Below are 57,671 nucleotides of genomic sequence, written 5' to 3' on the forward strand. Positions count from 1 at the left end.
CTCGGTGATATTGCAAGCCTTTTGGGAATGCTCGGTTTTAACATTTTGCAGTTGGCCGGTGTGTCGGTGGAAAGTCGGGGCTTTTTGATTGAGACGGACAGGCCTGACAGCTTGGACGTCCTCAAGACGATGCTGGCGTCGATGGACGATATCGAAGTGACGGCTTTGCGCGCACCGTCGTTACGCGATAGATTAGCGCTTCGACACGGGCGGTTCATTGAGCGCAGTGATACGGAGGCGCGGACGTATCGATTTGTCCGCGATGAATTGGGCGTCTTGGTCGACTTCTTGGGTGAAATTTTCAAGCGGCCGGGCAGGCAAGTCATTGGCGTGCGTGGGCAACCTCGCGTGGGGAAGACGGAGTCGGTGGTTGCCGCGAGTGTTTACGCGAATAAGCGTTGGTTGTTTGTCTCTTCGACGTTATTGAAGCAGACGATGCTGAAGGAATTGCCACCGAATGATTTTTTATCCGACCATTTCGTGTATATTATTGATGGAGCCGTTTCGGCACTTCGTGGAGACGAACAACATCTGCGCTGTGTCGATGACGTCCTGCGCATGCCTGCACCAATTGTGATTGAGCATCCAGACATTTTTGTCCGACGGTCTCGGTATCAGTGGGACCTGTTCGACTTAATCATTGAATTACGGCGGGAGACGCAAGAGGAGCTTCCTCTCGATGCGCCCGTGGAAGACCCCGGCGCGTGGACACAGTGATTGTGCTGTGTCACATTTGGAAGAAGGAGGGCAATCTGTGCGAGAATTGGGCCGCGTTCTGCGATCGACAAGAGAGTCCCTCGGCTATGACTTGGATGAAATCGAAGAAAAAACGAAAATTCGGAAGCGCTATTTATTAGCGCTTGAGGAAGGCGATTGGAGCGTCCTTCCGGGACGTGTGTACGCGCGTGGTTTTGTCCGCAGCTACGCCGATGTGCTCGGCCTTGATGGACTCGAACTGTTGCAGCAGTATGTCGATGGACGGGAAACGGATGCGCCTGTTGAAAATCCGGACAAGGCGACGGTGAAGGAGTCGCCTTCGCCAGTTGACCGTCAAGTGACCCGGGACGAAGAAGAAAAGGCGCAGCAACCAATGGATGGGGCGCGTAAGGCTGTGGCGCGTATCCGTGAGCCGAGATCGACGCCGAGTGTGTCACAAAAACCGCCAGCGGCTCGCGGGCAGGTCGACAAAACGCGTCGTGGGATTGGAATTGGCGGCGGAGTAGGCCAAGGTTTGATTATTGTTGCGGCATTGGCCGTCGTCGCGGGCGGCTATTTTGCCATTCGCGGACACCACGCGTCGACCCACGCGAACGCGGGACAAACGCCGGTGGTCAACAATACGACGGAGACATCCGCGACAGCTCCAGCGGCCACCAAACCGACGAATACGTCCGCGAATGCGATGGGGAATAGCGCGTCTGTCTCGAACAATACGACGTCGGCGGCACCAGCGCCAGCTGTCGTCGTGACAACTGGGCCAATGGAAAACGGCGCACATACATACGCTGTACAGAACGTAAAGAAGCTCCAAGTGAAATTACAAGTTTCACAAGGTCAATGTTGGATTTCGGTGACGGCGGATGGCAGTAATCAAATTGACCCGAACGACATGGTCAACCCTGGAGAGACGCGCACGTTTACGGCCAATCAGACACTACAGCTGAATCTCGGACATGTTGAAGGGGTTCAAGTGACCGTCAACGGCAAGCCGCTGACGATGCCGGATACACCGAATCCGGTGACTATTCTGATTCAGAAGCAATCGTAAGGCTTCGCAAGTGACAAGGACGTGATGAACTGTGGCAAAAGATGCATCGTTTGACATCGTTTCAAAAGTCGATTTGCAAGAAGTGACCAACGCGGTCACGCAAGCGCGCCGGGAGATTGAGACGCGCTTTGATTTCAAGGGCAGCAAGAGCGAAATTCGCCTAGAGGGTGAAGCGCTGACCCTCATCTCCGACGACGAGTACAAGTTGTCCCAGGTACTCGATGTGCTTCAGACGAAATTGATTAAGCGGGATGTCTCCTTGAAGGCGTTGAAGCCCGGTAAGATTGAGCCAGCTGCGGGTGGCACGGTTCGTCAGGTGTTTACGTTGCAACAGGGGATAGATCAAAACGTAGCGAAACAGATCACGAAACTGATTCGCGATTCCAAGCTGAAGGTCCAAGCGCAAATTCAAGGAGACCAGGTGCGGGTCACGGGCAAAAATCGGGATGATTTGCAGCAGGTGATTCAACTCCTTAAATCGGCAGATATCGACGTGCCGCTTCAATTTACGAATTATCGGTGAGTGTCATGTGTGTGCCACGTGCCGATTTGGGCAGTTTTAGGGATGGGGGAGATGGTGTTTGAACTTGGCGAATCGCATCACGATAGCCAGGATATTCTTGGTGCCTGTCGTGAGTTTGGTCCTCCTCATCCACTATGATTTCTGGTCCATTACCATTAATCATCAAACAACGACCGGAAGTGAGATGATAGCGGCCTTTGTATTCGTTTTGGCCGCCAGTACAGACGGACTCGACGGGTATATCGCGCGCAAGCGGCAACTCGTCACGAATTTCGGGAAGTTTCTCGATCCACTTGCAGATAAATTGCTTATTTCTGCAGTGCTCATCAGCCTCGTGCAGATGCAGCGGCTGCCTGCTTGGGTTGCCATTGTCATCATCAGCCGAGAATTTGCTGTCACGGGCTTGCGCTTGGTCGCCGCAGCGGAAGGTGTCGTTATTGCCGCTAGCCGCGTGGCGAAATTGAAGACGGTCACGCAGATTATTGCGATGGTGGCGCTAATTATCAACAATTTCCCATTTTCGTGGTTCGGTTTTCCGTTTGCCAATCTCATGCTGTACCTAATGGTGGTTATCACGGTCGTATCCGGTCTGGACTACTTTTGGAAGAACAAACGCATCATCCGTGTAACAGATTGATGGCGGGAGATGATGGTCGATGGCGAATCGCTGTCAGGCGGAACTCATTGCGGTCGGTTCAGAAATTTTGCTAGGCCAAATCAATAATTCGCACGCACAATTTATTTCGAACGAACTTGCCAAAAACGGCCTATACGTGTACCATCACGGTGCAGTCGGTGACAATGAAGCACGGATACGAACAGCATTTGAAATTGCGTCGAAACGGTCCAACGTCGTCATCGTCACAGGCGGCCTCGGACCGACTGTTGACGATTTGACAAAAGAGGCGTTGGCTGCTTTTCTAAATCGTCCATTGGTGTTATCGGAAGCGGCGCTCGAACACCTGATGCAGTATTTTGCTGGTCGGCAGCGGCAGATGCCTGAAGAAAACCGCAAACAAGCGTATTGTATAGAGGGCGGGGAACTGATTCCCAACGAGAACGGAACAGCACCAGGACAGTACATTTATGATAAAGGTGTACATTTCTTCCTCTTGCCTGGGCCGCCATTGGAAATGCGGCCAATGCTCCGAAATTTTGTTCTCCCGCGGCTTACCGAGATTTTCGGCGACAGGCAGGCGTTGATTTCCCGCGTATTACACTTTTGTGGTATTGGTGAATCTGATGTAGATCAACAGATTCAGGATTTGACCGCTGGGGAGAATCCGACGGTGGCTCCACTGGCTGGCGAGGGTGAAATGTTGTTGCGCATCACGGCGACGGCTGACAATGAGGCGGCTGCCCGCGCAAAAATTGCACCCGTTGAGGCGGAGCTCCGCAGGCGCTTTGGCCCCTATTTGTATGGTGTCGACGACGATACGCTGCCAAGCGTCGTCGGTCGGCGCCTAACCGAGCGACAGGAGACGCTGTCTGTTGCAGAAAGTTGTACCGGCGGTCTTTTGGCGAGTATGCTAACCGACATCCCGGGTAGTTCAGGATATTTTTTAGGCGGTGTCGTGGCGTATGACAATCGCGTCAAACAAGGGTTGTTGGGCGTGCCAGCCGATGTCTTGGAGCGCGACGGGGCAGTTTCTGAAGCGACGGCGCGGTGGATGGCGGAAGGCGTCCGCCGGCGGCTGTCTACTACGTACGGGATTGGCATCACTGGCATCGCTGGGCCAGGTGGCGGTACGAAAGACAAACCCGTGGGCTTGGTCTATGTCGGTGTCGCCAATGAACACCAGACGCAAGTCTATCGACTGCAATATCGTGTGTCGCGCGCACAGGTTCGGCTTCGTACCTGCAAGCAAGCGCTTTGGCGATTGCTTGGCATGATGGACTGAGGTTGTTTGTCGGATAACGGTTGTTGTTTGTTTTTCTCCTCACACGCATGGAATGAGAAATATCGCGCGTTTGGCGTGGCAGCGTGCCACAGGGCGTGATGCTGCGCCGATGACCTACAGAAAGGTGAGTTTATGTCATCATTTGAAGAGTTTGGTTTGCATCGCCGTGTTGTGCAGGCGATTCACGATATGGGCTTTGAAGAGCCTTCACCTATCCAACAAGCTTGTATTCCTACTGTGATGCAAGGCGTAGACGTGATAGGGCAAGCGCAGACCGGTACCGGGAAGACGGCTGCGTTTGGTATCCCTTTGGTTGATCGGGTGACACCTGACCATCACGTACAGGCTATCGTTCTGACGCCGACCCGAGAATTAGCGATTCAAGTAGCTGGGGAAATCCGCAAAATTGCCAAGTACAAACGCGTCCGCTCTCTCCCAATTTATGGTGGACAATCGATTGGCCACCAAATTCGCGCCTTGAAACAAGGCGTTCAAATCGTCATTGGCACACCGGGCCGCGTTCTTGATCACATTCGTCGCGGCACACTCCGCCTGAGCCAAGTGACCACCGTGGTGCTTGACGAGGCGGACGAGATGCTCGATATGGGCTTTATCGAGGACATCGAGAGCATCCTTCGCGAAACGCCGGAGACGCGTCAAACCTTGTTGTTCTCCGCGACCTTCCCAACCGAAGTCAAGCGTCTGTCTGGCCGTTACATGCGCGACCCACAGCACGTCACCGTCAACCGTGGGGAAGTCACTGTGCCGCGTATTGATCAGATTTGTTACAAAGTGTTGGAGCGCAATAAGCTCGAAAGTCTCTGCCGCATCGTCGACAGTGAAGAAGTGCAGCTTGGCATTATCTTCTGCCGGACTAAGCGCGGTGTCGATGAACTCGTCGAGGCGCTGATGGCGCGCGGTTACATGGCCGATGGTCTCCATGGAGATCTCAGTCAGGCCCAACGCGACCGAGTGATGCGGCGCTTCCGCAAGAGCGAGATTGAACTGTTGGTTGCGACGGATGTGGCAGCCCGCGGCCTCGATGTCGACGACGTCACGCACGTCATCAACTACGATATTCCGCAAGATCCAGAGTCGTATGTCCACCGCATTGGCCGCACTGGCCGCGCTGGCAAGCATGGCTTGGCGATCACGCTGGTCACGCCGCGCGAGTTCAAGTTGCTGAAGCAAATTGAACGCGAAACCAAGGTCAGCATGGTTCTGCGCGAAGTTCCTTCCCTCGAGGACGTGGCTGAGCGCCAAGCGGAGATGTGGCGCAATCGCATTGTCGACGTGCTGAACGAGGGCGGGTTGGCACATTACCGCGCCATCCTTGGCAACCTCATCGACGAGCACGATCCCGTCGATATCGCCTCAGCCTTGCTGAAAATCGCGTCTGCCGGTGAAAGCTCCCGCGCGGATGGCGACGATTACGACTTTGGTGACACAGGCGCTCGCCCGGGTATGGTGCGTTTCTTCGTCAATATCGGCCGCACTGCGCGCATGAGCCCAGCGGACTTCGTTCGCGCCATCTCGGAAGAAGCCGGCGTGCCAGGTGCAGCAGTTGGGCGCATTGACATTTTTGATCGCTTTACCTTCATCGAAGTTGAAGAGGAAAGCGCGCCGTTCGTCTACGAAGCGCTCCGTCAAAGCCGCATCAATGGCGCGCGCGTCAACCTCGAGCCAGCCAAACCGCGCGCAAGAAGCTAATTGGCGCACGCTCGCCCATGCCGGATGCATGGGCGAGTGCAAACAGGGTTATCCGCGGCGGGAATCCCGCTGTTGGGTAACCTTTTGTTGCAATTGGGGGAATGTGCGGGCGCAGGTGGCGGCGCGGCTGTGGTGCGCGGGGGATGCTGAGGTCTGTGAACCTCAGCACGCTCGCGACGAGGGGGCGGGCATGTCTTATTCATAAGACAAAATTTGTACATTAAGTCTGGCATATTTGCCGAAATCAAGAGAATAAGGAAGATAATCTGCGCTATGAACCCGTCCCGCCCGCGCCTCTCTGGCTGCACCCCGCACCCGCCTTCCACCTCTCCGGCTGCCGTCCTGCCCGCCACCGCTTGGCCCTCAATCCAAATTTGTCTCCGTTCTATGCGAACAAATGTTTGCATTTGTTGATAGAGTTGATACAATAGGTTCAAAGGAAGAACGCAAATCAACGCGAATACATGTATGTATCGAGAATCGAGACGTCTAACTAGACTCGCAACGGGTCCTCGTGTAGGATGGCCGGATTCCTGATAAGAATTGAGGATGGTGTGTCATGGGAGACAAGCGCGCGGCGCTGGATATGGCCTTAAAACAAATCGAGAAACAATTTGGCAAAGGTTCAATCATGAAACTGGGTGAAGCATCGGCCCAAATGAATGTGGAGACTGTTTCTACAGGGTCCATCGCACTGGATATTGCGCTGGGCGTGGGCGGTCTTCCGCGTGGACGAATCATTGAAATCTACGGCCCTGAGTCTTCTGGTAAGACTACCGTCGCGCTGCATACGGTCGCCGAAGTGCAGAAGCTCGGTGGACAAGCCGCTTTTATCGATGCGGAGCATGCACTTGACCCGGTTTACGCTTCAAAACTCGGTGTGGACATCGACGAGTTACTCATCTCGCAGCCAGATACCGGTGAGCAGGCCTTGGAGATTGCGGAGGCGTTGGTGCGCAGTGGTGCGGTAGATGTCATCGTCGTCGATTCGGTCGCAGCATTGGTGCCGAAAAATGAGTTGGAAGGCGATATGGGAGACTCTCACGTCGGACTACAGGCGCGCTTGATGTCACAAGCGCTGCGGAAGCTCGCGGGCGCTATCAGTAAGTCGAAGACGATAGCCATCTTCATTAACCAAATCCGTGAAAAAGTCGGTGTGATGTTTGGGAATCCAGAAACGACCACGGGTGGCCGAGCGTTAAAGTTCTATTCGACGGTGCGTTTGGAAGTACGTCGGGCCGAAGCGATTAAGCAAGGGAACGATGTCGTCGGGTCGCGTACGCGCATTAAAGTCGTCAAGAATAAAGTGGCACCGCCATTCCGTCAAGCCGATGTCGATATTATGTTCGGGGAAGGCATTTCTCGCGAGGGTAGCATTATCGATATGGCCACGGAGATTGATATCATTCAAAAGAGTGGCGCTTGGTACTCGTTTAACGAGGAACGGCTGGGGCAAGGGCGTGAAAATGCCAAGCAGTTCTTGAAGGAACACGTCGAAATTGCTGATCAGATTGAAGCTGCTGTACGTGAGCACTATCAGGTGTCGACTGCGAAACCCATCGCGGCTGCAGTGGTTGAGGATGAAAATGAAGACGAAGAGGACGTGCTTGAATTTGGCAGCCTCACCTGATTTTCAGGAGGAGATTGTGGGCCGCGAAGTGGTCCCGGGGAACCCGAACGTCGTTCGGGTTCTTTTTCGTCATCGCGATGCACTTGTTTTACCCATTGCCGATTGGGTTGATTATGGGCTGAAAATTGGGTTAAAGGTGCCTCCAGATGTGATCCGTCAGTTCGTACGCCGGGCGAACATGGTCGATGCTTTACAGCTCGCTCGCGTGTATCTGACTGGACGCGTTAAGACGTCGGCGCAGGTCACGACGTACTTGCAGCGCAAGGGCGTGGATTCGGATGCTATATCGGATGCCATCCGCCATCTCGAGCAGATAGGTGCGCTGGATGATGAGGCGTATGCCGTGCAATTTGTCGAGGTATATGGAAAGCGAACGGGGCGGCAGCAATTGTATCAAAAGCTGTTACAGCGGGGCATTCCACGGGATATTGCAAAGGATGCAGTTGCATCACACTTAGCGCAGGATGTGGAGATGACTGCGGCCATTGAGTGGGCGAACAAGTACATCCGCCGTCATGGTCTGCCGGAGGACGCGAGAGCACGAATGAAAATGATGCAACACTTGGCGAGAAAAGGGTGTCCCAGCGAAATTGTGCGCCGTGCCGTGGAGATTGTGCTTCGCCATGCCGACGGCGAAGCATAGTTGCAGTCGAGACCATAGCAATTTTGTCCGGATTGGATGGGCGGATCGTACCCATCTGTACGAATCGGCACTAAAGCGGGAATGATTGGGATGAATTCCGGGTTTGGGAATAAAATGGTGGTTTCTTGACACTTATTTGGACAAACACGTAAAATATATGGTGCGTATCATTTACGGCCTCTAGCTCGAATCCGTCATACATTGACGCGAACGGTTGGTTATCCAACTGGAGCAGGGAGGCATTGTCTTGTGACAGTTCCCATTTGGTTGTGTATTGTCATAGCAGTTGTTGGTTTGCTGATAGGCTTAGGCATTGGTTACGTCGCTCGGCGGATGATGGCCGAGTCTAAGATTGGCACGGCTGAAGTTCGTGCCTTGCAAATTATAGAGAACGCTCAACGCGATGTTGATGCGAGACGTAAGGAAGCCATTCTTGAAGCAAAAGAGGAAACACATCGTATTCGTCAGGAAGCGGAGAAGGAACTTCGTGAGCGCCGCAACGAGCTTCAACGTCTGGAGCGGCGTGTATTGCAGAAGGAAGAATCCTTAGATCGAAAGCTTGAAATGCAAGAACAGAAAGCTGAAGAACTGCGCAAACAGGAAGCACAACTTGAGTCTTTGAGAGATGAAATCGAATCGCTGCGGATGGAGCAGGTTCGTGAGCTCGAACGCGTGTCTGGTTTGACGCGTGAGAGTGCGCGAGAACTGATTCTCAATCAGGTTGAACGTGAAACACGTCACGACGCAGCGGTGATGGTGAAGCAAATTGAACAGGATGCGAAGCGGGATGCAGAGCGTCGTGCCCGGGATATCATCGCAAGTGCGGTGCAGCGTTGTGCGGCTGATCACGCGTCGGAAATCACCGTCTCGGTCGTGAATTTGCCGAATGACGAGATGAAAGGTCGCATTATTGGTCGCGAGGGTCGCAATATCCGTACCCTGGAAACGTTGACGGGGATTGACCTGATTATCGACGATACGCCGGAAGCGGTCATTCTTTCGGGTTTTGACCCGATTCGACGCGAAATTGCACGTGTTGCCTTGGAGCGGCTCGTGGCAGACGGGCGAATTCACCCGGCTCGCATTGAGGAAATGGTTGAGAAGGCGCGCCGTGACATCGATGACTTGATTCGCGAAGAAGGGGAGCAGGCGACATTCGACAGCAATGTCCATGGCCTGCATCCAGATCTTGTGAAATTGCTGGGTCGTCTGAAATTCCGGACGAGCTACGGTCAGAATGTGCTGAAGCATTCGGTGGAAGTTGCACATCTGGCTGGCATGATGGCTGCTGAACTGGGTCTTGATGTCGCGTTGGCTCGACGTGGTGGGTTGCTGCATGATGTCGGTAAGGCTATCACGCACGAGGTTGAAGGGTCCCATGTAGAAATCGGTGTGGACCTGGCGCGTCGATATAAGGAACACCCCATTGTCATCAATGCCATTGCGGCACACCATGGTGACGTGGAGTTTTCCTCGCCTGTATCTGTCATTGTGGCGGCGGCCGACGCGATTTCTGCTGCACGACCTGGCGCGCGTCGGGAGACGCTGGAGATTTACATGAAGCGTCTCGAAAAACTCGAATCTATTGCCGAATCGTTTTCGGGCGTGGAGAAGAGTTACGCCATTCAAGCAGGGCGCGAGATTCGCATTATTGTCAAACCAGAGTTAATTGACGATGCGGAATCTGCGTTGGTGGCAAAGGAGATATCTAAGAAGATTGAAAACGAACTGGATTACCCAGGTCAGATTAAAGTGACTGTAATTCGAGAAACTAGAGCCGTTGAATACGCAAAATAGAGTAGCCGTGTGGCTACTCTATTTTTCAGTGTATGCAGCGGATAATCGTCGTTAGGGGAGGGTTCACGGGGGAGCCCGCATTTTTCAAACCCCGCGACTTGAAATTGTAGGAGGCTTTCTCAATCTAATATGAATCGTGATTTCGTGTAAGCTTTGGATAGTAGGCAGAAGGGACATGACTGGTGAAAATTTTATTTATCGGAGACATCGTGGGGGAGCCCGGGCGTCGATATGTAGGCGAAATTCTTGATCAGATGCTGCCGGAGATGCAACCAGACTTGGTGGTCGCCAATGCAGAAAATGCGACGCGTGGTAGGGGGCTGTCGCGGCAATCGGCAGAGGAATTGTATGACGCTGGGGTAGAAATCTTGACGATGGGAAATCACACGTGGGATCAGCGACAAATTTTTGAATTTATTGACGATGATATGCGGATTGTGCGTCCTGCCAATTACCCGCAGGGGACACCTGGACGTGGATTTACGGTGGTGCGTGTGGGGAAACACGAAGTTCTCATCATTAATGTGATGGGTCGCACGTTTCTCAGTACGTTGGACTGCCCATTTGAGGCTGTGGACAAGATTCTGGCGGACCATCCGCAGATTCGCCACGTACTCGTTGATATGCACGCGGAGGTCACCTCGGAGAAGCTTGGTATGGGGTGGGCATTTGCTGGAAAAGTGTCGGCCGTACTGGGGACGCATACGCACGTGCCGACTGCGGATGCCAGGATTCTGCCCGGGGGTACGGCGTACATATCGGATGTTGGAATGGTCGGACCGCACGATGGCATTCTCGGAATGAAGCGAGAGCAGGTCATCCGGCGCATGCGAACGCAATTGCCGACGAAGTTTGAGGTGGCCGATGGGCCGCGTCAATTCTGCGCAGTATTGCTGGAACTGGATGATGAAAGCGGCAAAGCGCTGCGAATTGAGCAGGTCCACTGTGAGGAGCCATCCGCATAAGTGGTCTGCGCAGTGACGGTGAAATGGTGATTTTCCTGTCGTTCTTGTCCCATCAGTAGCATAAACAGGACATTTCTGCAATATCGATATATTGTCCTACTGCCGAAGGGGATAGAGGAGGTCATTTCATCGTGGATGTATTAAAGGTCTCGGCTAAGTCAAATCCGAATTCAGTTGCGGGGGCTTTGGCAGGGGTATTACGCGAACAAGGAAGCGCTGAGATACAAGCGATTGGTGCAGGTGCACTGAATCAGGCTGTGAAGGCGGTCGCCATTGCCAGAGGGTTTGTGGCACCAAGTGGCGTCGATTTGATTTGTATTCCGGCATTTACCGATATTCAAATCGATGGTGAAGACAGAACCGCCATTCGACTTCTTGTGGAGCCAAGATAACTCAGCTGATGTGCTTTCGGAATGAGGGGAGATTATACGTTGCAGTCATGGCTCGTTGCGGATGCGCATGTGGATGTACTCATGAAATTATTAAATGAAAAGATTCGGTTCGTGGAACATGGACCGGAGCTGGAAGCCAGCCTGCCTTCCTTAGCGGCGGGTCATGTGGCGACGCAGGTCTTCGCGCTGTTCGTCATGCCACAGGCGGACGCCGGGGGGCAGTTGCACGACGTGTTGCGCGAGATTGATGCGTTTTATCAGCAAATCGCTTGTGTCCCCACTGTTCGCATGGTGAAATCGCGGAGTGATTTGCGGGCGGCGAGATCGCAAGGGCAGATGGCCGCGATGTTGTCTCTCGAAGGGGGCGGTTGCCTGCAAGGGCGTGTCGAGGTGTTGCGGATGCTCAACGAGCTCGGCGTGCGTGGCATGGGACTCACATGGAACGATGCCAACGAGTTGGCAGACGGCTGTGGCGAATTGCGCGGCGGTGGGCTGACGCGGGCGGGCAGGGCCGTTGTGCGGGAGTTGCAGCGGTTGTCCATGTGGATCGATCTCGCCCATCTCCACGACACCGGCATCCGGGATATTCTGCGGATTACCGATGGCCCTGTCATGGCCTCGCACGCGAATGCGCGCACCGTGCACGAGCATCGCCGCAATTTGACCGACGATGTGATTCGGGAAATCATTCGCCGAGATGGCTGGATGGGACTCACCTTTGAAGCGAGTTTTCTCGCCGATGGGCAGGCGACCGTCGACGATGTGTTTCGCCATCTCGAACACGTCCTAACCCTCGGCGGCGAACATCACGTCGGCTTTGGCTCGGATTTCGATGGCACGTCGCACCCTGTGCCAGGTTTGGCGCGCAGCGGCGACTACGCGAATTTCGCGGAGCAGCTTGCCAATCGATATGGCGAAGCCTTGGCGAAACGGTTGCTGTTCGACAACTTCGAGGACTTTTTGATGCGGCAGTTGCCCGCGTAAATGAGGGAATTGGAATCGAATCAGGAGAGCGCCTATAAAAGGCGCTCTTTTTTGTGTGCAAGCCCATCTTGACAAGACACTCGGTTCTCTATGCGCACCCATGTAGACATCCGCATACGATGTCGTGTGGTTGCGGTTGGGCGTCTGACTCGTAGGGAGACACAGTGGCACGGCACTCACCACTTTCTCCCGCTCCGCATACCGATACAGTATCAAACTCGGGCGAATGACCAAACGTTCACCCGGGCCAAATCAGAGGAGGTTGCCGCATGGTGCTTTCAAACAAAGACCTCAACTACCGTGAGATCATGGCCAACGCGGTCTGCGGCCGGGGTAGTAAATATGCACAGACGACATACACGATCCGCCCCACGTATCGGCCTAGTACAATCGGTGGTTGCTGGGTAATGAATCACATCTACGAGGCAGAACTCGTCGGAGATTACGTCGAGGTTCATGGTCGCTTTGATGTGAATGTATGGTACTCACACAACAACAATTCCGAGACGGCTGTCGCCAAGGAGACTGTCACTTATGTCGAGCAGATTGCGCTGCGAGATCTCGACACCGAGTGCATCCGCGACTCCCGCGAAGTCCACGTGAGTGTCATTCAGAGCCCGAACTGTCTCGACGCCACCCTGGCTGGGAACGGTTCGGAAGTGCTCGTACGCGTGGAGAAAGAATTGGGCGCGGAAATCATTGGGCAAACGAATCTTTGTCACATAAAACGACATCTTGATTTACGTTAAAAAACATCCCGGAGTGTAATTTGAACGTCGGTGCCCACGACCTCGATTCGGCCGATGAGTTGTTGAAGTAATTCCCTTTGCTGAGCGGTGCTAAGCGAATGCCATCCTGCTCGAAAATCGCTGGCGCGTGCGTGGATGAGGTGCGCGCGCCGTTCGATAGACGCAGCATCAACGGATGCGTGACGCGTGTCGGTGATTTCCAGTAGGTCATCCTCCAGTCGAGCCAACCTTACCCTGAGTTCATCCAGGGTGACGCCGCCCAGTTCATAGGCGTCCAGCAGGCGCCGCTTGCGCGCCAATAAGGATTCGTGAACTTTTGCCGTATCGCGCGGTTGTCCGCGTTGCGCGTCAAGGTCAATCGTCAATTCTGAGATGGCGGCTTGGATGTGATGCTGCAGGGCGTCCACTACAGCTGCCTCCAGCAGGTCCGCCCGTACCATCCGCGCATCACATTGTTTTAATCGCGCCTTGTTGCAACGATAGTAGCGGTATTTGCGGTTGTACTGCCCCGTCATCGACGCCCCGCATTTGGCGCACCAGAGCAGACCGCCAAATGGAAATTTTCCAGTCCCTGCGCGCGGGGAGCGCCGTTTGCGCCGTTCTCGCGCATGTTGGGCTGCTTGCCAGGTGGCGAGATTGACAATAGGTTCATGGCTTCCGTCGGTCAGAATGGTCTCCTGTGACGTCTTAGCACTGCGGTATCCCCAGCGGATTTTGCCGATATAAACCGGGTTTTCGAGCAGATAGGAGACGGTGTGATTATCCCATATCCCGCCCCGTGCGTCGGTCGTTCGCAACCAGCGCGTGATGCGGTCAATGCTATCTCCGTTTACATATCTGTGAAAGATTTCGCGGACGACTTGCGCCTCTGTTGGATTGACAGCGAGTGTCTCTCCATTTTTCGTGTATCCGAACGGTGCGGCTGCCGCCACACGTTTACCTTCGAGTGCCTTTTGTGCCATTCCGATGGCGACGCGCTCACCGATGGTTTCTCGTTCCCATTGGGCCATGGCGGCGACCATCGTGATGAAGAGGCGACCAATGGCCGTGGTCGTGTCAAAAATCTCGGTAGCGGATTTGAAGCCAACCTGGTACTTGTCGAATAATTGCAGAAGTTGGTAGAGATCGGAAACCGACCTAGTCAGCCGATCCAGCTTGTATACGAGCACGATGTCGATATTTCCGGCGGCGATATCCTGCAGCAATTGTTGTAACTTTGGCCGATGTGTATCTTTGGCGGAAATGCCCTCGTCAGCGTAGATGCCGACAACTTGCCAATCTTGACTTTCACAATACGCGTTGAGTTTTTGCGTTTGCGCCGCGAGCGAGAACCCCTCTAAAGCCTGTTCCTGGGTCGACACGCGGATATAGATTGCCGTCCGCTTCATGTCAGACTCCTTTCGTCAACAGCGGTGCTACTCCATTTTACGTGCCCACAACGAAGATATCCCATCTGTTGCGCGCACCGGTCAGGGTGGTGGTTTAGCAAGCAGACAACCCGTCTTGGCATAGGGGTTAACAGGGGGTGTCTGGATGTCGAATCACACACGGCGCTTTCACGTACGCTTTGTGGGGGAATGGACGAAGGCACACACGAAAACTTATCAGGAATTTGTTCTGCGTGCGGTTGACAGTGAGATAAACGAATCACGGACGCAGCAAACAAATCGGCAATACGACTCGCAAAGTCCCTCGCAGGATAAACAGGGTAGGCGGTAGTGTAGAGCCGGGATGATGGTGCGTAGCGCTTTGGGGCAAATATCATGCAGAAGTGTTGTCTGTCAAGCGGAATATTATAGGAATGTGTGAAATATATATGAGACAGGAGACGCTTGGCCCCCGCATTGAGAGGGGAGACCCACATTGAAAGACTTCATGTCCGCCCTGAAAATTTTGCTTTTGGTGCTTCAAGTCGCTTCAGGCATATTGCAACTGGTGCGTCAGTGGAAGCGCAAAAAATCGCCAAGATCTCGCGTGTAAGGTGGAGCTTACACGAATCTTGATGTAGCGAATTCCAGGGGGCCAGCGCCCTCCAGCACTCGTCTGCGAGCGTTGGTCACAGGAATCTTCCATCGCTCGTAACACTTTGATTGTATGCAGTAAGCAGGCGTTATAGCACTAGGAAGCTGTCATCGTTTGTTCACAGGCGTTGATACCGTGTAGGCGTATGATAATCAATAGATAGTTAGTCTACTGAACCTATCGAAGCCGAAAGGTGGGGGACACGATGAAGATTTATATTGTGACTTATGAATTGTCTTCAGATAAATCACGCGCGCGTGAGGCGCGTATCGAAGAAGCGATAAAGTATCAAGGGGAAGCCCTTGAAATTCAGCGGGGCGTTTGGATTTTGAAGTCGGTGTACGCGCATTCGGCCATCCGCGACATGATTCAGGCTGAACTGGACGAGCAGGATAAGCTGTTTGTTGGTACGCTCAGTGGCTATTCTGCCCTTGGCAACACATTTTCACAGGAAGCCGCGGCGCTCATCGCTTCGGTTTGGCATCGCAAATCTGTGGACAAGCACTCCGCATAACGAACGCACGGAACGGGTTCTTTCTAAATACCCCCCGCACATCGTCAGATGGCGGGGGGTATTTAGATCTGCGTTGCGTGCCGCAACCTAAGCGTAGTGGCGCATGTTCACGACCTCTCCCCGGTGAATTGTACCGAATTCCGTTGCCAATTTATTTTCGAGCAAGAAAGCTTGGTTGGAATAGCTGGTGGCTGGAATTGTCGGGTACATAGACGCTGATGGCACGTGTGCGAGGCTTACGAGCTTGTATCCGTTGGTGTTTTTTCGTGTGACAAACGAAACTCTGTGTGCTAACAGCCGAGTTGGTTGAAAAGAAAGACGAAGACGACTACTTCGAGGAAGAAAGTGTCCTGGAAGAAGTCGAAATCGAAGACTGAGATCTACGGTACAAAAGTGGGTAGGGGGAATACCCCTGCCCATTTTTCAGGGAGGTCATCAACATGCGGATGTCTGTCGAAATCAGCTCGAGCTTGCGGGGGAATCACGTTCGGTTGAGCGGTGCCGACGGCACCAAACTGCCAAACCGACTCGTTTTCGGCGGGCGGGCGACAACGGTTCAATGCACGCGCAATCAAGGACAAACCAAGCATGTGACCCTTTACGTGTCGCGGGCGTTGGCACAAGCCCTGTTTGGCCTCGGCCAAAACCGCGTGTTGCACGTGCGCATCGGCGACGCCCTGTGGAGATTGGGGCCTGTACTAGGGTTGTACGTAGACTTGATTGCGGCGAAGGATAGACCGTTTGGCGAACAGACACGCATGTTTGAAGAACTTTGTACATATGGGCAGCAATTAGGCGTATTTGTAGTCGTGCAGACACCTGGCGACGTGACGGCAAGGTCAGCCAAAGTGTATGATTCTGTGTCCAAAACGTGGCGTACGGTGCGCGGCGTTGTCCCTGACCTGGTCATTCGGCGCGCGGGCACCTTTAAGAAGCCGCGGGCAAAGGTGGCAAAGCGCGAATTGCAGCAGTTGCTCCTACGTAAACGCCTCTACACATTACCAAGCCAGTGTAGTAACAAGTGGACACTTTACCAGGTCCTGCACTCGACACCAGAGCTTAATCGCCATTTGCCGGGCACCACGATGTGCACCAGCGGTACGCAATTGTACCGAGAGGTAATGGCGCGCAATGACGTGTATGTGAAGCCGCCTGGCGGATCGCAAGGGGTATCGATTTATCGTCTGCAGCGAAAAGGGGCCCTGATTGAAGCGACGTTTGAGCGACGCGTGGTGCCGCGCTATACAGAGCGTCTGACGAAGGTATTTGAGCCGCGTACGACGATTGAACATCGCATTATCCAATCCATCGACGAATGTGTTTCGTTTTGGAAACAGACGCGTTTGACGCGCGCCGTCGTCCAGGACACGGTGGAACTGCCGAAGCTGGATGGACAGCCGTACGACTTTCGTTGGCTCGTGCAATCGAGCGACGAACCGACGGTGGTGGCGCGAGTGGCGCGAGTTGGCCAAAAAGGCGCGGTGACTACCAATATTCACACGGGTGGCGACGCGCGCAAGGCTGAAGATCTCGTCCGCCGGATTGTCGGGCGTGATTCAGTGAAGGAGACCATCGCGAAAATGGACAAACTGGCGTCCCAGGTCGTGCGGACGCTCGCAGCGCGCTATGGCCCATTTGCAGAACTCGGAATTGACTTTGCGTTGACGCCAAAAGGGGACATTTATATTTTCGAGGTCAATCCCACACCAGGGCGCCGTATGCTCCGCATGTTGTCACAGGACACCCGCCGTCTATCACTCGAGTACTTGCTTGAATATGCTATCAGAGCAACCGGCTATGGTGGAGCAATACATTAGTCAACGGCGACCCAGATGGTCAGTGCGAGTACGGCCAATGCCGTTTATCACCCGTCACTGACTAGGCGTTCGGGTTGCATAGGAGGGGGCCGCCAGTCATGGAACTGGAGCAGAGACAGTTACGCGTCAGCACATTTAAAAGTGCAAAACCGCTTCTGCGTCTGAGCCCCTCGACCGGCTATCTGGCAGCAGCACCGTTTCGTTCCATTGAGTGTGTCCATGGCGGACGGCGGGTGACACTCGAGGCCGTAATTGACGAAGCGTTACCGCGCAACGCCTTGTCTATGAGCAGTAAGGCGGCGGAGCAATTGCGCCTGACAGAGTATACATGGCAAATGCCGGCGGGGGTGACACGGGGGCGCATTCAATTCGGCCCTCTGATTGGCATTCTCTCCAATCCGAGGTGGGACAAAGAAGCTCGTACGCTTCGCAAGAGTAGTCAGACGGAGGTATTACAACGCTTGGTGGAGGCTGGGCGCGAACACGGTGCCGTGTGCTTTGTATTCGGTATCCATTCAGTTAATTTGAAAGCCGGTACGATTACCGGTTACGTCTTGAACGACGGTGTGTGGCACCGGCGCGAGTTGCCGTTGCCCGACGTGATTTACGACCAGTTGCACTCGCGAAAATTGGAACAAGATGCGAAGGAGCTTAGAGAGGCCCTGTCCAAGCGTTACGGCAGCCGGATTTTCAACGACGGCTTTTTCGATAAATGGCAGGTGTACGAATGGTTGCGGGAGGATAGACAAGTCCGGCAGCACCTTCCGCAGACGCGTCAACATACCAGTATGTCGTCTGCCGAGGCATTTTTGTCTTCGCATTCGGTGACCTTTTTAAAACCCTTGCACGGGAGCCTGGGGCTCGGAATTGCCCGGTTCGTCCGGCAGCGGGATGGGTCGTATACGTACGAGGTCAAGCGCAAAACGTCGGCGATTGTCCGTGGCAAGGCCGCTTCTGCAAAAAAAGTCCTCAGCGTATTTCGCACAAGGTTGAAACATCGACCGTATATCTGGCAAGAGGGGCTGCCACTCGCGACATATCACCATCGTCCTGTCGATTTTCGGATTCTGATGCAGCGGGATGAGACCGGGGAGTGGAAGCGCACGAAAATGTTTGCGCGGGTCGCGAGAATCGGTGATTTCACGTCAAATCTCAGCGGCGGCGGAGACGCGATGCCGGTTGATCAAGCACTTGCCGAATGCCTTCCAAAAGTCGAGCAGCGGAACCGGGCGAAAGCTCAAATTCGGCGGCTTTCCCGCCAGGTTGTCGATGCCCTCGAACAGGGTGCTGGTCGCACATTTGGGGAACTTGGCATTGATTTAGGTTTAGATACCTCAGGAAAAGTGTGGATTATTGAGGTGAATTCCAAACCTCGAAAGACGCCAACGACGGAAAAGGGACGTCAAGACCTGGTAGACCTTTCATTCGAACGGCCGATGAGGTATGCCATCTATTTGGCGACAAAGGCGGCGAAATAGAACTCGGAGAAAGGGGGACGTGGGGTATGGCGTATTACCTGTTACACCGAAACCAACCCTCCGCAAAACGACTGTTGGCGAGTTTATCGCGACTCTCCCGATACCGTGCGACCAATTCCGTGTCCGATTCGGATGTGCTGGTGCGCTGGGGTGCTGCGGAGGAGAGTGACCCGGCACACGGCGCCGTGCTCAACACCAAGGACGCAATTGAGCGCATATCATCGCGGGTGGAAATGGCTAAATTTTTGCGGCGGGTCGGTGTCCGGGTGGCGCCGAGATCGACAAAATCCGGCGGGATTACGACGTTTACTCGGCAATACCGCATTCCGATGTTCGATTTGGTGCCGATTGGCTGTTTTCGATCCGACTCGGGCGCCGGCTGGTCGAGTGCCCGCATATCGCGCGTGCACGCGTCGTTTCACGAAATCTCCGTGACGGAAGATAAACAGACGCGCCGAGCGGTCTTTTTGGCGACGAGGACGTTGCATGCGCTGGGACTCGATTTCGGCATGGTCAGTATTGGGGTGGGTCCGAAGGGATTGTTGCAGGTGATGGACGTCACTGCGACGCCTGTCCTTGAGGGCCGCCTGCTCGAGATGTACAAGGATGCCATGACCGCCTTTATGGAGCGCGAGGAACAAGCGCGGCGGGGCACGTATACAGTGACGCTTGGCACGGATATCGAAATTATGCTGCGCAATCCACAGGGGAAGATGGTGCTGGCGAGTAACTATTTTACGCGGCGCGGGCGGATTGGCTGCGATGATCGGAGTGTCAATTTTGATGGCAAGCGACTACCGCTCATGGAACTGCGCCCGGCGCCGGATCCGACGCCGGGCGGGCTTTTGCAGAACTTGAAGCGACTGATGCGCGAGGCGAGTGAGCGCATCAACCGACCGAATGTGGAATGGCGGGCGGGGAGTATGCCATTTCGACCGTACTGCACCGGTGGGCATATTCACTTTTCCGGCGTACCCTTCTCCAGTCGTTTGGTGAAAGTGCTTGACAATTATCTAGGACTACCGTTGATGGCAGTGGAGGACCGTCGGACAGCTGGGTTACGGCGACCGAAATACGGCTATCTCGGTGACATTCGGCATAAAGATTACGGGGGATTCGAGTATCGGACACCGGGCAGCTTTGTGTGCAGTCAAGTGGTGACGACAGCGGCGTTTCACCTCGCGCACATGCTGGCATCGCACTACCGTGACTTCAGCCTTCCAGATATCTACTCGCCGAGTCTGCAAATCGCGTTTTACGAAGGGCAGATTGGTGCACTGCGGCCGCTTATCCTTCGAAATATCGAGACGATTCGGCGACACGCCGCATACACTCAGTACCGTGAATATATCGAGCCGCTCTTTGTCATGATTGAGCAGGGCCAAACGTGGAACGAACAGAGAGACGTTCGCGTCGAATGGGGCATTCCAACCAGGCGCACCCGTGCCACCGGGAACGTCAGGACGCGGCGGGCAAAAGTCGCAGGTGCTCGATGAGGAAGAGGGGTCGCTTTCGTGAGTCAACAGCCAAATGCTGAAATGGTGTGGTTGCGGCAGAAAAACCACATCGTTCATGTCGTCCAGCCGCGGGTGGCCGCAAAGTCGCAAAAGTGGCCAGCTTACGCGCGCGTGCTCGGCGGCCAGACACAGTTGCCGATCACACAAAGCCTTCCCCAAGGACAAATCCTCTATCGGTGTCCTGTCTCGTTGTATGAGAGAGGAGCTGTTGCTGAAGTGGGTCCGGTGTTCGCGATTTTGGCCGGAGAAGGAAATAATGGATTTGTTGGGGCCAGGCTAAATTTTCGGGATGTCATCGAGTGCGGACGCAAACAAGGGGCGTTTGTCTACGTCGTCGCGGCAAACGACGTACACATGGGGAACACATGGTTTGGCTACGTTCGCCTTGGGCACCAACGCTGGATTCGGATTCCGTGTCCGCGACCGCACGCTGTTTATAATCGGATTCCGACACGCGCGCTGGAGCGGCGCAAGAGTGCCATCCGCGCGCGACAGGTCATCCGTCAGCTAGGGATTCCGATGTTTAATCGCGAGTACTTCAACAAGGCTCGAATTTACGCGCTGGTGAGAAACCATGGCCTGTCCTCGTTTTTGCCGGATACGGAACCTGAGCTGAATCGGGAGAGACTTTTTGACATGTTGCAAAAACACGCTTCCGTTTATCTGAAGCCGGCAGGTGGTAGTGTCGGGCACGGGATGGTGAGGATTGATTCGGCGAAATCGGGCTGGACGGTGGCTGTGCTCAAGCGAGGACAGACGAATAAGCATGCCTGCGCCACGGCGGACGCATTGTGGCAGATGGTACAACGGGAACGCGTACCGGGTCGTTATGTTATCCAACAAGCCATTCCGCTCGTCGAATACCGCGGTCGCCCGTGCGATTTTCGCGTGTTGCTGCAAAAGCAGGATGGAACTTGGCAAGTCGTCGGGCGTGGCGTTCGGGTCAGTGGTATCGGGCGGATTACGACGCATGTGCCTAACGGCGGATCGATTGCCAATGCCGATACGGTACTCAAGGAGGCGTTTGGCGATGCCGCAGAGCGTGTGAATGACCGACTTGTTCAATCCGTCTTGGACGCGGCGCGCGCCATTGACGACGGGTACCAGGGAGAATTAGGGGAGATGTCGATGGACATCGGCATTGACCCACAAGGGCATGCGTGGTTCTTTGAGGCCAATGCCAAGCCGATGAAGTTTGATGAACCTGAAATTCGCCGCAAATCACTGGAAGGCGTTATCCAACATCTGCGGGAGCGAGCGGGCCTTTAGGCGAGTGGCCAGGCTAACGCGAACCGCCGTTTTCCTCTAGTAATCATGCGAATCTGGTGAAACGGGATGTAGCGCCAAGTGCTGTCGTACACGAGCAGTGCTTGATGGTTTTGAATGATTTTGTCGATGTCTGGCATGTCACTCGCAAATGACTGCTTGTCTGGCGCTACAACTGCCCCGTCGAAACATTCCTCCTGCGAAAGAACATACACCTCGAACGTCGGGATGGTCAGCTTGTCCGACACTTCGGAGCCCTCCTCTAATATTTCCACGTGAGCCGCATCTGACATTATGGTATCATCAAGTGATAGATGTGCAATCACATTCAATTGAACGGGCACAAGGAGTTGTTGAGGTTGGAAAACTTGGTCAAGCTTGCGCGCGAAGGGCGTCTGGAACAAGGCCTTGGACTGACCTTTGGCACACATCGCCCCAATCCAGTGGAGCGTGTGGCTTACGATATAGAAGAATTAGTGCGAGATTATCGCGTCGGCCGCCGGGCTGACGGGTCGCCATATCGGTTTCTGATTAAGACGTACGGCTGCCAGATGAACGAGCACGACACGGAAGTGATGGCGGGCCTATTGCTTGCGATGGGTTACGAACAGAGTGATAGCGACGAGTTTGCTGATTTTATCTTGTTCAACACCTGTGCTGTGCGGGAAAACGCAGAGGCAAAGGTGTTTGGTGAAATTGGCCGGTTGCGTCCGCTCAAGGCGAAAAACCCGGAATTGCTCTTGGGGCTCTGTGGGTGTATGGCACAGGAACAAGGCGTTCAAAAGATGGTATTGGAGAAATTTCCGTGGGTTGATGTGGTCTTTGGCACACACAACATCCATCGCTTGCCAGCCATTTTGACCGCTGCGAAACAATCGCAGGAAACCGTGATGGAAGTGTGGGAGAAGGCGGCAGAGACGGTGGAAGATATTCCGAAAGTCCGCAAGGATAGCGTCCGAGCCTGGGTCAACATTCAGTACGGGTGTAACAAGTTCTGTACCTACTGTATCGTTCCGTATACGCGGGGGCGCGAGCGCAGCCGTGAACCGGAGGACGTCATCAAGGAAGTGCGGGAACTCGTCGCAGCAGGCTATAAGGAAATCACCTTGCTGGGGCAAAACGTCAACGATTACGGCGTGGATTTGGGAACCATCACGTTTGCCCAACTGTTGCGCGCCGTAAACGATATCGAGGGCATTGACCGCATTCGGTTTACGACGTCGAACCCGTGGAACTTCACGGACGACCTGATTGCGGCCATCGCCGAGTGTGAACACGTCGTCGAGCACATTCACTTGCCGGTTCAGTCGGGCAACAACGAGATTCTCCGGCGGATGAATCGTACGCACACGCGGGAGTATTATTTGCAATTGGTGAACAAGATTCGCAAGGCGATTCCCAACGTCAGTTTGACGACGGACATTATTGTCGGCTTTCCTGGCGAGACCGAAGCGGCTTTTCAGGACACGCTGTCACTCGTGCGCGAGGTTCAGTTTGACAATGCGTTTACCTTTATTTACTCCCCTCGTGAAAATACGCCGGCGGCGAAGTTTGCGGATGAGGTGACACTCGAAGAGAAGAAAGATCGCTTGCGGCGTCTGAACGATGTCCAGTACCAGATTAGCCTTGCGCGCAACCAAGCGCTGAAGGGGCGAGTGGTCGAGGTGCTGGTCGAAGGCGAAAGTAAGACCAACCGCGAGGTGCTCACTGGTCGCACGCGTACCAACCATTTGGTGTTGTTCCCAGGGGATATTTCACTAAAAGGGCAACATGTCGACGTGGAAATCACCCATCCACAAACGTTCCTTCTAAAGGGGCAATGCGTGTATCGCGAGGAGGTCGTTTCGTGAGTATCTTGGAGCCGACGCGCGAATTGGTGTTCGATAAAGTCGACGCCATTGCGAGCCAAATTGCCAGTTCGGAAGCGGCGAGTATGTACTGGCAGGCGCGCGATAAAATGATGCACCATCAGGAAGCGCAAGGACTGTTTGATGAACTGAAGAAGAAGACGAACGGATTGCTCGTACTTAAGGACCGGCTGGGAGAACAAAGCGACAAATACCAGCGCATCAAACAAGAGACGGCGCGCATTGAGGAACGGTTGGCGGAGATTCCGGTTGCGTTGCAATACAAAGCTGCGCAGGATGAGTTGAACGCTATGCTCCAAGAAGTGATTTTGGTACTTTTGGCGCGGTTAAAGGACGAAGTGCCGGTCGAGCCGGGGCCACGCCAATGCGGTTCTGGCGGAAGTTGTTCCACTGGTGGCAGTTGTTCGTGTTCACATTGATACAGACGTGTTCCAAAGCGGTCTACCGATGGCGTCGGCGTACGTTACCGACAAGGGCCGCGGCGGCAATAGGCTATACGACGGTCGCCGGAAGTCGGCGGCCGTTTCGTCTATGATGACGTATTTGAGAAATGAATGACGCTTCTAGTTGTGGGCGAAGTCGTGGGAGGCGTGAGGAGGATTTTGTATGGGACTGACGCCAATGATGCGTCAATACCAGGAAGTCAAAGCGGCACATCAGGACGCACTCCTGATGTTTCGATTAGGTGATTTTTATGAGCTGTTTTTTGAAGACGCGGTTACGGCCAGCCGCGAACTCGATATTACGTTGACAGGGCGCGATGCGGGAGAAGCGGGCAGAATTCCGATGTGTGGTGTACCGTACCACGCAGTGGAACAGTATCTGGAGCGCCTGATAGATCGGGGATATCGCGTCGCCATCTGTGAACAAGTGGAAGATCCAAAAGCGGCCAAAGGCCTCGTGCAGCGCGAAGTCGTTCGGATTGTCACACCAGGCACTGCGTTGTCCAAGGATACGGACCATCGGTTTCTCGCGGCACTCGTCGCGTCGTCGTCGCGATTTGGTCTGGCTTTCGTCGACGTGGGGACTGGAGAAGTCCTGATGGGGGAAGCGGATGGCGGTGCTTGTGCAGACCAGTTGCGTTTGTTTGCTCCGATTGAAATCGTCGTGGAAAAGGGCGCGCCTGCGCCTCATTGGCTTGCGGCGTACAGCGCACAGACGGAGGTACTCATCACAGAGCGCACGAATGGTGGAAACCGCCTGATTGAGGAGCAGTACGGTGTATCGAGTGTCAGTGCGTTAGGCCTTGCGGAACCGTCCGCTGCGACGAAAGCACTCGCGCTCGCGCTGACGTACATAGATGAAACGCAAAAAATGAAATTGCGCCATTTGCAAGACCCGGCGCCGCTTTTTGAGCAGACGCACCTGGCGCTCAACCAGACGGCGATTCATCATTTGGAATTGACGGCGACGGCGCGGGACGGGCAAAAAAAGGGCAGTCTGCTCGGGCTTATCGACGCCACGGTGACGGCTGCAGGGGGCCGGCTGCTGCGCTCATGGTTGGAGCGGCCACTTTGCCGCGAAGCGGAGATTGTGCGTCGTCACGACGCCGTCGGTTATTTCGTCGATGATTTGATTTTGCGCGAGGAGGTGCGGGCGTCTCTTCGGGGTGTACACGATCTCGCCCGGCTGGTCGCCCGCTTCGCCTTCGGCAGCGGCAATCCGCGCGATTTGTTATCACTCGCGCACTCGCTTATCAAGGGGCAGGCGGTCATTGATACGCTATCTGTCACCGAGCCTCCGGAGCTTCTTGCGTCGCTTATCGACGACTTGCCAGATTTGTTAGGGCTTGCGGCGACGATTGAGGCAAGCATTGTCGACGACCCCCCCATCCAAACGCGAGAGGGCGGTATTTTTCGCAGCGGTGTAGATTCAGAGTTGGACAGGCTGCGGGAATTGCAGACTTCTGGTCGCACGTGGTTGCGCGACTTGGAACAGCGCGAGCGCGAGCGGACGGGCATTAAGTCACTCAAAGTCGGATACAACAAGGTATTTGGTTACTATATCGAGGTGTCGAAGGCGAATCTTGGAAATGTGCCCGAGGAATACGAGCGGCGGCAGACGCTCACCGGTGCGGAACGCTTTATTCTGCCTGAGCTCAAGGCGCGCGAAGCCGAGATTTTGTCGGCCGAGGAGCGGGCGATGGCGAAAGAAGCGGAGCTGTTTCAGTCATTCCGCAATCAGGTCCTGGCCGCACGCTCGGAGATTCAGACGTTTGCCGACGCACTTGCACAAATCGATGTACTGCAAAGTCTTGCGCACGTCGCCAGTGAGCGCCGGTTCGTCCGGCCAGAAATTCGCGGTGAGGTCGGGATTGAAATTGTTGGAGGCCGGCACCCAGTGGTCGAGGAATTGGCGAAGGGTCAGTTTGTGCCCAATGACACGCACTTGGCGCCCGGGGATCACATCATTGTGTTGACGGGGCCCAATATGGGCGGCAAAAGCACCTATATGCGCCAGACCGCCATCATCGTCATGTTGGCGCAGATGGGGAGTTTCGTCCCTGCCGAGCGTGCGGTCATTGGCGTGGTGGACCAAATCTTCGCGCGCATCGGCGCTGCGGACGACTTAGGGCGCGGTCAGAGCACGTTTATGGTGGAGATGATTGAACTGGCGCAAATTTTGCGGCAGTCCACCGGGCGCAGCCTCGTTTTGCTCGATGAAATTGGTCGTGGTACGTCGACGTACGATGGACTGTCTATCGCCGAAGCGGTTCTTGAGGAACTGGCGAGTCGCAGTGAACAGCCACTGACGATGTTTGCGACGCATTATCACGAGTTGATTGGATTCTCTGAACGATTCCCGTCGGTGCGCAATTATTCGATGGCTGTGGAGGAAACGGCCGACGGCATTACGTTTTTACACACGGTGGTCACGCGGCCGTCGGACAAAAGTTATGGCATCCAGGTGGCCAAGCTCGCCGGGCTCCCGCCGCATGTCGTCGAGCGGGCGCAGACATTGCTCGCCGCGCGCGAATCGCAGTCGCAGGCGAGCGCGATGGCGGCAGCGACGTCCGAGGTGCGGGAGCGTTCTCCAGAGGCCGTGTCACCTGCTGTCACGCCGGTCGTGGCGCAGGTCTCGGGACAGGCGGCACCGGACGCTCCAGCGCTCGCGCTGTTTGAGGGGCCGTATCGGGCGTTTGTGGAGCGTGTTGCCGCGGAAAATCTGCTTGCGATGACGCCGCTTGACGCGATGAACCGGCTGAATGAGTTGATTGAGAAAGCGAAGGAGTTGTTGTCGTGGGAAACATCCAGTTAATGTCGACTTCGCTCGCCAACCAAATTGCCGCCGGAGAGGTGGTGGTGCGTCCTGCGTCGTGTGTCAAGGAATTGATTGAGAACAGCCTTGACGCAGGTGCCAAGCACATCACCGTCAGCTTGCGGGAAGGTGGTATTGCCGAGCTCGTCGTGCAAGACGATGGCGTCGGCATGGACGAGTCGGACGCGACGCTGGCGTTCGCCCGCCATGCGACGAGCAAAGTGTATGATGAGCATGATCTCACGCGCATCCGCACCCTGGGCTTTCGCGGGGAAGCCTTGGCGTCGATTGCCGCCGTTTCCCGCGTGACACTCACAACGCGCACACGCACGAGCGAATACGGCGTGTTGGTCCGCGTGGAGGGTGGTGAGATGGCGCCCGTGGAACACGTTGGCGCCACGTATGGCACGCGTATTGAGGTCACTGATCTCTTTTACAACACGCCCGCGCGGCTAAAATACTTGCGCACCGTGCAAACGGAACAGGCAAAGTCGGTGGAGGTCGTCCAGAAGGCGGCTTTATCTCGTCCAGATGTGGCTTTTACCTGTCAGACGGAGCATCACGTGTTGTTTCAAACGCCGGGCAACGGTGACATTCGTGCGGTGCTCGCGTCACTTTACGGGGTGGGCGAAGCCAAGCAATTACTCGAGGTCAACGAGACGACGCCCGATTACAAGGTCACGGGCTTGGTTGGGCGACCAACGCAAGGGCGTACTTCGAGATCTGGTGCGCATTTGTTTGTCAATGGCCGTCCGGTCCGCAATCTCGCGATTCACCAGGCGGTTATTCAAGGGTACAAGAATCGGCTGATGATTGGGAAGCAGCCGATATACAGTATTTCTCTCGAGATGGACCCGACGTTGGTCGACGTCAACGTCCACCCACACAAGGCCGAGGTGCGCTTTAGCGAGGAGGCGGACGTTTGTCGCACGGTCGCGCGTGCGGTGGCGAAGGCCTTGGATGACACGCTCTTGGCGCCGACACCACAGCGTACGACGGCGCGCCAAGTGACCGAGGTGCAGCCGTTGGCGCTCGACTACAATCCGGCGCAGCATGAAGCGGGTGCACCAGAGCGTGCTGACGGAAGTGCTGCGGCGGGCGCAGCAGGCGGCGCACGCCATACGGGGGGACATGCGCCAGCAGGGCGCCCGAGTTATCCGGCGGGTGCGCGGGCTAAGCAACCTGCGCTGCGCGAATTGGGGGCGATGTACGCAAGTAGTCCGTCTGAAGGTGTGTCTCAGCCCGATGCGCACGCTGGCGCAGCGCGGGATGTCGTCTCCGGAGACTCGATGGAGACAGCCGATGCGGACATAGGGATGGATATATCTCCGCAGGCGCGCAAACAAAATTGGCACCTGCGTCCGATTGGCCAGGCGCTTGGTATGTATGTCTTGGCCGACGACGGTGAATCTCTGTATATTATCGATCAACACGCTGCCCACGAACGAATTCTTTTTGAGGATTTCTATCAACGCCTGGCGAGCGGACAGGTACATGCCATGCCATTGCTCGCGCCGATTCAGTTGACGCTGCCGCCGACGACATATACGCGCGTGACGAAAATGGCGGAGCAACTGGCGGAACTTGGTTTGACGGTGGAACCTTTCGGTGGTTACGACGTGATGATTCGCACCGTGCCAGACGTCTGGGAAGGACTCGATGTGCACGCGCTCGCCGAGGCGACGATTGAAGCGTTGCCGAATTCGGACTTGGCTCGCGACGACTTTTTTCAGACGATGTACGACGTCGTCGCCACGCGCGCCTGTAAAGCGGCGGTGAAGGCGAACTGGCATTTGTCACAAGAGGAATTGGAGGCGTTGTGCCGCGCTTTGACGAAGGCAGACGATCCGTTTCATTGCCCACACGGTCGCCCTGTCTTTTTACAGTGGACAGGCAAGCAACTGGAGAAGGAGTTTAAGCGCATTGTCTGACACGTCGTACGTGAAGTGTTTGTCGTCTGCGGTGGCGACGACACCGCGCAATGGCACATTGCGCCAAGCGGATTTGGCGAAGACTTTAGCCGAGCGTTTTGGCGTTCCATACATGCCGCGCGGCGACACGGGTTTGGAGCAGATGTTTCAGCAGAGCGGCGTCGATGTGTTAATTATCGCTGACGATCCGGTGATATTGCGGCATCGAACGGCGACGACACCGCTGTTTTTTCACCCGAGCATGGGGGCGCAGCGGATGGAGCGGTTGCGGCGGGGCGAGCCGGATAGACTGTTGACGGTGATGGGCCTAGGGATTGGCGATGTCGTGGTGGATGCGACAGTGGGGCTTGCGTCCGACGCTTTGGTCTTCGCGCATCAAGTTGGCCCAACTGGACGGGTGATAGGCCTCGAAGCGAGTCCTTATCTGTATGGCGTCCTCATGGCCGTCCGAGAATTTGGCGCGAATGCGTATCCTCAAGCCACAGAGTTGCTGCGGCAAATCGAGATTCACTTTGCATCCCATGTGGCGTGGCTCAAAGCGCAGCCGGCGGATAGTGTGGATGCCGTGTATTTTGACCCGATGTTTCGTATGCCGGCAGAAGCGTCGTCGTCGATGGCGCCACTGCGCGCTTTCGCCATTCACACGGCGCTTTCGGATGAAGCCGTAGATGAGGCCAAGCGCGTTGCGCGCAGGTGCGTCGTGATTAAAGAGCGGCCGGGCTCTGGCGTGTTTTTGCGCCACGGGTTGACGCCCGACTCGCCGCGCCGAAAAATAGCGTACGGAGTGTGGAGAAAACAATTATGACCAAGCAGTCCGTCATTTGTGTGGTGGGACCGACAGCGGTGGGGAAGAGCGACGTCGCCGTTGACATCGCCCTTCGCTACGGTGGCGAGGTGATTTCGGCTGACTCGATGCAGGTATATCGGGGAATGGATATCGGCACGGCTAAATTGTCCCGAGCGGAACAGCGGGGTGTGCCTCACCACTTGCTCGATGTCGTTGACCCTACCGAGTCGTATACTGTCGCTGCCTGGAAGCGCGCGGCAGACGAGGTTATTGAAACGCTTTGGAATCGGGGAAAACTACCGGTTGTCTGTGGGGGTACAGGGCTCTACATTCGCGCGATTACGGATGATTTGACCTTTGCAGAAAAACCGGGGACCGCTGAGGTCCGCCAGCGTTGGCAGCATTACGTCGAGCAACACGGTGTGGAAGCGCTGCATCGCGCGCTGCGCGAAGTCGATGAAGTGTCAGCAAACCGCTTGCATCCAAACGACGTGAAACGGGTCATTCGCGCGCTTGAAGTGGCTGAGACGAGCGGCCGCCCACTCTCGCAGGGCTATGATTTCACTGAAAAGCCGGGGCGTTACAACGTGTTGCTCATTGGTCTGTGGATGGAGCGCCAAGCACTGTATGAGCGGGTTGAGTTGCGCATTGACAAGATGATTGAAGTGGGGTTGGAGGAAGAGGTAAAACGTTTGTTGCAGGCAGGTGCCACCGCCGAGGACACTTCTCTGCAAGCGATTGGCTATAAGGAATTTGTTCAGTATTTTCGCGGCGAGTGCTCCTTGGCGGAGGCGGTTGCCGCCATTAAACAAAATACGCGCCGTTTTGTCAAACGACAATTGTCGTGGTTTCGTCGGGATGCGCGCATTCAGTGGTTCGAGCGGACGGTAGAAGGACAGTTCGCGGCGGGCGAGGCAACGAGAATGTGGCGTACAATCCACGATTTTGTGGAAGGAAAAAACCAGGTTGGCCACGAATAAATAGGAACAGGCGCAAAATGGGAGTGTGACAATCGGTCGATGAGCAAGCAGCAAATTAATATCCAAGACACATTTTTGAATCAAGTGCGCAAGGATCGGATACCGGTCATTGTATATCTTGTGAATGGTTTTCAAATTCGCGGTGTCGTTCGCGCGTTCGACAATTTCACCATCGTCGTCGAGGCGGAGGGCAAACAGCAGATGATTTACAAGCACGCGATTTCCACGTTTATCCCGATGCGTCAGGTGAATCTTGCAGCCGAAGCTGCGTCGACCGACGCTGACGAGCAAGCGTAACGCCAGCCGGATTGGGCGACGGGGACACATCCTGAAGGACGATTCATGTGCACAGGGTGTATATGCAAATTTTGCATTGACACGCCAGCATTGAATGTGTTACCTTAAAACCTGTCGACGCGATTGCCAGCGTAGCTCAGCAGGTAGAGCAACTGACTTGTAATCAGTAGGTCGCAGGTTCGATTCCTGTCGCTGGCTCCAATCCGGAGGGGTACCAAAGTGGCCAAATGGGGCGGACTGTAAATCCGTTGCGAAAGCTTCGAAGGTTCGAATCCTTCCCCCTCCACCAATGACATAGGGGCGTAGTTCAGCTGGTAGAACGGCGGTCTCCAAAACCGCATGTCGTGGGTTCAAGTCCTGCCGCCCCTGCCATTGTTCCAAACCACAAGTCACCCGTGGGGGTATAGCTCAGCTGGGAGAGCACCTGCCTTGCAAGCAGGGGGTCGTCGGTTCGAATCCGTCTACCTCCACCACATTCCTCGATAGCTCAGCGGTAGAGCATCCGACTGTTAATCGGAGGGTCGTAGGTTCGAATCCTACTCGGGGAGCCAATCTGCTCCCATAGCTCAGTTGGCAGAGCGCATCCATGGTAAGGATGAGGTCACCAGTTCAAGCCTGGTTGGGAGCTCCAGTTGTGGGCGTTTAGCTCAGTTGGGAGAGCATCTGCCTTACAAGCAGAGGGTCGGCGGTTCGAGCCCGTCAACGCCCATCATTAGAAAATGGTTGTCGTTTGATATAGTAGGTCATTATGAAATGGGTTCACCTTTGAGGTGGGCCCATTTTTTTGATTGTCCGGCAGGGCTACGGAGAACAGGTTCATCGCTTATGGAGGGGTGCGCCCTGATTTTTTTCAGAATGAACTTTGTTTTTGACAATGAAAACGCCCTAGACGCATATTCTGTATCGATAGAAGTTTCATGAAAACGCTTTACGAAACGTTTTCAAGGAGGTGTAATCGAGTGCGGGTGACCATTCGTGAGGTTGCCAAACGGGCCGGCGTGTCTGCTGCTACGGTGTCGCGTGTGCTAAATAAGCCGAATTTAGTTGAGAAAGAGACGCGTCGGCGCGTACAAGCGGCAATGAAAGAATTAGATTTTAAACCGAATGCGATCGCTCGCGGTTTGTCGTCACGCCAAACGGATACGTTGGGGTTAATTGTTCCAGCTGGAATCACCGATTTTTTCTTTAATGAATTATATCAGGGAATTCGTGAGGCAAGCCAACGTCACAACATGCGGGTTTTAGTATTCGACTCCGAGCATTCTCCTGAACGGGCGATGGAAGGGTTTTATTTTCTTGGACAGCATCAGGTAGACGGCATTATTTTTACGAGCAAGATGATTACAGAAGATTTTGATCCGGTCATTCAACGCCTCGGGCTTCCAGTTGTTCTGGTCCTGGCACCAAACGGCGCGAAAACACCGATTCCGTCGTTTGATATCGACAACGTCCGGGCGGGATTTGATGTTGTTTCCTATTTGGTAAGTCGCGGGCATCGTCGCATCGGCATGATTGCAGGGAAGGTTCCGGACACGCCATGGCAACAGCGTTTACAGGGTTACGAGTCGGGCCTGAAACATTTTGGCATTCCATTTGATTCACAGGCTGTTGAAACGGGGGAGTTTTCCTTTGACGATGGATACCGAGCCATGCAACGCCTGTTAGAAAAACAGGTGGATTTACAACTAACTGCTGTGTTTTCCGCGAGCGACGAAATGGCCTTAGGAGCCATGCGGTGTCTTTATGACAACGGCTTACGGGTGCCGGACGACATGTCGATTGTCGGGTTTGACGATGTAAAAGTCGCTCGAATGGTGGTGCCTCGTTTGACAACTGTCGCGCAACCGTTTTCAGAGATTGGCGCACAAAGTGTGCATTGGCTAATGGGTGCGCTAGGCCGGGTCATCACCCCTTCTGAAACCGGCACGTATTTTTTGCCGCACCGCTTCGTCGAACGTGAGTCTGTTCGTACATTGTTGTGAAAAATCTTGTAAACCATAGGGGGTTCTTAGATGAACGTCACTGTGAAGAAGATTGCTACAATGATTACATTAAGCGCATCGATAGCCGCCCTGGTTACTGGGTGCGGTTCGGCGAATCACGCTGTACCAGCGGGATCGGATTCGTCTAGCACAAGTGGTAGCGGCGGCAGTCAAGCGGTCGATGATTCGAACGCTTCGGGCAATATTGTTTGGGCCGCGGCGCCGATTACGCATACAGGCCTTCGGAAAAAGTTAATTGCAGAATTTGAGAAACAATATCCGAATATCCATGTTACGCTGCAGTCGCAGCCAGCGGATACAGACACGGATAGGAGCAGTTTGACGACGACGATAAGCGGTGGTTCATCGCAATCGGATGTTTATATGGGTGACGTCGTTTGGCCGGCGCAATTTGGTAATGCGCAATTAGCCGAGCCGTTGAGTGATGTATTGCCAAAATCGTTTTTTAGTCGGTTTTCCAATGGATTAATAGAAGGCGCAACTTACGATGGGAAGGTATATGCGGTTCCGTTTTTTGTCGATACGGCGTTTCTCTTCTACCGTAAAGATTTATTGAAAAAATACAACCTGCCGGTGCCGACGACGTGGGAGCAAGTGAAATCTGACGCTGAGGCAATTCAGAAAGCTGGTGGGGCGAAGTACGGCTTTGTCTGGCAGGGCGGTGATTATGAAGGCGCAACCTGTAATTTTATCGAATACCTTGCGGATGCCGGGGGGCAGGTTCTAAATGGCAATCAGGCACAACTGACGAGTTCTGCAGCCAATCAGGCGCTGAGCTTCATGCGAAGCTTAATTACCAGCGGCGTCTCGCCGAAGGCGGAGGACACATTCCAGGAAGCCGACGCGGAAAATGTGTTCGACCAAGGAGATGCCGTATTCCTTCGCAACTGGTCCTATGCGTGGAGCGACTCGCAGAATTCAGCGGATTCCAAGGTCGTAGGCAAAGTGGGCGTGGTTGCGTTGCCGACATTTGCAGGGCAAAGTGGCTCGGGTTACAGTTGCGTTGGTGGTTGGGATCTCTACATCAATCCACACAGCAAGAATCTGAAGGCGGATTTGCAGTTTATCGATTGGATGACAGGTCAACAAGCTCAGTCGATTCTCGCCAAGGACTATTCTGAGATTCCGACGAACAAGACGGTCGCTGACGATCCTTCGTTAAAGTCAGTCAGCCCCATCTTCTCCATTATACCGAATGTTAAATATATCTCACGACCAACACAGACGCCGAATTATCCAAAGGTCTCACAGGCGATTTACAACAACATCAACCAGGCGTTGTCTGGCAGTGTGAGTGTCAGTTCTGCTTTGAATCACGCAAACAGTCAGGTCAACAGTGCGTTAAATAGCTCCGCCGGGCTATAGACTTCGTCGCGGCAGGGGAAGGTTCACGTTCCCGTCGAACGTTTGTGAGGTGAAACTATGTCGGTGTTGTCGGCAGGACAAACTCAAGGCTCAAAACGGCGCCACAACTTAAAAATGGCGGATAGAAAAGCTGGATTTGGATTACTGGCGCCAGCGGGAATCGTGATTTTAGCGGTCACCATTTTTCCGATTGTCTACTCCATTATCATGAGTTTCAACAATATTAGCTTGACGACAAACGGATTTGCGTTTCAATCAAATGGAATCAACAACTATAAAACCGTGTTTGGCAGCCCCGTGTTTTGGCATAGCGCCTGGTTTACCGTGTACTATGCGGTTGTTACGGTTTTTGTAGAGCTCTTCTTTGGGTTGCTGATTGCCCTGGCGATAAACAACGTCAAAAAACTGCAGGGGCTTTCCATCAGCATCATGCTCATTCCTTGGGCGTTAATCACGGTCATCTCAGCACAAATGTGGGATTACATTTACAACGGTGTGTATGGGGTGTTGAATGCTGTCGCAGAAAGTCTGCACTTGATTGGGCAGCCTGTGACATGGCTTGGTCAGAACACCAGCGCGGTGATTGCGATGATGGTCGCTGACATTTGGAAGACGACGCCGTTTGTCGTGATTATTTTGCTTAGTGGATTGCAAATGATTGCACAAGACTACTATGAAGCAGCCCGCATTGATGGAGCAAACAGCTGGCAATTGTTTTGGAAAGTGACATTTCCGTTGCTTCGTGGCAGTATTGCACTCGCTGGGTTGTTTCGGATTTTACAAGCGTTCGGGGTGTTTGATTTACCATTTGTGCTCACACAAGGAGGTCCTGGCACGGCGACGGAATCACTGGCCATTCTCGGATACCGAACCTTATTTGAAGATTTGCACTTCGGAGTCGGGGCGGCAGTTGCGGTGAGTACTGTGATTTTGATTTTGTTGGCCTGTCTGATATTCCTGGCTGGCTTCCGTTCCATGGTGGAGGAGGAAGCAGCATGATTCAACCGCGATGGCAAAAAATTCTCGGCTATGTTGTATTAATTGCCTTCCTACTCGCGATTCTATTTCCATTTTATTGGATGTTTATCACGTCGTTTAAACAGGATAAAGAAATTAGCGCGTATCCGCCACAATATTGGCCAACTAATCCTACATTATCCAATTATCGAGAGGCGTTTGTGCAATATGGATTTGACCACTACATGCTGAATAGCGTGATTGTGGCTGTGCTCACCACTTTCTTCGTCTTGTTTTTTGCAAGTATGGCTGGGTTTTCCATTGCCCGCCTGCCCATCCCGTGGAAAAAACCTATTTTAATCTTTTTGTTGATTATTTCGGTGTTTCCACCGATTGCCGTAATCACTCCGTTATATATGTTGCTCCGGGACGTTGGCTGGCTGAACTCGTATCAAGCGTTGGTCATTCCATATACGGCATTTAATCTGCCGTTTTCCATATGGATTCTTAGGAATTACTTTCTCCAGGTGCCAGGTGCGCTATTTGAGTCTGCGAAGATTGACGGCTCATCGGTATTTCAGGCGTACTATAAAATTTTTCTGCCACTTACACGCCCAGGGTTGTTTTCCGCTGCGGTCTTTACCTTTGTTGCTGCGTGGACAGAGTTTTTCATGGCCTTGGTATTTAACTCTTCCAATTCCATGCGAACCATTCCTGTCGGTATCGCGCTCTTCAGCGGGCAGTTCAATGTGCCTTACGGCACGATCTTTGCAGGCTCCGTGGTCTCTATCGTGCCCATTATGATTCTCGTTGTCATCTTTAGAAAGTGGATTGTTTCAGGGTTGACACAAGGAGCAGTCAAAGGGTAGAGAACATGCAGTACTGACAACGAATGGAGCACAAATCAAATAGCATGTGTTCGACAGGGAAGCCGCGGCGGCTTCCCTGTTTTGCTGTGCGATGGTCTTTTGCCACACGCCGTGCACAAGGGTGCGTGAGATGGATCATTTGTGCATGATTTGGAAACGGTTGGGGAACAAGTATAGAGGATAGCGGTTCGGGAGGGATTCAAGATGCTCAAACAGGTTCCAGAGGTGAAAGACCAGGCCATCAGCTCGAAACTAGAGGACAACGTCACGTACCTCAATAACCTCCTGGGCGTAGGAACCACGTGGGATGTTATCGCAAAGCCGTTTAAGTTCGGACGACTCAACATGATGTCGTACGTGGCCAACGGATTCTTCCTGACGATGAACGTGGTCATGATTTTGGAGAACGTCCAGGCGACGATTGAAGCGTTCGAGAAAAAGCACGAGAATGAAGATTACACACTCGATCAACTGGTCGCTTACCTGAATACGAACGTGTCGTTCGTTCAGGTTCAGGTGTTTGACAAGATGACAGATGCGGTGCGTTTTATCTTGTCTGGCCCACTCATGATTTTCATCGACGGGTATGATAAAGCCGTCATGATTGACACCCGTATTTACCCGATGCGAAGCATCACGCAACCGACCATAGAACGCGTCGCGCGCGGGAGTCACGATGGATTTACTGAGACGATGTTGATGAACACCAGTATGATTCGACGTCGCTTGCGTGACCCGAGGTTGCGTGTAGAATTGATGCAAATTGGAGATCGCGGTCAGAATGACGTATCCCTGCTATATTTGAAGGATGTTGTCGATGAAGATTTGGTTAAGCAAGTACGGCAGAAGCTGCAGTCCATTGACACGGGTGCGCTCGTCATGGGTGAGCAGCAAGTCATCGACTACATTGGGAAAATCAAATGGAATCCATACCCGATTGCGCGGTACACTGAGCGACCGGACGTGGCGAGTACGGCGTTGATTGAAGGCCATGTCGTGATTGTAGTGGATAACACGCCAGAGGTCATCATCGCGCCGACGACGTTTTGGCAGCATATGCAACATCCGCAGGAATACCACTCATATCCGATGATAGGGACATATCTGCGCTGGCTGATTGCGTTCGCGGTGTTTATGAGCATCTTTTTACCAGGGTTATTCCTCGTCGTCAACGCGCATCCGCACTGGGTGCCAAAGTGGGGTGCGTTCTTTCTCGCGAATCGACATGATCCGCTGCCGCTGTGGGCACAGTTGCTTGTGGCCGAAGTGGCACTTGACATCCTGCGACTCGCGGTTATCAATATCCCGACCGTGATGGCGTCAGCAGTCGGTATTGTGGCAGCTTTGCTGTTTGGTCAATTTGCCACGACGATTCAGTTACTGCAACCTGAGGTATTGGTGTATATGGGGTTTGTCATGATGGCGCAATACGCGACATCGTCGTATGAACTAGGTAGTGCCAACCAAATGGCGCGGTTCTGGATTTTGGGTTGGACGGCCATATTAGGCGCAATTGGTTTTGGCGTGTCGATTGTCATCTGGTTCATTGTCTTGGCCACCACGAAGACATTTGGCAAACCATATTTGTGGCCGTTGATTCCGTTTAAGTGGAAGAACGGCATGACCGATATACTCGTTCGTTGGCCGAGTAATCGGTTAGGCGGCGTTCCATCTATTCTCCGAAGGAAACGCGGTCGCGCTTAAATCGTGATTGGGCATGAAACACTCTGGGGTGGGCCCAGGGTGTTTCATTTTGTTCTGGGCCATCACCCATATTTGGGCCCCTGCATAGGTTGAGGTGTTGGTCCGCTCGGGCAAACACGTCAAACGAAGAGGTGGTCAAATGAAACCGAGCAACCGAAACCAGCGCAAACCGATACACTCAACTACGTTGTCGCAACAGATTATTCAGGATTACGAACAGGGGCAAATCGCTTTATCAGAAGCGCTTCAACAACTCTCGGGGCAGCACGCGACCCCGTCACAGGGCCGGTCGCAAGTGGACAAATCAAGGTTGTTGGGCCTGTTGACCGAACTGGATGAACTTGTGGGCTTAGATGAAGTGAAGCGGGTCGTTCGCGAGATTTTCGCGTATGTGTTCGTACAGCAGGCGCGAATACGGCACCATTTAAAGGCCGACCCCATTGTCCTGCACATGGTGTTTCTAGGCAACCCAGGCACTGGCAAGACGACTGTCGCCCGGATTCTCGCGCGGTTGTTTCACGAGTGCGGCTTACTTTCACAGGGGCACTTGGTGGAAGTCGAACGGGCTGACCTAGTTGGCGAATATATCGGTCACACCGCTCAAAAAACGCGGGATTTGATTAAAAAAGCGCTCGGTGGTGTGTTGTTTATCGACGAGGCGTACTCCCTTGCGCGAGGCGGTGAAAAGGACTTTGGCCGCGAAGCAATTGACTGCCTGGTGAAGACCAGTGTTGAAAATATAAGATTGGATGTCACTTGCCAGTCGGATTGGACGCCTAGGAACTCATCCAAACGGACTAACTGCCGACCGTTATTGTGGACTAGTGAAAATGCCCCGACTGTGCTATATCCCGAATCCCCGAAGCATGCCACAATAATCCCGTAGTCTCCAGCAAGGTTACCTCCCTAAGGTACCTCCTTGCACTGCCGTTTGAGTCGCAGCGATGCGGCTCTTTTTTTATGCTTCGTTGTCCGTACTTCGATGTCTCGTCCCCCCATTCGCCACGTCCAGCCACCAGTCAGTCGAGCGTGTTTGTTACAAGGTGGGATGATTCGACGAGTGCGCATGTTGCTTCTGTCTATTTTTGTCGATAGTCTTTCCGGACTACATGTCAGGCGGTATGGATTGACTAGTTGAAATGGGCGTTTTGTGTCTGCCTGCTCGATTTCGACACCGCTACGATATGGTTGTTGATTGTCTAGCGAAAAGCCGCACCGCTTTAGGGGTAGGGCGATGCGGCTGACGCAAGACGTCTTTTGGGAAAGGGGAGTGCACAAATGAGCGGACAGCTGTGGCGTCGTTTGCGCAGCGTATTCTTGGTTGCCGGAACCAGCATCTTGTTCGCTACCGGCTGTGGATCCAAGTATTTTGTTTTACATCCTGCTGGGCCTGTTGCGCAAAAGGAACTACACGTAATTGAGTGGTCTGCTATCTTAACGCTAATTGTGATTGTACCGACGCTTGTTTTACTTGCTGTCATCGTTTGGCGGTATCGCGATAAGCCAGGGAACAAAGCGCGCTACACACCGGAGTGGTCAGAGAGCAAGAAACTGGAGTTTGTCTGGTGGGGCATTCCGATTCTGATTATCGCGATTCTCGGCGCGTACACCGGCAAGGTCACATTCGCGTTAACACAGCCGCCACAAAAGGATGCTAAGCCTATCACGATTTACGTGACATCGCTTGATTGGAAATGGCTGTTTCAGTACCCCGGCCAAAAAGTGGCGACCGTGAATTACGTCGAAATTCCGACGGGTGTCCCGGTCAATTTCGAATTGACATCCGATGCTCCGATGAATTCATTTTGGGTTCCAAGTCTCGGTGGACAAGAGTACACGATGCCAGGGATGGCGACGCGGCTTTGGCTTGAAGCAGATAAGGGCGGTACATATTACGGCCATGGCGCGAACTTTACGGGCAAAGGGTTTGCCGATATGTCGTTTAGCGTCATTGCGACGTCCCAGTCTCAATTTAACCAGTGGGTTAGTCAAGTGAAAGCTGCGTCACCCGCCTTGACGAAGGCAACGTATCAGAAATTGAAACAACCGAGCACAGTGGGAAAAATTTCTTATTCGTCTTTCCCGCCCAATTTGTTTAATGACACGATTTGGGCCGAGGGTGGCCAGTACATGCAAAATGCGATGCCCAGCAATTCGAGTACCGTCGCGACACCGACAAACGGTGCGATGTCTGGCATGGCTGGTATGAATCAGGACCAGAAAGACGCGAAGTAAACCGTTCAAAGAGGAAGGAGAGATGCCTCGTGCCTACTGCGCTCAAGCATTTTGCAGATACGTATCTCATGTGGAATGAGGGGTATTTGATTTGGATTTCCGACGCGCTGATTGTCCTCACGGTGATTGGCATCGTTGGAGCGCTCACGTACTTGAAGAAATGGCGCTGGCTGTGGGATAACTGGTTGACGACAGTTGATCACAAAAAGATTGGGATTATGTACTTAATCGCGGCGTTGTTGATGTTTTTCCGTGGCGGGGTGGACGCCCTGCTGCTGCGCACACAGTTGGCGCAGCCCGGCGAACACTTTCTTGATGCGGAACACTATGACCAAATCTTTACCACGCACGGAACCATCATGATTTTGTTTATGGCGATGCCGTTTCTCTTTGCGTTATTCAATATCGTGGTGCCATTGCAAATTGGCGCGCGCGATGTCGCGTTTCCATATCTGAACGCAATTAGTTTTTGGCTGTTTTTCTTTGGCGCAATGCTCTTTAATCTGTCATTTGTGTTCGGTGGGTCGCCAGATGCTGGCTGGACCAGTTACCCACCACTGACGGAACTCGGGTTCGACCCCGGTCCAGGCGAGAACTATTACCTGCTTGGCGTCCAGATTTCGGGTATCGGGAGTATCGCGACAGGGATTAACTTCATCGCGACCATCCTCAAGATGCGCGCTCCTGGTATGAAATTGATGCGGATGCCATTGTTTACGTGGTCGACGCTTGGTTCTTGTCTCATCATTATCTTTGCCTTCCCGGCACTGTCTGTGTCATTGGCGCTGTTAATGCTCGACAGAGTGGTTGGCACACACTTCTTCACGATGATGCACGGCGGAAATCCGATGATGTTCATCAACCTGTTCTGGGTCTGGGGTCACCCTGAGGTGTATATTGTCGTGTTACCCGCCTTCGGCGTCTACTCAGAAGTAGTCGCCACATTTACGCGCAAGCGCATTTTTGGTTATTCGTCGATGGTCGCATCCCTCATGTTGATTACGGTCATCAGTTACTTTGTGTGGGCGCACCACTTTTTCACGATGGGCGCTGGCGCCGATGTCAATACGTTCTTCGCCGTCGCTTCCATGGCCGTGGGTATTCCAACGGGTGTGAAGGTGTTCAACTGGCTCTTTACCATGTTCCGCGGCCGTATTCGTGTCACTTTGCCGATGTTGTGGACGCTCGGATTCATCCCGAACTTCGCTATTGGCGGCGCGACGGGTGTTATGCTCGCTGCTGCCCCAGGGGATTACCAGTATCACAACAGTTATTTCCTTATTGCTCACTTCCACCAAATGCTCATTGGCGGTGTGGTGAACGGCATGCTCGCGGGGATGTATTATTGGTGGCCGAAGATGTTTGGGTTTAGGCTCAACGAACGGTTGGGTAAGTGGGCGTTCTGGATTTTCAACATTGGGTTCTACATTTGCTTCTTGCCGCAGTACGCACTTGGTTTCGAAGGTATGCAACGCCGGATGTACACGTATCCGACAGATATGGGCTGGGGGTCGCTCAATTTTGTATCCACCATTGGGGCTTACCTGATGGGCGTCGGATTTTTGTTCATCGTCTGGCAGGTTCTCTACAGCTTGTTCCACATGGAGCGGGATACGACGGGGGATCCATGGGATGCTAGGACGCTTGAGTGGTCTTTGCCGTCACCGGTTCCGCATTACAATTTCGCCGTCATTCCGACGATTACTGAACGGGATGTCTGGTGGGCCGCAAAACAACGGGGAACCACGGATTTGCTTACTCCTTCAGCGGAGGACATCCAGGCAATTCATATGCCGAAAAATTCGGGTCGCCCATTTCTCATGGGGTTTGCATTCTTCGTCGCTGGATTTGGTTTTGTCTTCAATTGGTATATCCTTGCGGTCATCGGCTTGGCCGGTGTTGCGTTGTGCATGATTCTACGGGCGTTAGAAGACCAAGACGAGTATGTGATTCCGGTGGAAGAAGTTCGCGAGACCGAAAGTGCATTGGGGAGGTTGTAAGATGTCCGCGTTACAACATGCCATTACGGCTCATGCAGATGCAGATACGCCATTGGAGTATCAAAATCCACATGAATCCGTGAAAATCACGGGCTTCTGGATATTCATGGCTACGGATATGTTGCTTTTTGGCTGTTTGTTTGCGACGTATCTGGTTTTGCGCACACATACAGATGGTGGTCCAACCGCCCACCATCTGTTCGATATCCCTGGCTTTACCGCAGAGACATTTATTCTGCTCACCAGTAGCTTCACGGGCGGTTTGTCGACGCTCGCCATGCGACTGGGCAAACGCAAACAAGTCATGGCCTGGCTGACGTTGACGATTCTTCTCGGCCTTGCTTTTATCGGACTGGAAGTTCAGGAATTTGCAGCAGATGTCGCAATTGGGGCGACGATGCAACGTAGCGCGTTTCTGTCGGCATTCTTCACGCTGGTCGGGACGCACGGGAGTCACGTGAGCATTGGCATAGTTTGGATGGTTCTGACGTTCATTCAGATTGCCCGTCGCGGTCTCAACCAAAAGACCGCGCGCAAGTTGTTTATCGTCAACTTATACTGGCATTTCTTGGATGTTGTGTGGGTCTTTATCTTCACAATCGTGTATTTGTCTGGGGTGGTGATGTGATATGTCAACCGTTCAAACGGGGGGTACGCACAAGTCGCATTCGCCCAAGATATATATTCTTGGGTATCTGTTATCGCTTGTCCTGACTGCGATTTCGTTCGTGCTGGCGCTTACGCACAGTATGCATGTCGGTCCATTGATTGTCCTTTTGACTATCCTTGGCGCATTGCAAATTTTTGTCCAACTGTTTTTCTTTATGCACATCACGGAGGGAGACGGACCTCCGTTTCACTCCGTGCTCTTGTTGTTGGGGTTGATTTTTACGTTCGCCGTCGCCTTGATGTCCGTCTGGATTATGGCTTTTGGTACGAATGTGAGTTACTAAATGATTGCCTGGGGGAAAGGTGGAGTTGGCAATGGGTTTCGCAAAGCAACCGTCGGTGACGGGCAAGTCTGAGGTGTTCGGATACCCAGATGTAAGGGCGGTGGCCAAAGCCTATATTGCTTTGACGAAGCCGCGTATTATGTTGTTTCTCTTGTTTACGGCCTATTGTGCGATGGTGGTTGCGCAAGCGGGGATTCCCGATTTGCGCACCACGGTCGTGGGGCTTGGGGGATTAGCTTTATCTTCCGGCGGTGGGGCCGCCCTCAATATGTGGTATGACCGCGATATTGACGCCGTGATGCACCGAACGGCGAATCGGCCGATTCCTTCAGGACTGGTGAAACCGTGGCACGCATTGGCGATAGGGGTCAGCTTGGGCGCGTTGTCTTGTGTCGTGCTCGCACTTTGGTGCAACTTGCTAACGGCTAGTTTATCCATGGCAGGGTATCTGTATTACGCCGCGATTTACACCATGTGGCTCAAGCGGAAAACACCACAAAATATCGTCATTGGCGGTGGCGCTGGCGCTTTTCCGCCACTGGTCGGCTGGGCCGCGGTAACTGGGCATCAGAGTTTCGCAGCTTGGGCGATGTTTGCTGTCATTTTTTTGTGGACACCGGCCCATTTTTGGGCCCTCGCGTTGTACAAGAACGAAGATTATGCACGCGCTGGAATCCCGATGATGCCAGTGGTTCGCGGTGCCCGTACGACAAAGCGGCAGATGGTCATCTATACCGCACTCATGGTCATGGCATCTTGGATTTTGGTCGGTGCGGTTCAGGAACAAGTATTTTATATGATTGCCGCCACGGCCATCGGCTGTGTCTTTCTCCGATTGACCATTTGTTTGCTTCGGCGACAGACAGATGACGAGGGTCTGGCGAAACAGACCTTTTTCTTGTCATTGATGTATCTCCCAGCGGTGTTCGCTGTGATGGTCGTCTGTGCCCTATTATGAAAACGGCAGACAGACGTGCAACGAGTACCGGCGTTCATTGGTGTAGGGGTATCGTCCTTCTTCGCCTTTGATTCTCAAGCATCGGGTGCTGATACGGATACAATCGTCAAAATGGTCCAGTTGAACTATATGCAACGCGCGATGGTCACGGTATGCTTTAAAGTTATCGGGCGGTATGATTCGGTGAAGGATTACCCGTTCCTTTAACGTAGGGCAGACGGTTTGACAGGAGGATATGAAACATGGATGGGAGCGCGTGCGGGACAATCCGCATTATGGTAGTAGATGATCATGAGTTGTTTCGCAGTGGCGTGTGCGGTTTATTAACGCGAATGGCCGACATGGATGTGGTGGCAGAAGCGGAAAATGGTTATGTTGCGCTGCAAAAATGTGAAAACATGACACCGGATGTCGTGTTGATGGATATTAACATGCCTGTGATGGATGGGTTAGAGGCGACTCGGCAGATTAAGGCCGCATATCCCAATATAAAAATTTTGATTTTGACCGTGTCGGATACGGAGGAAATGCTCTTTAAAGCTATCAAATCCGGCGCGTCAGGATATGTGTTGAAGAATGCGGAACCAGCAGCGGTCATTGATGCCGTCCAACGGGTGAGCGCGGGCGAGCCGGTGATTCCGGGGAATTTGGCAATGCAAATCATCACCGAGTTCTCTCGTCCGCAAGTGAAGCAGTCCACCGCGTCGCACCAATTACAACCGCTCACGGAGCGGGAAATCGATGTCTTGCGTCAATTGAGTACAGGTGCGAGCAATCGCGACATCGCGCAAGCGCTGTATATTAGTGAAAATACGGTTCGCAATCACGTGCGGAACATCCTTGAAAAACTTCATTTTAAAAACCGGGTTGAAGCGGCAGCGTATGCGTTGAGAGAGGGAATTGTCGTCGACAGCGAATGACACCAATCTGTAATGAGCGATTCCCTTTTCCTGTGATATGATTAGCCCGTAATCAAAACATTGGACAGGTACCAATTGTCGTGGTACCGACTTAGAGGGGAACGCTTGCCTTGTTGCGACATCATCTTGAATTGCTTACGTCGATGCTGCAGGACATGGAGGGCGTCGAACCGATTGCTAGCGCGCTGCGTGAACTGGCCGACATCAATCATGCACTCGATGAAGCGTTGATTGTCGCTGTGACCGACGTTCGGGGCGACATTACGTTCGCAAATCAGCAGTTCTGCAGAATCTCGAAATATAGTTACAGTGAACTCATTGGCCAGAATCATCGAATTATTAACTCTGGCTACCATTCCAAAGCGTTTTTTAGACACATGTGGCGGACGATTGCTCAAGGGCGGATTTGGCGTGGTGAAATTAAGAATCGCGCGAAAGACGGCACATTTTACTGGATGGATACGACCATCGTACCGTGCATGAACGAAGACGGCAAACCGTATCAATATGTCGCGTTCCGCAATGAGATCACACAGCGTAAACTCATTGAAGAACGTCTGGACACCTTGGTCACGACTATGCCGGATATTGTGATTTTTAAGGATGGGGAGGGGCGCTGGCTAAAAGCCAATCAGGCAGCGATTGACTTTTTTAAACTCTCCACTGTGCTGTACGAAGGGCGAACCAATGAGCAGTTGGCCGCAATGCCGGGTACTTTCGAGCGGGGGCTGCACTGTTTTGTAGAATCTGACGATGCGGCGTGGCGACAAGGTAAACCCATTCAACTAGAGACCGATATCTTGATGGCGGACGACGCTGTTCGAACGTTTGAATTGACCAAGGTGCCCGTTTATCACAAACCGGGTGAGCGCAGCGGTCTTATTGTCATTGCAAAGGATATCACGGAAAAGAAGCAAACCGAGGCGTTTCTGCGCAGAGCGGACAAAATCTATGCCATTGGACAGATGGCTTCCGGAATCGCGCATGAAATTCGCAATCCATTGGCAGCGATGAAGTGGTCGCTCAATGTCTTCACGATAGATCACCCTGAGTACAAAGACCAGTTTCAAGCCATATTGGGCGAATTATCGCGTGTGGATGGTATTGTCGGCGAGTTGCTAATGCTGGCGAAACCACAAGAGACGCGGTTTCAGAGTGCGCGCCTCGAGGAAATCTTAGGTGTGGTCATCACGTTGATGAGCAGTCAGGCCAAGCGAAATGAGATTGATTTGAAGGTCGAGATTGAACCGGATTTACCCTACGTGCGGTGTGAGCCGAATCAGATAAAGCAAGTGCTCATTAATCTGATTAAAAACGCCATCGAGGCGATGCCGGATGGCGGCACTGTGACCGTGGAGGCCCGGCGACGCCGCGCGAATGAGATTTTGATACGAGTCGTCGATGAAGGTGTCGGGATACCTGGTCACGTCCTCTCAAGACTCGGAGAACCGTTTTTCACGACCAAAGAATCTGGCACGGGCTTGGGCATGATGGTGTGTCACAAGATTATACAAGATCATGCGGGGCGCATGGATGTTCACAGTGTGCTCAATCAAGGGACGGAAATTGTCGTGACGCTGCCGGCCGTCGAGTGACGGCTGGTGATTGCAACAGATTTGTCTACCTCTTGTGTTGTTCTTCGATGAACCGGAACGAATCTCCACCATGATTCACGTACAACGATTTTTCAGAAGACCTCTGTCATATTCAGGATATCGTCTATCGCGCTAGTGCAATTGGACTAGTTCTTTTAGACCTGTGATGCGCGATGGAAATAGTCCAAGTCACCCCCGTGAAAGTAGCACATTTGTGTCTGACAGCATGACGAGTTTCCCTCGATAATGAAGCAGTAAGCGATGGGGACATCGCCATTTCGGCAGGGTGCCGTGGATGCGAAAATCGAGGAGGAATCGCTATGAACAAAATTGTTTGGGCTACGGACGGATCAGCCTGTGCAACTGCAGCAGGAAAGACTGTGATGACGCTTCTGGACGCGTTTCCAGAGTCGACGGTGACCGCTTTGTATGTGATACACCCGCAGTATGTCGGGACTGGGATGGGCATTGTTCCAGAAGTCGCAGATGCCGGTTTTGAGGCGGTTGCCAAGGGGCTGGCGCAGGCGATTGACGAACAGTTTGAAGCGTATCAAGGGCGTGTTCAGTTTGTTTCTGAGTATGGAGTTCCGGCGATTGTGATTTGTGAAGTTGCAGCGAAAGAAGACGCCGACCTCATTGTGTTGGGGAGTCATGGGTATGGTGTTGTTGATCGGCTGTTATTGGGAAGCGTCAGCAGTGGCGTGATTCACCGTTCGCAGATCTCGACGCTCGTCGTGAAAGAACGAAGCTGAGCGTGTTAGGCAGTTGCGGTCATAGGGTAATGCGGAGTGATGCGTGGAAGGAGGCAGACATGTGCAAACCATTGTCAAGCCGAGGAGAATTGCTGTGGTGGGGGCGGGGGCAGTCGGATCAACAACGGCCTACACGCTGTTCCTGCGCGAACGCGCCACGGAGATAGTCCTCGTGGATAACAATGCCGACAAGGCCAGGGGTGAGGCGCTCGACATGCAGCACGGGCGGCCATTTGCCGGGGGTGTAAAGGTCTGGAGCGGCGATTATCGCGACTGTCAAGATGCAGATATCGTGATTGTCACAGCGGGTGTCTCGCAACAGCCGGGTGAGACGCGCCAGGCGTTGCTGGCCCGAAACGCGACAATTGTCCAGCAGATTGTTCAAGAGGTCACGCGCTACAACGAAACGGGAATTCTGCTCATCGCGACCAACCCGGTCGACGTGCTTTCCTACGTCGCGTGGCGGACGTCAGGATGGTCGACAGAGCGCGTCATCGGATCCGGCACCGTACTCGATAGCGCCCGCTTTCGCCATTTGCTGGGCGAACACTTCACCGTTGATCCGCGCAGTGTACACGCCCATGTGATTGGTGAGCATGGGGATACGGAGGTGCCCGTGTGGAGCACGACGAATGTCGCCGGCGTTCCTGTCGAGTTGCCTGGTATGCAAAAGGCTGATATCTCGGCAAAGACTAGGGATGCGGCGTACGATATCATCATGGCGAAAGGCTATACGAGTTACGCGATTGCGCTTGCACTCGATAGAATTTGCGCGGCGATTTTACATGATGAACACGCAGTCCTGAATGTTTCCACGTTGTTGTCCGATTATCATGGGGTGTCTGACGTGTACATGGGCGTCCCCTGTGTAGTTGGACGGCAGGGTGTTGAGCGCGTTGTGACACTCCCCCTTGCGGAAGCAGAAATGCGAAACTTTCGCCATTCGGCGCAAACACTCGCTGCCAGGATTCGCACCGTGACGTCTGATTGAGGCAATGTGCACTAAATTCCGTTTTTACGGCGTTGTCGGGCAGCTTCCTTGTCTTATCTGCCCACGCTACAGCGGGCGGCTGGCGAACACGACCTCGATCCCGCCGTCCATCAGCGCTCCCTTGGGGCACCTCACGCCCCATCTATCCACCCCATCGGCCCGACCATCGCGGCAAAATCCGTCCACCATTTCATCCAGATCTACCCGCGTTTTCCCCTAAATATCACCAAGTGCATCCAAATGTTTCCCAGATCGCCATCATTATTATAAAGAAGATACATAGATTCCATGGTAATCTAACCACCGAGGAACAATATCAGCCGAATCCTGGTTATCCAGGTACGGGGGACGATTTTTATGGGGTTAATGTGCATTGCACACGGGCAACTCCTGCCCGCACCCGTCAACTAACCTCGGAGGCGTAGGAGGCTATCATAGTGAGAGCAAAAGCAGTTGTTTCAGGTTTGGCAGCCATGGCAACTTTATTGCCACTTGGCCTATCTTCGGTGGCCATGGCAAGTACGACTTCCGCATCGACGGTCAGTATCAAACACAATGCGTATTTGATTACGGCGCCAAAGAGCGGATCGACCAAAATTGCACTGGAGACCACTGGAACGAAGCTGACGGTTTTATCCGGTGGCAACAGCTATTGGTACCACGTCGAAGACGCCAAAGGGCGAGACGGCTACATTACGACGAACACGTATTATACTACGGAAACGTCATCGTCAACGCCAACGACCAGTTCGTCTGCGGCAGCATCGAGTGGTTCGACCGCAGCGTCAACCGCGACAAAACCGTCGGCCTCAAGTACCAGTACGGCCTCGTCAACGACTGGAAAACAGGTCGTGGAAGTGCTTCACAACGCGTATCTCATTTCTGCCGCAAAGTCCGGTTCTAGTCGAATTGAGCTGGAGCAGACGGGCACTCAATTGACGATTCTCTCCGGTAGCACACAGTATTGGTGGCACGTCGAGGCGCCATCCGGAAAATCGGGGTACATCACGGCGAACAGTTATTACACCACGACGACGAATCCCCTAAATGTGCAACTGCCGCCAGGGGTGACATTAGATCCAGCCATTACGCCAATTGCACCGGTGGATGCCACGGCGGATGCGAAGTTCCAAGCGATTCTGCAAGTTGCGGAAAGTAAACTGGGGACGCCGTACGAGTTAGATCACAACGAGGACCGTGGTCAAACCGGTTTTGACTGCTCGAACTTCACGGCCTACGTCTATCATCACGCGCTTGGGTATATTATTTCGACGTCGTCGAAGACACAGTACACATCTGTTGGAACGAAAGTGGCCATTGCCGACATGCAACCGGGTGACCTTCTGACATTTGACGATGGCGGGCACTCTGGTATCTATATTGGGAACAACCAGATGATTCAGTGTGGCGGAGGACTCGGAAAAGTGGGGTATTTGAGTGTTGCGCCGGGATCGTATTGGTACCAGCACCTCTCGGCAGTGAAGCGGATGTATTAATCTCGCGGTCCACGGTTGTACATATGGACTTGGGAAATCGGATAGGACGGGTAGGCGCTTTGGCGTCTGCCCGTTTTGTCGCTTTATGGCGAATTTTTGCGGTTTGTCCGCATGTCGGTTTCGCATACACATCCTCCGAGACGATACCTTTTGGGGGGATGGCGAGTGGGACGACGCAATCCGAACCAGTTTACGGTCAAACCGGTTTACAGAGGTGACGGCAGTACGTTGGAATCGCGCCTTCTGGCGGTGGCTGATGTCGTGGTGCCCATTCTAGCTAAAGCTACAGCCACAGCCGAAGCCAAACCCGCGACATTCAAAGAAACCCAACGCGTTGCCGCGGCGGGGGACGACGAAGCGCAGGCAGCATCCGCGCGTTGGCCGGGAGGACAACCATGATTACGTGGGCGATTCAGCGGGACGCAGAAAGCCACCCTTTGCCGTCCAAAGCGGAGCTCATGGAAATGATGGAAACCGTGAAGGCTGTGATCTATGCACGTGTATCTACACAAGATCAAGCCCGGCATGGGTATTCTCTCACATCGCAGGTCGAGCGCTCGTTAGCGCACTTACAGTCGAAGTACGGCATTGGCGAAGACCAAGTCATCGCGGTGGTGGAGCACGGTGAGATGGGGGATGACCCTAATCGCCCAGCTCTACATCGAGCGCTTTGGTTGATTGAGCAGGGGATTGCTTCAAAATTTGTCGTCTTGCACCCGGACCGACTTGCGCGTGATTTGCGGTTGCAATTATCCATCACGGAGCGTATTTGGAACGCCGGATGTGATATCGCATTTGTCGAGATGGATGTAGACCCGAACAATCCCGAGTCCCTCTTGCTCTACAACATTCAAGGCGCGATTGCGCAGTACAACAAGGCGAAAATTTTGGCGAACTCTAGGCGCGGACGCCGGACAAAGGTGATGAACGGCAAGATTCCGGGAATCCGCAGGATTTACGGATACGATTTCGACAAGACACAGGACATATTGGTGGTCAATGAACGAGAACGCGACGTCTACTTGATGATGGTCGATTGGATATTACACGGCAAAGATGGCCAGCGGATGAATTTAACCGCAGTGGCCCGTGAACTGTCTGTACTCGGAATACCGGCACCAAGTGGAGATAAGTGGTATCAAGCAACGGTCAGTCGCATTCTCAAAAATCCAGTGTACACGGGCACGTTTTATTATGGGAAGACGGAATACCAGCAGAAAGCCGGCCGGACCGAAATTGTGCGAAAACCACCAGATGAGTGGCAGGCGGTCACCGTGCCTGCGTACATTGACGAAAACACGTACCGGGCGTTGCAGACGCGCATTCAGAGCTTTGCGCGTCGCGGTCGCGGTGCCCCCCCAAAATCCTCTTATTTACTGAAGGGGCTTGTTCGCTGCGGACGCTGTGGTGCTGCAGTCGTCGCTGGCGCACCTTCGCGCGACAAACGCACGAATGAGCCGCGCTACCACTACTATGTCTGTTCAGGCAAGAGTCGCAAGATTTTTGAAGTCGGTAGCGGCAGACCGGTTTATGTCTGTCGGGGGCGAAACTGGCGGCAGGATGTCGTCGACGACTACGTTTGGCGCTATCTGTCGCGACAACTCGTGCGCCGACGACAGGTTCTCTTGCAGTTGTGGACGGCACAGCGGGATGGTGGCCGCATCGATGCGTTAGTCGCGTCACGCAAGCGCGTGGAGAGGGCCATGAAAGCGCGTCAGACGGAGCGCAAGCGTTGGCTTCAACTCGCCGCGAAGGGGCGCATTGACGAGCGCGAGTTGGCGCAGGCAGTTGATCCACTGGAGTGCACACTCCACGACTTACATGCGAAACTGGCGGAAATTGACGGCGAATTGGCGACGTTCGAGCGCGCTCGCGAGGCAGCCAGCCGTGACACCGAACTGCTAGATTGTTTCTCCGATTACTTGGAACAGCGGATAGACGACGCCGACAAAAAGCGCTTGGCCGATTTGTTGATAGACCACGTCGTTCTTTACGACGATGCCATTGAACTGTATCTAAATTGGTCTGAGTCGACGGATACCTGCGGGGATGGCTCTAATAATTGCAACACTGGTCAAGGGGATGGAGGATTATAAAGACCAATTCATCGTCATTCTCGCGGGTTACGAGGCGGAGATGGATTGGTTTTTAAGTACCAATCCAGGACTCCCGAGTCGCTTTCCGATTCATATTCACTTTCCGGACTACGACGCCGAGACGCTCTTTCACATTGCCAAGCGCACGGTAGCGGGGCGCCAGTACAGGTTGAGCGTGGACGCGGAAATCAAGCTGCGTACGCAAATTCGTCAGGCGCTACAGTCCTTGCCTCGCGGTGAACCGTTTAGCAACGCGCGTTGGGTACGAAATCTGGTCGAACGGGCAGTGCGGCACCAGGCTGTACGCTTATTCGAGGTAAATAGCCCCAAACGAGAGGAACTGTTGACGCTACAGGCGGTAGATTTCGTGCAGGAGGCGAGCAGATGAGTACAGAAGGCTTGGTCATCGGCAGGACGAATGCCGGCAAGACGTCGTTTTGCCTTCGGCTCGCGCGAGTCCTAGGAATCCGTGAATTGAATTGGTTGGTCGAGCGCACCGATGGCGTGACACAGCGTCGACGAATGGACGTCCGCGAGGCGGAAGAGATTCTCACCTCAGGCGACGCGCATCAGACGCGCGAGTTGCAAACGTTGATTTTGTCGGTACCGCGCGGAAAGGTCGACAGAGTCATTCGCGTCACTGATACTACAGGTCTCGCCGACGGGTTGCACCAAGATGCGTCGGTTCGTAAAGCGATGGCGCAGACGCTGAGATCAATGTTGCAGGCCCGTGTCGTCTTCCACGTCATCGACGCCGCGTCTGTCGGGCAAGCACTGAAGCGGGCTCGCGATGTCAGCGCGTTTCACCTCGATTATTTAGATGAACAGATGATTGCACTGGGCAAATCCCGCCAGACGTATGTCGTGCTCGCGAGCAAGATGGATCTTCCGGCCGCGCAGGAAGGGTACCGCTGGCTGCGCCAACATCTCGACAAGGGTTGTGTCGTGCCGATTTCTGCCCGCGAAGGAACCGGATTCCAAGAGGTGAAACGACATGTTTGGCGACTGGCCTAACTTGGTGTTGGCGTTTGGCGCGATGTTATTGGCAGGGGCCGCGGTCAAGTTGATGGATGACGCGCTCGACATTGATTACGACATCTGCCGCGGCCGCCGTACGCTTGCGGCCCGCCTGGGGCGTGCGTGTTTACCCTACAGCTTGGTCGTCTTTGGTATCGCCATGATGATGAATCGCGATGCGGCGTTTGCGGTATTTCTCAGCAGCTATGCCGTCGGGATGTTCACGCGTATCCACGAGAGTCTTCCGAGCCGTGTCCCTGCGTATGTCGAGATTGTTATCGCCGTCTTGTTGCTGGTCGTTTTAGTGGGGTGGAGACATGCGCTATGGGGGCTGGCGGTGATGAGTATGATTGACTGGCTGGATGACGTCATGGATCGCCGCAAGGACTTGGAGACAGGTCAGGCCAACGTCGCCATCCGGTTCGGCTTGGTAGAGACGTTGGTGGCCATTCTCATCGCCTTTTGTCTCGCATTATACGCCGAGGTGTTTTGGACCATCCTAGCCTTAATCGCACTCGTCATTCTCAGCATCGTCTTTGATACGACGACCACGAAAATACTGGAGACTGAAGAAGAGGAGTGGGATACATGGTCGTAATGTTGTATGTGGCAGGTCTTCTATTTACCTTTTTGATTGCGTATGCATTGGGACGTGTGGTTGGTCTGGCAGAAGGCCGGCGCAAGGCAGAGGCAGAAGTGCCAATCATGTTGCGGTCAGTATATCAGCTTGAATCGCGCTGTCCGATTTGCGATGATGGACGGGAGTACCTTGCGTGCGATTTGCAAAACCAGGGGTGAGTTCGTGCAGGAAGAAGCATATAGAGTTATTTTAGCGATGTGTCAAGTTGGCCAGGAGTCGGACGAACGCCTCGCCTACCGCGAAGCGGAACTCACAGGCCTTTGTGAAGCCGCGGGCGGATCAGTCATTGGTGTGATGACGCAAAAGCGTACACAATTAGATGGAAGGACGTTTTTGGGATCCGGCAAGTTAGAAGAACTGGCGGACTTGGTCACGGTGAATGAGGCTGACTTGGTGGTCGCAGACCGCGAGTTGTCACCTGCGCAAATTCGCAACCTGGAGCGGGTGTTGCCATGTCGAATTATCGATAGAACGCAGTTGATTCTCGACATTTTCGCCCGCCGCGCGCAGACGCGCGAGGGCCGGGTGCAAGTGGAAATCGCGCAGTTAAACTACTTGATGCCGCGGCTCACTGGCCGGGGCGTTGAGCTGTCGCGGTTGGGTGGCGGCATTGGCACCCGCGGCCCCGGTGAAACTCAGTTGGAGCTCGACCGTCGGCGCATACGCACGCGCATGACCCATTTGCGCAAGGAACTTGCGACCATTGAACGGCAGCGGGAGACGATGCGAGGCAAGCGGCGACGTGGCGTGCCTGTCGTCGCCCTTGTCGGCTATACCAACGCCGGTAAGACGACGGTGCAATCGCGCTGGGTGCGCGACAAGGCGAACATCGAGGTTCCAGAAGGACAAAATCGGCTATTTGACACGCTTGATCCGACCGCGCGTCAAGTTCGCACCAAGCTTGGCAACGAGTATGTAGTCGTGGACACCGTCGGTTTTGTGGAAGACCTTCCGCACCACTTGGTGGACGCGTTTAAAGCGACGCTCGAGGAGACCAAGTACGCCGATGTCGTCGTGGTGGTCGTCGACGCGGGGCACGAACCCCAATCTCATCTGGAGACGACCAGACGGGTACTTCGCGATTTGGGGGCACTGGATAAACCGGTCGTCACCTTTTTTAACAAGATGGACATCAGTCCGAATCAGCCAGGGCCAGACGTGCACGCAGTGGAAACCTTGTATGGCTCTGCCGTAAACGATTCACTGGATCCGCTCTATCAGACGGTGGAGCGCTTGTTGTCGTTAGATGAAGTACGGGTGACATTGCACACGCATCCCAACGATTTTATCTGGGACAAGTTGCTTCGCAACGGGCGAATTGAATCTGCAGATCCGGTTTCATCCGACGAGTGGCTGGTGACGGCGATTACGAGCCGCAAGGATGCACATTTATGGCAGCAACAACGGCGAGACGGGAGTGCTCATGAACCACAAGACCATTGAATATATCAGACAATGTGAACGGGAAATCGGAGGAGCGCTCGAGCAAGTCGACGCGGTGGCGCTTGCCAATCAGGAGCGCGTACTGGAGGCGTTTTGGCAGCATCGCATTTCGCAAACCGACTTGCTCGGGTCGACTGGCTATGGCCTGTCGGACGTCGGTCGCGACAAGTTTGAGGCGGCTTTTGCCGATGTATTCGGCGCACAGGGCGCACTGGTTAGACCACAAATCGTCTCCGGGACACATGCGCTGACCCTCGGCATGTTTGGGGTCCTGCGCCCGGGCGACGAAGTACTGTTCGCCACAGGCTCTCCGTACGACACGTTACATGGCGTAGTCGGTTTGCGAAGTGAGAAAGGCAGTCTCGCGGAGTGGGGCATTGGCGCCAAAATTGTGGATTTGTCCGCAGACGGCGAGATTGACGTCGAAGCGATTCTTTGTCACTTGAGCGAACATACGAAGCTGTTGATGTTTCAGAGATCTCGCGGCTACGGAGACCGCAAAGCGCTTTCGATTGAGGCGTTGGAGACCGCCTTTTCAGAGATCAAGGCGAAGTCTCCTCATGTCCTCATTGGGGTGGACAATTGTTACGGCGAATTCGTCGAAGCGCAGGAGCCATCCCATGTCGGCGCCGATTTGGTGATGGGGTCGCTGATTAAAAATCCAGGAGCGGGTATCGCACCGACAGGCGGGTATATTGTAGGTTCATCCGAGGTCGTCGAACAGGTGGCCGCGCGGTTGGTGGCACCGGGCACGGGGGCGGAGTATGGGCCTACGGGTCCTTATTTGCAGTTGTTCTATCAGGCGCTCTTCCTAGCGCCCCACGTCGTCGCTCAGGCAGTCAAGGCGTCGATATTATTTGCACAGGCGCTGCAGGGACTTGGATACCGAGTGTCGCCGGGGCCTACAGAACCGCGATCTGATCTGATTCTCTCCGTGGAACTTGGCAGCCCGGACAAACTGCTCGCATTTTGCCGAGCCGTTCAGCGCGCAGCTCCGATTGACGCGCACGTTCGACCTGAGGCAGATGCCATGGCCGGTTATGCTGATGCGGTCGTGATGGCTGCAGGGACGTTCATCCAGGGTGCCTCCTTGGAACTATCCGCCGACGCGCCCATGCGCTCGCCCTATACAGCCTATGTGCAGGGGGGCTTGACCTACGAGCACGCGGTTATCGCGCTGGGCAAAATCCTGGAGCAACTTGCGCCCGAATTGGCATGAATGGGTCAACCGATTCAGAGGATTTGTCAGGAACCGTGATGGATTCGCTTTTGCTGTCAGAAAAATTGACGTAACACGCTTGCCCCTTTCTCACGTACGTGCTACGATGTCAAAGAAGCGCCAGTGAGATGGGGGCAGCGCCATGGATTTGAATGACAGACGTCAACTGCCACTGTTTTCTATCGGAACAGTCCAAAAATTGACGGGGCTTAGTGCTCGTCAAATTCGTTACTATGAAGAGCACGAATTGATTCAGCCGGCGCGCACATCGGGCAAGCAACGCCAGTTTTCGTTTGCCGATGTCGAGCGCTTGATGCTGATTCGCCAGTGGTTGGATGAAGGCCACAACATGGCCGGCGTCAAACGCAATTTTGAAGAGATGGAACGCCGTCGGGCGCATCCGAAAGATTCGCAAAAGAAGGATTTATCGGATACGGAAGTGTATAAGTGGTTAGAGCGCGAGATGCTTGGCACTCAATCGAAGTCTTCGGAGTCACTGTTCCAGGGCGACCTCTCGCGATTCTATCGAAAACGTTGATGGAGGATGAACATGCGCAAACAGTATACCAAGGAAGAGATTTTGAACCACGCAGAGTCTAGTAACGTACGTTATATTCGTCTGCAATTTACCGATTTGCTTGGTATTGTCAAAAACGTAGAAATACCCGTAGATCAGTTGGGCAAGGCGTTGGACAACAAAATTATGTTTGATGGCTCGTCCATCGAAGGTTTTGTCCGAATTGAAGAATCTGATATGTACCTTGTGCCAGATTATTCAACCTGGTTAGTCTTCCCTTGGGATACGCCGCAGGGGAAGATTGCACGGTTAATCTGCGATATTCACCTTCCAGACGGGACGCCGTTTCCTGGGGACCCACGTTCGGTCCTGAAGCAAACGGTCGAACGGGCGAAAGCGCTCGGGTTTTCGTCGTTCAATGTCGGCTCTGAACCTGAGTTTTTCTTGTTCAAGATTGACGAGAACGGAAATCCGACAGATCAGGTCAACGACGAAGGTGGCTACTTTGACTGGGCGCCTTTAGATCTCGGTGAAAACTGTCGCCGGGATATTGTGTTAACCCTCGAGCACATGGGTTTCGAAGTGGAAGCGTCGCACCATGAGGTCGCACCCGGGCAACACGAAATTGATTTCAAGTACACGGATGCGCTCGAAGCAGCCGATAACATCGCGACGTTCCGCTTGGTCGTGAAAACCGTCGCCCGTCAACACGGGTTGCACGCAACGTTTATGGCTAAGCCGGTATACGGCATCAACGGTTCAGGCATGCACGCGCATCTGTCCTTGTTTAAGGAAGATGGCAATGCCTTTTATGATGGGGCGGACGAAATGGGCTTGAGCGTAACGGCGCGCCACTTTTTAGCAGGCATCCTAGAACACGCACCCGGCTTTACCGCAATTTGTAATCCGACTGTGAACTCGTACAAGCGTCTAGTCCCTGGTTACGAGGCACCGAGTTACATTGCGTGGAGTGGCAAAAATAGATCTCCCCTCGTCCGCGTCCCCGCTGCCCGCGGGCAAAGTACCCGGATTGAGGTTCGCAGCCCAGACCCGACTTGTAATCCGTATCTAGCCATCGCTACGTTGTTGGCGGCTGGACTTGACGGAATCGAACGGAATCTGCCATTGGCGCCGCCGGTCAATC

The 57,671-nt window shown here is 53.8% G+C and carries 53 protein-coding genes, 7 tRNA genes and 1 riboswitch (1 of these 61 running past the window's edge); of the genes, 58 read left to right on the forward strand and 2 right to left on the reverse strand.

The window, feature by feature from the left end:
- From J3482_RS11755 to cotE, 13 genes are all read left to right on the forward strand, one after another.
- Positions 1-717 (forward strand): DUF3388 domain-containing protein (locus J3482_RS11755; RefSeq protein ID WP_206922461.1); only part of this gene is annotated, 717 nt, incomplete at its 5' end.
- A 37-nt stretch (positions 718-754) separates the two neighbouring features.
- Positions 755-1,768, forward strand: coding sequence for a helix-turn-helix domain-containing protein (locus tag J3482_RS11760; RefSeq protein ID WP_188332127.1), 1,014 nt, complete (start codon positions 755-757; stop codon positions 1,766-1,768).
- Positions 1,769-1,799: 31 nt separating this feature from the next.
- The gene (locus tag J3482_RS11765) at positions 1,800-2,291 is read left to right on the forward strand and encodes a YajQ family cyclic di-GMP-binding protein (RefSeq protein WP_146821804.1); all 492 of its coding nucleotides are present in this window, start codon (positions 1,800-1,802) and stop codon (positions 2,289-2,291) included.
- 58 nt (positions 2,292-2,349) lie between these two features.
- Positions 2,350-2,928: a CDP-diacylglycerol--glycerol-3-phosphate 3-phosphatidyltransferase gene (gene pgsA, locus J3482_RS11770; protein WP_021296400.1), complete on the forward strand. Its 579-nt coding sequence runs from the start codon at positions 2,350-2,352 to the stop codon at positions 2,926-2,928.
- A 19-nt stretch (positions 2,929-2,947) separates the two neighbouring features.
- Complete coding sequence (locus J3482_RS11775; protein WP_206915702.1) at positions 2,948-4,192, forward strand: competence/damage-inducible protein A; 1,245 nt, start codon at positions 2,948-2,950, stop codon at positions 4,190-4,192.
- A 132-nt stretch (positions 4,193-4,324) separates the two neighbouring features.
- Complete coding sequence (locus J3482_RS11780; RefSeq protein WP_146821806.1) at positions 4,325-5,902, forward strand: DEAD/DEAH box helicase; 1,578 nt, start codon at positions 4,325-4,327, stop codon at positions 5,900-5,902.
- A gap of 559 nt (positions 5,903-6,461) precedes the next feature.
- On the forward strand, positions 6,462-7,532 hold the full coding sequence (recA, locus tag J3482_RS11785) for a recombinase RecA (RefSeq protein ID WP_146821807.1): 1,071 nt from the start codon (positions 6,462-6,464) through the stop codon (positions 7,530-7,532).
- Positions 7,510-8,175, forward strand: a complete 666-nt coding sequence (locus tag J3482_RS11790) for a regulatory protein RecX (RefSeq protein ID WP_188332128.1) — start codon at positions 7,510-7,512, stop codon at positions 8,173-8,175. The genes recA and J3482_RS11790 overlap by 23 nt, the downstream gene beginning before the upstream one ends.
- Positions 8,176-8,424: 249 nt before the next feature.
- Positions 8,425-9,972, forward strand: coding sequence for a ribonuclease Y (rny, locus tag J3482_RS11795; protein ID WP_146821809.1), 1,548 nt, complete (start codon positions 8,425-8,427; stop codon positions 9,970-9,972).
- Between the two features lie 182 nt (positions 9,973-10,154).
- Positions 10,155-10,937, forward strand: coding sequence for a TIGR00282 family metallophosphoesterase (locus J3482_RS11800; protein ID WP_146821810.1), 783 nt, complete (start codon positions 10,155-10,157; stop codon positions 10,935-10,937).
- A 131-nt stretch (positions 10,938-11,068) separates the two neighbouring features.
- Entirely contained in the window at positions 11,069-11,329 is a 261-nt protein-coding gene (locus tag J3482_RS11805; RefSeq protein ID WP_021294820.1) for a stage V sporulation protein S, read from the forward strand.
- Between the two features lie 39 nt (positions 11,330-11,368).
- Positions 11,369-12,313, forward strand: coding sequence for a dipeptidase (locus J3482_RS11810; protein ID WP_223204011.1), 945 nt, complete (start codon positions 11,369-11,371; stop codon positions 12,311-12,313).
- Between the two features lie 269 nt (positions 12,314-12,582).
- Positions 12,583-13,062 carry an outer spore coat protein CotE gene (gene cotE, locus J3482_RS11815; protein WP_146821812.1) on the forward strand — a complete coding sequence of 160 codons (480 nt, stop codon included), beginning with the start codon at positions 12,583-12,585 and terminating at the stop codon, positions 13,060-13,062.
- Here the strand turns inward: cotE and J3482_RS11820 are convergent.
- Complete coding sequence (locus J3482_RS11820) at positions 13,059-14,450, reverse strand: recombinase family protein (protein WP_206915704.1); 1,392 nt, start codon at positions 14,448-14,450, stop codon at positions 13,059-13,061. The genes cotE and J3482_RS11820 overlap by 4 nt on opposite strands.
- 839 nt (positions 14,451-15,289) lie before the next feature.
- On the opposite strand from J3482_RS11820, the gene J3482_RS11825 reads away from it, so the two are divergent.
- The 5 genes from J3482_RS11825 to J3482_RS21555 all read left to right on the forward strand — a co-directional run bounded on the left by J3482_RS11825 (position 15,290) and on the right by J3482_RS21555 (position 21,679).
- Positions 15,290-15,598, forward strand: coding sequence for a hypothetical protein (locus J3482_RS11825; RefSeq protein ID WP_021294814.1), 309 nt, complete (start codon positions 15,290-15,292; stop codon positions 15,596-15,598).
- 440 nt (positions 15,599-16,038) lie between these two features.
- Positions 16,039-17,415: a YheC/YheD family protein gene (locus J3482_RS11830; RefSeq protein WP_206922462.1), complete on the forward strand. Its 1,377-nt coding sequence runs from the start codon at positions 16,039-16,041 to the stop codon at positions 17,413-17,415.
- Between the two features lie 98 nt (positions 17,416-17,513).
- Complete coding sequence (locus J3482_RS11835) at positions 17,514-18,893, forward strand: YheC/YheD family endospore coat-associated protein (RefSeq protein WP_223204012.1); 1,380 nt, start codon at positions 17,514-17,516, stop codon at positions 18,891-18,893.
- A gap of 26 nt (positions 18,894-18,919) precedes the next feature.
- A complete protein-coding gene (locus J3482_RS11840) occupies positions 18,920-20,389 on the forward strand; it encodes a putative amidoligase domain-containing protein (RefSeq protein WP_146821815.1) in 1,470 nt (489 codons plus the stop codon).
- A gap of 18 nt (positions 20,390-20,407) precedes the next feature.
- A complete protein-coding gene (locus J3482_RS21555; protein WP_146821816.1) occupies positions 20,408-21,679 on the forward strand; it encodes a YheC/YheD family endospore coat-associated protein in 1,272 nt (423 codons plus the stop codon).
- On the opposite strand, the gene J3482_RS11850 is transcribed toward J3482_RS21555, so the two are convergent.
- Positions 21,676-21,924 carry a hypothetical protein gene (locus J3482_RS11850; protein WP_021294807.1) on the reverse strand — a complete coding sequence of 83 codons (249 nt, stop codon included), beginning with the start codon at positions 21,922-21,924 and terminating at the stop codon, positions 21,676-21,678. The two genes, J3482_RS21555 and J3482_RS11850, sit on opposite strands and share 4 nt — an antisense overlap.
- A gap of 111 nt (positions 21,925-22,035) precedes the next feature.
- Here J3482_RS11850 and miaB point away from each other — a divergent pair, with 111 nt between their 5' ends.
- The 40 genes from miaB to glnA all read left to right on the forward strand — a co-directional run.
- The gene (gene miaB / locus J3482_RS11855) at positions 22,036-23,526 is read left to right on the forward strand and encodes a tRNA (N6-isopentenyl adenosine(37)-C2)-methylthiotransferase MiaB (RefSeq protein WP_146821817.1); all 1,491 of its coding nucleotides are present in this window, start codon (positions 22,036-22,038) and stop codon (positions 23,524-23,526) included.
- Positions 23,523-23,963 (forward strand): YlbF/YmcA family competence regulator, encoded by a 441-nt coding sequence (locus J3482_RS11860; RefSeq protein ID WP_223204013.1) that lies wholly within the window; start codon positions 23,523-23,525, stop codon positions 23,961-23,963. Before miaB ends, J3482_RS11860 begins: the two co-directional genes overlap by 4 nt.
- Positions 23,964-24,150: 187 nt before the next feature.
- A complete protein-coding gene (gene mutS, locus J3482_RS11865; protein ID WP_146821819.1) occupies positions 24,151-26,802 on the forward strand; it encodes a DNA mismatch repair protein MutS in 2,652 nt (883 codons plus the stop codon).
- Positions 26,784-28,733, forward strand: coding sequence for a DNA mismatch repair endonuclease MutL (mutL, locus tag J3482_RS11870; protein WP_223204014.1), 1,950 nt, complete (start codon positions 26,784-26,786; stop codon positions 28,731-28,733). The genes mutS and mutL overlap by 19 nt, the downstream gene beginning before the upstream one ends.
- Positions 28,726-29,538, forward strand: a complete 813-nt coding sequence (locus J3482_RS11875; protein WP_236018183.1) for a class I SAM-dependent methyltransferase — start codon at positions 28,726-28,728, stop codon at positions 29,536-29,538. Before mutL ends, J3482_RS11875 begins: the two co-directional genes overlap by 8 nt.
- Positions 29,535-30,500, forward strand: coding sequence for a tRNA (adenosine(37)-N6)-dimethylallyltransferase MiaA (miaA, locus tag J3482_RS11880; RefSeq protein ID WP_206922463.1), 966 nt, complete (start codon positions 29,535-29,537; stop codon positions 30,498-30,500). Before J3482_RS11875 ends, miaA begins: the two co-directional genes overlap by 4 nt.
- A gap of 39 nt (positions 30,501-30,539) precedes the next feature.
- Positions 30,540-30,797, forward strand: a complete 258-nt coding sequence (gene hfq / locus J3482_RS11885; protein ID WP_021294800.1) for an RNA chaperone Hfq — start codon at positions 30,540-30,542, stop codon at positions 30,795-30,797.
- A 125-nt stretch (positions 30,798-30,922) separates the two neighbouring features.
- A tRNA-Thr gene (locus tag J3482_RS11890) sits at positions 30,923-30,998 on the forward strand.
- A gap of 4 nt (positions 30,999-31,002) precedes the next feature.
- Positions 31,003-31,086, forward strand: a tRNA-Tyr gene (locus J3482_RS11895).
- Between the two features lie 7 nt (positions 31,087-31,093).
- A tRNA-Trp gene (locus J3482_RS11900) sits at positions 31,094-31,169 on the forward strand.
- A gap of 25 nt (positions 31,170-31,194) precedes the next feature.
- Positions 31,195-31,270 (forward strand) — tRNA-Ala (locus J3482_RS11905).
- Positions 31,271-31,273: 3 nt separating this feature from the next.
- Positions 31,274-31,348 (forward strand) — tRNA-Asn (locus J3482_RS11910).
- A gap of 4 nt (positions 31,349-31,352) precedes the next feature.
- Positions 31,353-31,428: transfer RNA gene (locus J3482_RS11915), tRNA-Thr, on the forward strand.
- Between the two features lie 5 nt (positions 31,429-31,433).
- Positions 31,434-31,506 (forward strand) — tRNA-Val (locus J3482_RS11920).
- A gap of 250 nt (positions 31,507-31,756) precedes the next feature.
- The gene (locus J3482_RS11925; RefSeq protein WP_146821820.1) at positions 31,757-32,779 is read left to right on the forward strand and encodes a LacI family DNA-binding transcriptional regulator; all 1,023 of its coding nucleotides are present in this window, start codon (positions 31,757-31,759) and stop codon (positions 32,777-32,779) included.
- Positions 32,780-32,809: 30 nt separating this feature from the next.
- Positions 32,810-34,165, forward strand: a complete 1,356-nt coding sequence (locus tag J3482_RS11930; protein WP_206922464.1) for an ABC transporter substrate-binding protein — start codon at positions 32,810-32,812, stop codon at positions 34,163-34,165.
- Between the two features lie 57 nt (positions 34,166-34,222).
- Complete coding sequence (locus tag J3482_RS11935) at positions 34,223-35,164, forward strand: carbohydrate ABC transporter permease (RefSeq protein WP_146821822.1); 942 nt, start codon at positions 34,223-34,225, stop codon at positions 35,162-35,164.
- The gene (locus J3482_RS11940; RefSeq protein ID WP_146821823.1) at positions 35,161-35,991 is read left to right on the forward strand and encodes a carbohydrate ABC transporter permease; all 831 of its coding nucleotides are present in this window, start codon (positions 35,161-35,163) and stop codon (positions 35,989-35,991) included. The genes J3482_RS11935 and J3482_RS11940 overlap by 4 nt, the downstream gene beginning before the upstream one ends.
- 204 nt (positions 35,992-36,195) lie before the next feature.
- Positions 36,196-37,695, forward strand: coding sequence for a spore germination protein (locus tag J3482_RS11945; protein WP_146821824.1), 1,500 nt, complete (start codon positions 36,196-36,198; stop codon positions 37,693-37,695).
- A gap of 139 nt (positions 37,696-37,834) precedes the next feature.
- Entirely contained in the window at positions 37,835-38,581 is a 747-nt protein-coding gene (locus J3482_RS11950) for an AAA family ATPase (protein WP_146821825.1), read from the forward strand.
- Between the two features lie 392 nt (positions 38,582-38,973).
- Positions 38,974-39,930, forward strand: coding sequence for a ubiquinol oxidase subunit II (locus J3482_RS11955; RefSeq protein ID WP_146821826.1), 957 nt, complete (start codon positions 38,974-38,976; stop codon positions 39,928-39,930).
- A gap of 68 nt (positions 39,931-39,998) precedes the next feature.
- Complete coding sequence (locus tag J3482_RS11960) at positions 39,999-41,930, forward strand: cbb3-type cytochrome c oxidase subunit I (RefSeq protein WP_188332139.1); 1,932 nt, start codon at positions 39,999-40,001, stop codon at positions 41,928-41,930.
- Position 41,931: 1 nt separating this feature from the next.
- Positions 41,932-42,558 carry a cytochrome (ubi)quinol oxidase subunit III gene (locus J3482_RS11965; RefSeq protein WP_206922465.1) on the forward strand — a complete coding sequence of 209 codons (627 nt, stop codon included), beginning with the start codon at positions 41,932-41,934 and terminating at the stop codon, positions 42,556-42,558.
- A 1-nt stretch (position 42,559) separates the two neighbouring features.
- Positions 42,560-42,883: a cytochrome o ubiquinol oxidase subunit IV gene (locus J3482_RS11970; protein WP_146821829.1), complete on the forward strand. Its 324-nt coding sequence runs from the start codon at positions 42,560-42,562 to the stop codon at positions 42,881-42,883.
- A 31-nt stretch (positions 42,884-42,914) separates the two neighbouring features.
- Positions 42,915-43,841: a heme o synthase gene (locus tag J3482_RS11975; RefSeq protein ID WP_146821830.1), complete on the forward strand. Its 927-nt coding sequence runs from the start codon at positions 42,915-42,917 to the stop codon at positions 43,839-43,841.
- A gap of 242 nt (positions 43,842-44,083) precedes the next feature.
- Positions 44,084-44,761 carry a response regulator gene (locus tag J3482_RS11980; protein WP_206915719.1) on the forward strand — a complete coding sequence of 226 codons (678 nt, stop codon included), beginning with the start codon at positions 44,084-44,086 and terminating at the stop codon, positions 44,759-44,761.
- A 110-nt stretch (positions 44,762-44,871) separates the two neighbouring features.
- Entirely contained in the window at positions 44,872-46,356 is a 1,485-nt protein-coding gene (locus J3482_RS11985) for a PAS domain-containing sensor histidine kinase (protein ID WP_146821831.1), read from the forward strand.
- A 320-nt stretch (positions 46,357-46,676) separates the two neighbouring features.
- On the forward strand, positions 46,677-47,108 hold the full coding sequence (locus J3482_RS11990) for a universal stress protein (protein ID WP_146821832.1): 432 nt from the start codon (positions 46,677-46,679) through the stop codon (positions 47,106-47,108).
- A gap of 61 nt (positions 47,109-47,169) precedes the next feature.
- On the forward strand, positions 47,170-48,099 hold the full coding sequence (locus J3482_RS11995) for an L-lactate dehydrogenase (protein ID WP_206922466.1): 930 nt from the start codon (positions 47,170-47,172) through the stop codon (positions 48,097-48,099).
- A gap of 308 nt (positions 48,100-48,407) precedes the next feature.
- Positions 48,408-48,536, forward strand: a riboswitch (cyclic di-AMP (ydaO/yuaA leader).
- Complete coding sequence (locus J3482_RS12000; protein WP_223204016.1) at positions 48,537-49,595, forward strand: C40 family peptidase; 1,059 nt, start codon at positions 48,537-48,539, stop codon at positions 49,593-49,595. It abuts the riboswitch before it with no gap.
- A 165-nt stretch (positions 49,596-49,760) separates the two neighbouring features.
- Complete coding sequence (locus J3482_RS12005; protein ID WP_146821833.1) at positions 49,761-49,994, forward strand: hypothetical protein; 234 nt, start codon at positions 49,761-49,763, stop codon at positions 49,992-49,994.
- Positions 49,991-51,691: a recombinase family protein gene (locus J3482_RS20945; RefSeq protein WP_236018185.1), complete on the forward strand. Its 1,701-nt coding sequence runs from the start codon at positions 49,991-49,993 to the stop codon at positions 51,689-51,691. Before J3482_RS12005 ends, J3482_RS20945 begins: the two co-directional genes overlap by 4 nt.
- The gene (locus J3482_RS20950) at positions 51,645-52,079 is read left to right on the forward strand and encodes an AAA family ATPase (protein ID WP_146821835.1); all 435 of its coding nucleotides are present in this window, start codon (positions 51,645-51,647) and stop codon (positions 52,077-52,079) included. The genes J3482_RS20945 and J3482_RS20950 overlap by 47 nt, the downstream gene beginning before the upstream one ends.
- On the forward strand, positions 52,076-52,705 hold the full coding sequence (locus J3482_RS12025; protein ID WP_146821836.1) for a GTPase: 630 nt from the start codon (positions 52,076-52,078) through the stop codon (positions 52,703-52,705). The genes J3482_RS20950 and J3482_RS12025 overlap by 4 nt, the downstream gene beginning before the upstream one ends.
- Complete coding sequence (locus J3482_RS12030) at positions 52,686-53,306, forward strand: hypothetical protein (protein WP_146821837.1); 621 nt, start codon at positions 52,686-52,688, stop codon at positions 53,304-53,306. Before J3482_RS12025 ends, J3482_RS12030 begins: the two co-directional genes overlap by 20 nt.
- Positions 53,297-53,506, forward strand: coding sequence for a hypothetical protein (locus J3482_RS12035; RefSeq protein WP_146821838.1), 210 nt, complete (start codon positions 53,297-53,299; stop codon positions 53,504-53,506). Before J3482_RS12030 ends, J3482_RS12035 begins: the two co-directional genes overlap by 10 nt.
- 4 nt (positions 53,507-53,510) lie before the next feature.
- Positions 53,511-54,791, forward strand: coding sequence for a GTPase HflX (gene hflX, locus J3482_RS12040; protein WP_223204017.1), 1,281 nt, complete (start codon positions 53,511-53,513; stop codon positions 54,789-54,791).
- Positions 54,772-56,010: a methionine gamma-lyase family protein gene (locus tag J3482_RS12045; protein WP_146821840.1), complete on the forward strand. Its 1,239-nt coding sequence runs from the start codon at positions 54,772-54,774 to the stop codon at positions 56,008-56,010. The genes hflX and J3482_RS12045 overlap by 20 nt, the downstream gene beginning before the upstream one ends.
- Positions 56,011-56,152: 142 nt before the next feature.
- Positions 56,153-56,548, forward strand: coding sequence for a MerR family transcriptional regulator (locus J3482_RS12050; RefSeq protein ID WP_021295514.1), 396 nt, complete (start codon positions 56,153-56,155; stop codon positions 56,546-56,548).
- Positions 56,549-56,560: 12 nt separating this feature from the next.
- Positions 56,561-57,671, forward strand: partial view of a type I glutamate--ammonia ligase gene (gene glnA, locus J3482_RS12055; RefSeq protein ID WP_146821841.1) — the 5' portion only. Its footprint extends 227 nt past the window's final position; only the first 1,111 of its 1,338 coding nucleotides appear in the window; it begins with the start codon at positions 56,561-56,563; its stop codon lies off the right edge, out of view.

Source organism: Alicyclobacillus suci, assembly GCF_017329615.1.
GTDB lineage: Bacteria > Bacillota > Bacilli > Alicyclobacillales > Alicyclobacillaceae > Alicyclobacillus > Alicyclobacillus suci.

Excerpts from the sequence above, each read along its gene's own strand:
- J3482_RS11775 (WP_206915702.1), top strand. The coding sequence starts at position 2,948 with ATGGCGAATCGCTGTCAGGCGGAACTCATTGCGGTCGGTTCAGAAATT.
- J3482_RS11780 (WP_146821806.1), top strand. The coding sequence starts at position 4,325 with ATGTCATCATTTGAAGAGTTTGGTTTGCATCGCCGTGTTGTGCAGGCG.
- recA (WP_146821807.1), top strand. The coding sequence starts at position 6,462 with ATGGGAGACAAGCGCGCGGCGCTGGATATGGCCTTAAAACAAATCGAG.
- cotE (WP_146821812.1), top strand. The coding sequence starts at position 12,583 with ATGGTGCTTTCAAACAAAGACCTCAACTACCGTGAGATCATGGCCAAC.
- J3482_RS11820 (WP_206915704.1), bottom strand. The coding sequence starts at position 14,450 with ATGAAGCGGACGGCAATCTATATCCGCGTGTCGACCCAGGAACAGGCT.
- J3482_RS11825 (WP_021294814.1), top strand. The coding sequence starts at position 15,290 with ATGAAGATTTATATTGTGACTTATGAATTGTCTTCAGATAAATCACGC.
- J3482_RS11830 (WP_206922462.1), top strand. The coding sequence starts at position 16,039 with ATGCGGATGTCTGTCGAAATCAGCTCGAGCTTGCGGGGGAATCACGTT.
- J3482_RS11835 (WP_223204012.1), top strand. The coding sequence starts at position 17,514 with ATGGAACTGGAGCAGAGACAGTTACGCGTCAGCACATTTAAAAGTGCA.
- J3482_RS11840 (WP_146821815.1), top strand. The coding sequence starts at position 18,920 with ATGGCGTATTACCTGTTACACCGAAACCAACCCTCCGCAAAACGACTG.
- mutS (WP_146821819.1), top strand. The coding sequence starts at position 24,151 with ATGGGACTGACGCCAATGATGCGTCAATACCAGGAAGTCAAAGCGGCA.
- miaA (WP_206922463.1), top strand. The coding sequence starts at position 29,535 with ATGACCAAGCAGTCCGTCATTTGTGTGGTGGGACCGACAGCGGTGGGG.
- hfq (WP_021294800.1), top strand. The coding sequence starts at position 30,540 with ATGAGCAAGCAGCAAATTAATATCCAAGACACATTTTTGAATCAAGTG.
- J3482_RS11930 (WP_206922464.1), top strand. The coding sequence starts at position 32,810 with ATGAACGTCACTGTGAAGAAGATTGCTACAATGATTACATTAAGCGCA.
- J3482_RS11935 (WP_146821822.1), top strand. The coding sequence starts at position 34,223 with ATGTCGGTGTTGTCGGCAGGACAAACTCAAGGCTCAAAACGGCGCCAC.
- J3482_RS11940 (WP_146821823.1), top strand. The coding sequence starts at position 35,161 with ATGATTCAACCGCGATGGCAAAAAATTCTCGGCTATGTTGTATTAATT.
- J3482_RS11945 (WP_146821824.1), top strand. The coding sequence starts at position 36,196 with ATGCTCAAACAGGTTCCAGAGGTGAAAGACCAGGCCATCAGCTCGAAA.
- J3482_RS11950 (WP_146821825.1), top strand. The coding sequence starts at position 37,835 with ATGAAACCGAGCAACCGAAACCAGCGCAAACCGATACACTCAACTACG.
- J3482_RS11955 (WP_146821826.1), top strand. The coding sequence starts at position 38,974 with ATGAGCGGACAGCTGTGGCGTCGTTTGCGCAGCGTATTCTTGGTTGCC.
- J3482_RS11960 (WP_188332139.1), top strand. The coding sequence starts at position 39,999 with ATGTGGAATGAGGGGTATTTGATTTGGATTTCCGACGCGCTGATTGTC.
- J3482_RS11965 (WP_206922465.1), top strand. The coding sequence starts at position 41,932 with ATGTCCGCGTTACAACATGCCATTACGGCTCATGCAGATGCAGATACG.
- J3482_RS11970 (WP_146821829.1), top strand. The coding sequence starts at position 42,560 with ATGTCAACCGTTCAAACGGGGGGTACGCACAAGTCGCATTCGCCCAAG.
- J3482_RS11975 (WP_146821830.1), top strand. The coding sequence starts at position 42,915 with ATGGGTTTCGCAAAGCAACCGTCGGTGACGGGCAAGTCTGAGGTGTTC.
- J3482_RS11980 (WP_206915719.1), top strand. The coding sequence starts at position 44,084 with ATGGATGGGAGCGCGTGCGGGACAATCCGCATTATGGTAGTAGATGAT.
- J3482_RS11990 (WP_146821832.1), top strand. The coding sequence starts at position 46,677 with ATGAACAAAATTGTTTGGGCTACGGACGGATCAGCCTGTGCAACTGCA.
- J3482_RS20945 (WP_236018185.1), top strand. The coding sequence starts at position 49,991 with ATGATTACGTGGGCGATTCAGCGGGACGCAGAAAGCCACCCTTTGCCG.
- J3482_RS20950 (WP_146821835.1), top strand. The coding sequence starts at position 51,645 with ATGGCTCTAATAATTGCAACACTGGTCAAGGGGATGGAGGATTATAAA.
- J3482_RS12025 (WP_146821836.1), top strand. The coding sequence starts at position 52,076 with ATGAGTACAGAAGGCTTGGTCATCGGCAGGACGAATGCCGGCAAGACG.
- J3482_RS12030 (WP_146821837.1), top strand. The coding sequence starts at position 52,686 with ATGTTTGGCGACTGGCCTAACTTGGTGTTGGCGTTTGGCGCGATGTTA.
- J3482_RS12035 (WP_146821838.1), top strand. The coding sequence starts at position 53,297 with ATGGTCGTAATGTTGTATGTGGCAGGTCTTCTATTTACCTTTTTGATT.
- J3482_RS12045 (WP_146821840.1), top strand. The coding sequence starts at position 54,772 with ATGAACCACAAGACCATTGAATATATCAGACAATGTGAACGGGAAATC.
- J3482_RS12050 (WP_021295514.1), top strand. The coding sequence starts at position 56,153 with ATGGATTTGAATGACAGACGTCAACTGCCACTGTTTTCTATCGGAACA.